Genomic DNA, 55,515 nt, shown 5'->3' with positions numbered 1-55,515 from the left:
CGGTGAAGCAGCCAAGCGAATGGTCGCCATGGTGAAGGCCGGTGCGATTCTCACGGCTGACGGTGGGGAATTGACGACCCGGATCGACACGATTTGCGTGCATGGTGACAGCGCGGAGGCGGTGGAGATCGCGCGCAGCGTGCGTGCAGGTCTGGAGTCGGCGGGAATCACGGTTCGGGCGTTTTCAGGCGACCCGCTTTAACGAAGGTTAAGCGGCCTGTTTGATATTCCGCGTATCGAGACGCTTGATCATGTCGCGGATTTCAGGGGATTGCACACCAGTGAATTGGGCAAAGTCCAGGTCGTCTTCAAGTTTTTCAAGCTCTGCGGGGCTAAGGGATTTCAACGCGTCAAGCAGTTTACCCGCGTCCAACGGTCCACAGTTCAGCTTATCGCAGATATCGGTCTGGAAATCGTCCTGCATGTCTAACATAAGACACTCCACTCATACTTGGTTACCGTTTACGAGGTTAACCTTAACAGAAGTGTCCGGGTTCATCAATGTTTGCGGGGACGTCTTCGGGCAAAGTGCCATGAAATACAATGTTTCCAATTTTGCTACGTGAAATGAAGAACTTCAGGAGATTTGGGCCGAATGCGCCTCAATTTGGCCCGGAATGTCGGACATCTTGATCCTGTAACGAGTCGACGACAAAAAAGAGTAAATAAAGTACATGAAAATTCGCGATACGATCGTTTGCGCTTCGCGCACAGACATCAAGAACTACTTTTACTTTATTGTTTCGACAGGATTATTTCAGACCTACAGAGGCTGGGTCTCGATGGGGCGCGCAAATCCGCTTCTGAAAGTCGCCAAGCGTAAGGAAGCGACGACTCGCGCAGAGATTGCCGATATTTTCAAGTTGAGCCGCCTCGGTTAATCGAGCCGGTCCATGTGAAAAAGGCCGCCCGGGTTGGGGCGGCCTTTTCGGTTTCAGTCGTTAGAACCGGGATCAGACGTCGTCTTCCAGAGCCTCGACGGCTTTTTGAAGATCGTCTTTCGAAATCTCTTTCTCGGTCGTCTTCACTTGCTCGAACATGTGATCGACAACTTTGTCTTCAAAGAGAGGTGCCTGGATTTGCTGGCGCATCTGCGGGTTTTGCTGAACGAATTCAAAAAACTGACGCTCTTGACCGGGATACTGACGCGCCTGGTTCATGACCGCCTGGGTCATCTCTGCGTCCGACACTTCGACCTCGGCCTTTTGACCAACTTCGGCCAGCAACAGACCAAGACGCACGCGGCGTTCGGCGAGTTTCTTGTGCTCGTCGGTCGGCTCTATCGTGTCGTGATCGTGTCCTTGGACGTCGGGATTTTCCTCGTGCCAAAGCGTATGCGCGATCTGACCGGCTTCGGCTTCGACCAGCGACGGCGGCAGCTCGAAGCTGACCGCTTTGTCCAGCGCATCGAGTAGGCCGCGCTTCATGACTGAACGGGACGCACCTGCATATTCGGCCTCAAGCCGTTCAGTGATCTGCGCTTTCAGCGCTTCGAGATCTTCGGCGCCGAACTTTTTGGCCAGCTCGTCGTCGATCTCGGCGGCTTTCGGCTCTTTCACGGCCTTTACGGTCACGTCGAACACAGCCGCTTTGCCTGCAAGGCCGGCGTTGCCGTATTCCTCGGGGAAGGTCACTTCGACGGCTTTTTCATCGCCGGCCTTGACGCCGACAAGCTGCTCTTCGAAGCCAGGAATGAATTGACCCGACCCTAGCACGAGCGGGAAGTCCTCCGCCGCGCCGCCTTCAAAGGCTTCGCCATCGACCTTGCCCAAAAAGTCGATCACGACCTGATCGCCGTCTTTGGCTTTGGACGTCTTCTTGCGGTCCACGAAGTTTTGCGCGTTCTCAGCAAGCGAAGCGAGCGCCTCGTCGATTGCCGCGGTTTCAGCTTTCACGACGAGCTTTTCCAGCTTGATCTTGCTGTAATCCACATCGGGAATCGCAGGAAGAGCTTCGTAGGTCATCGCGACTTCGACATCGTCGCCTTCTTTCCACGCTTCGTTGGTCATCTTCACGTCGGGCTGCATCGCGGGACGGTCGCCGCTTTCTTCGAAGTGCTTGGACATCGCGCCATCGACGCTTTCCTGCATGGCTTCGCCCAAAACGCGTGGACCATACTGTTTTTTCAGCAGCGCCATAGGCACTTTGCCTTTGCGGAAGCCCTTCATTTCAATGCCGGGAGCAGCTTCGGCCAGCTTTTCGTTGACCTTGGCGTCAAGTTCGGCGGCTGTGATGGTGATGCTGTAGCCGCGCTTCAGCCCTTCATTCTGGGTCTCGGTGACCTGCATATCATACCTCTATCATGGCCCAACCGGCGACGTCCGGGGAGGCGTAAAATCAGCGGTCCTTCTAGGCAAGAGGGCGTAAGGTTGCAAGCCGAAAGGCGGCGCGTGATGCGAGGAGGTTTCCGTGGCGTTTTACCCGTCAGGCAAAGCCCGCCCGGCACTGGGCGGGCTTTGCCTTTGGCTGGTGCGCGCCGGCTGCCTTGGGTGCGTGTGATGGCCCCGGCTATGCACCTGATAAATGCACGCTAATGGACGTTCGAAGGTGTTGCGCGATGGGCCCAGTCACCGAACGCCGGCTTTTTCGCCTGTGCATTCTCGACGACGTCCAAAGGGCAGGTTCCCGTTGGCGCACTACAGCAACATAGTCGGAAAAGGTTAACAGTTGTTTGCCGCTATTGTCCGCCACCGGGTCTAGATCTCCTCGTAGAGCTGAACGACCAAATTTGCTTCCACCAGAACACCGTCGATATTGCCTGCGATCACGGAGAGATCTTCCAGCGAAACCGCATCACCATCGGCGACGGCCTGCAAGGTTGGGGCGATGGCTTGCCAAAGCGCATTCACCGAATCCAGTCCCCAAAAGATTTCCTCACTCGGGGCGGCGATGATGCCTGCGTTGGAATTGCCAACCTGCAGGGCCTGAAGCGAGGTATTGAAAAGCGCAATCGTTCCGCCCAGCGCCGCGCGATCTTCGTCCGGGCGCACCCCGAGATAGATCATGCAAATTTCCTTTGCAGCCTTTTGCGTCAGCATCCGCTGGCGGCCGGCAATATTGATGGCCGACTTTAGGTCCGGGTGGACGAGGCCTTCGCCAAGATGCGTTTCGAACTGACCGACCGCGCGGTTCATTTCCTGCAGGAGAGGGACATTTCGGGCGTGCAGCGCCAACAGGTTTTCGTCACTCAGCGGAGCCTGAAGGCCCGCGTTGACCACGGGGCGCATTTCGCGCCAAAGCACGCCGACCTGATAGAGGGCCGACAGAATTTCAGGCGTCCTCTCGGGGCGCATACCAAGTTCGGCATCCCCGGTTTGCAACGCCCCCAGAACATGTTCGAAGTCCCCCACAGCCGCCGCAGCCTGCGCGCGGGCGGCGGCCACCTCGACCCCGGCCTGGGCAAAGCAGAGCGCTTTGGACATGCGTTGCGACAGCATGCGCTGACGACCGGAAAGGTTGATCTTGCGTTTGGCGTCATCGCGCGCCGATATTTCCATGGCCTGCGCTGGCGTCTCGGGCATGGACGTCAGCAAGAGAGCAACAGCAATAAGTGTAATGATTTTAGGCATGGTTTCGCTCCGCTCCAAGGTGGCTTTGTCACGACATGACGGCTTCAAGTTAAGGATTAGCGAACCGATCCTTAGAATTTGAGCGATCTCGGAGAGCGGCGGAGCGCGCTTTGTGTCTTGAAGGCCAAGGTAGCGAGAGTGGGCGCTCATCGTTTCTTTGAAACGACCGACGCCCGCGTGTCGTTGTCGCTGCGCGAAACGACGGTGGTGGTGCGGGTGAAGGGATTCGAACCCCCACGCCTCGCGGCGCCAGAACCTAAATCTGGTGCGTCTACCAGTTCCGCCACACCCGCATCCGAGGGCTCTCTAACAAAGCATTGCAGGACTGGCGAGAGGGAAAATCGCCCTTCCCCCCTCGCGCTCGGGCCGAGATGTTCCTATAAGGCTGCGATCTTAGCTGGAGCCTGCCCATGTCTGCCGACCTTTCCCCCATCGACATCGCAAAATTCGCCGCCGCCAAGCGGGCCAGCGGCTTCGTGGAAGACGGAATGCGCGTGGGTCTTGGGACCGGATCGACCGCCGCCTGGCTGGTGAAATGTCTGGGCGAGCGGGTGCAGGACGAAGGTCTGGAAATCACGGCCGTGGCGACATCCAGTCAGACGGCAAAGCAGGCGCAAGAGGTCGGCATCAAGGTGTCGTCGCTCAACGACGTGAAATGGCTGGATCTGACGATTGATGGTGCGGACGAATATGACGACGAGCTGAACCTGATTAAGGGCGGCGGCGGAGCGTTGCTGCAGGAGAAAATCGTGGCGACGGCGTCGGATCGCATGATTGTGATCGCGGATTCGACAAAGAAGGTCGCCACGTTGGGGGCATTCCCCCTGCCCGTCGAGGTTCTGGCTTTCGGGATGCCGACAACACAGCTTTTGCTGGAAGAAATGTTGAACGGTTTGGACGTCATGGGCAACAAGGCCACGCCGCGGATGGCGGGCGATGCGCTGTTCGTCACCGACGAGGGCAATCACATTCTGGATTTGCATCTGGGGCGGATCGGGAACGCGCGGCAACTTGCGCTTATCCTTAACCAAGTGCCGGGTGTCGTGGAAAACGGTTTGTTCATTGATATTTGCGATGTGATCGTCACCGGTTACGGCGACGGCACGGTCGAAACCCGCGACATCAACTCAGGCGAAACCGATACGGCTCAGTTTCTGCCCGAACCTGTCGAGAATGTCTTTCGGGACGCAGGAGTTTGAACGCGATGAGTTATGACGTGGATCTGTTTGTCATCGGTGGCGGTTCAGGGGGTGTGCGCGCGGCGCGCACGGCGGCGGCGACCGGGGCCAAAGTGGCTCTGGCGGAAGACAGCCGGATGGGTGGCACCTGCGTCATCCGGGGCTGCGTGCCGAAGAAGCTGATGGTCTTTGCCAGTGAGTTCCGCGAGGCCGCGCATCTGGCACAGCAATATGGCTGGAGCGCTTCGGCCGGTGAGTTCAACTGGGAGACGTTTCGCGGAAAGCTGAACAACGAACTGGACCGTCTGGAGCAGGTTTATCGCAATTTGTTGAACGGCTCGGATGTGGCGATCCATGACGCGCGTGCCACGATGACGGATGCGCATACGGTGTCCCTGTCGAACGGCGAGACGGTGACGGCAGAGACCATCCTTGTGGCAACTGGTGGACGTCCGGTGCGGCCCGATCAGACAAATGCGCATTTGGGGATGGTGTCGGACGATATTTTCAACATGGAAACGCTGCCGAAGTCGATTTTGATTGTTGGCGGCGGGTATATCGCAAGCGAGTTTGCCTGCATTCTGAACGGCCTTGGCGTGGAAGTGACGCAGTATTACCGCGGCGCCCAGATTTTGCGCGGCTTTGATGACGAAGCGCGCGGGCTGGTGGCGGATATGATGCAGGAAAAGGGCATTGATCTGCATCTGGGCACAAACATCGTCGAGATGCGTGCGGAGGCTGATATGGACGAAGATATGCGCGCTCCGATGGGCGCGCCTGTGCCGGAAGCCGGACCTGAGGCGGTTGGCAAGCCCGTCTGGGTCAAGGCGACGAACGGCGACGCGCGCGTCTTTGATGCGGTGATGTTTGCCACGGGGCGCGCGCCGAATTCGCATGGGCTTGGGCTTGAGGACATTGGCGTCAAGATTAACCGGCGCGGTGCGATCGAGGTGGACGACTATTCCAAGACGGCTGTCGATAATATCTATGCTATCGGTGATGTGACCGACCGTATTCAACTGACCCCCGTAGCGATCCGCGAGGGCATGGCCTTCACCGAAACCGTCTATAAGAACAACCCGACCAAGCCAGATCACGCGCTTGTCGCTTCGGCCGTTTTCACCCAGCCGGAACTGGGCACAGTGGGCCTGACAGAAGAACAGGCGCGCGAAATCGAGCCGATTGATGTATACTGCACGTCGTTCCGCCCGATGCGCACGGCCTTTGCGGAAAGACCCGACCGGGTTTTGATGAAACTGGTCGTCTCGAAAGAGACCCGTGTCGTGCTGGGTTGTCAGATCGTCGCAGAAGGCGCAGGCGAGTTGATCCAGATGGTGGGCATCGCGATCAAGGCGGGCCTCACAAAAGAAGACTTCGACCGGACCTGTGCGGTCCATCCGACCATGTCGGAAGAACTTGTAACGATGCAAAACCCTGTCAGAAGTGCTTGAAAACGGCGGCTCAAAGCTACAACTAGCCAAGCAAGCGGTAAAAACGGAAAAAACAAGGAAATGACCTTTCATGGCCAATAACAGTGGCGGACCTTGGGGCGGCGGCTCCGGCGGAGGAGGATCGAACGGCGGCGGAGACGACGACGATCGTCGCCCCGGACGACGACCCGGACAGCAGGACGGGCCGCAGATCCCGGAAATCGAAGAGATTATGAAAAAAGGCCAGGAGCAACTGCGCGTCCTCATGGGCGGTCGCGGTGGCCCAAAAGGCCCGAACGGCGGCGGCGGTGGGGGCGATGGCCCAAAACTGACACGCGGCACAATCGGGCTGGGTCTTGTGGCCGTGGTCGCGCTTTGGGCGTTTCAGTCGTTCTATACGGTGCGTCCGGAAGAACAGTCGGTGGAATTGTTCCTTGGTGAATTCAGCGCGATCGGCAATCCGGGTCTGAACTTTGCGCCCTGGCCTCTGGTCACGGCGGAAGTCATCCCCGTCACACGAGAGCAATCCGAAGACATCGGCACGGGTCGCTCGGGTTCATCCGGTGGTGATGGCCTGATGCTGACCACGGACGAGAACATTATCGACATCGACTTCCAGGTAGTCTGGAACATCAATGATCCGGCGAAGTTCCTGTTCAACCTGCGTGATCCGCAACAGACGGTCCGTTCGGTGTCTGAATCGGCGATGCGCGAGATCGTGGCGGGCAGCGAGCTTGCGCCGATCCTGAACCGTGATCGTGGACAGGTCGAACAGGATGCCTTCACGCTGATCCAGACAACGCTCGACAACTACGATGCGGGTATCAACATCATCCGTGTGAACCTCGACAAGGCTGACCCGCCACGCGAGGTTATTGACAGCTTCCGTGAAGTTCAGGCGGCCGAACAGGAACGCGACCGGCTTGAGCGTCAGGCGGATGCCTATGCCAACACGGTTGTGGCAGGTGCGCGTGGTGAAGCGGCTCAGGTTCTCGAAGAATCCGAAGCCTACCGCGCACGCGTCGTGAACGAAGCACAGGGTGAGGCAAGCCGCTTTACGGCTGTTTTGCGGGAATACCAGCAAGCACCCGAAGTGACGCGTCGTCGTCTTTACATCGAAACCCTCGAGAAGGTTCTTGGCGATATCGACAAGATCATCCTCGACGAAAACTCCGGCGGTGTCGGCGGCCAGGGCGTTGTACCCTACCTGCCGCTGAACGAATTGCGCCGCGGTAGCACGACGGGAGGCAACTGATATGCGAGCTGGAACCATTATCCTGATAGCAGGCGTGGCAGGTGTGATCGCACTTCTGTCGTCGGTTTTCATCGTGGACGAACGCGAAAAGGCGCTTGTCCTTCAGTTCGGCCAAATTCGCGACGTGAAAGAAGAGCCGGGACTGGCATTCAAGATCCCGTTCATTCAGGAAGTCGTGCGCTACGACGACCGTATTCTGTCGCTGGACACACCACCGATCGAAATCACGCCTTCGGATGACCGTCGTCTGGTTGTTGATGCGTTTGCCCGTTACCGGATCTCTGATGTGATCCAGTTCCGGCAGGCGGTCGGTGTCGGTGGTCTGCGGGCCGCTGAGGACCGTCTGGCCTCGATCCTGCAAACCCAAATCCGGGCCGTTCTTGGTTCGGAAGGTGTGACATCGAACACGATCCTGTCGTCAGACCGCGCAAATCTGATGGTGCGTATTCGTGACCTTGCTCAACTTCGTGCAGCCGCGCTTGGCCTTGATGTGGTCGACGTGCGTTTAAAGCAAACCAACCTGCCAGAGCAGAACTTGGATGCGACATTTGCCCGGATGCGCGCCGAGCGGGAACGTGAAGCTGCGGACGAGGTCGCACGTGGTGAAGAAGCCGCGACGCGGGTGCGTGCGCAAGCGGATCGTACGGTTGTCGAGCTTGTCTCGGAAGCCAACCGGGAAAGCCAGATTGTCCGAGGTGAAGCAGACGCCGAACGCAACGCAATCTTCGCACAAGCTTATGGCGCGGACCGCGAATTCTTCCGGTTCTACAGATCGCTGGCAGCTTATGAGTCCGCCTTGCAGGGTTCGAATTCGACCATGGTAATCTCACCTGACAGCGAGTTCTTCGAATTCCTCAAGTCAGACGGTGGCGTCGGAAACTGATGAGCACGATCCTGCTGGGTCTTGGCCTGGTTCTTGTGTTTGAGGGGCTGGTGTTCGCACTGGCCCCTTCGCGTCTGGAAGAGCTGATCAAGATCATCGCCGACACACCGATCGAAACCCGGCGGGCCTATGGGCTGGCGGCGATTGCCATCGGTGTAATGCTGGTCTGGGGCGCCGGCGCGCTTTAGTCCTGCGGCTGGGACGATATCGCGGCTTTCGGGATGGCGTCGCCTACGCTGTATTTGTCCAGAAGCCGTGACGCCCGGAGTTCCGCTTTGCGGATCCGCAAAGCGGTGTTGTAGGCCTCCTGAAGCGTCGGAGACGAGGCGCCGATCTCATCGGCAATCCGCTTTTCGATCGTTTCGTCGCCGGTCTTGTTGAACAGTTCAAGCGCGCGCCTGGCCAATCCGTCTGCGATTTCTTCCACCTTAGACATGACCCTGCTCCTAGCGTTTTTGTTGCTTCACGCCTTCTATAGATGCCCCTTGGCGGCGTGGCGAGAGTGTATGAGACGAAAACGGATCGTCGAATGCCGCTGCCAAGGCTACGCCGTTCTGAAATTTCGTGGCATACCCACGATGTCAGGAGAAATGCCGATGTTTTTGTCTGTTTTCGACATGTTCAAAGTGGGGATTGGCCCGTCATCATCTCACACCATGGGCCCGATGGTGGCGGCGGCGCGGTTTCTGGACCGGTTGCGCGCATCGCCCTTCACCGCGCAGGGACTGCGCGCGTCCTTGCATGGTTCGCTGGCCTTTACAGGCGTTGGACATGCCACGGATCGCGCCGTTATTCTGGGCCTTGCCGGCTTTTTGCCCGACACATACGACGCCGAGGCTGCCGAGAGCGCTATGGCGGATATCCGGGCGCAAAAGGTTGTTTCGCCCGAGGGATTGTCGACGCTTCGCTTTGATCCGAGCGCGGACCTCTTGTTCGATTATGGCGCACCCTTGGCGGGACATGCGAACGGGCTGATCCTGATGGCGACGGACGCGCAGGGCGACGTGATCCTGAAAGAGACGTATTATTCCGTTGGCGGAGGCTTTGTTCTGACCGAAGCCGAACTGGCAAGAGGCAAGGATACCGATGACGGCGCGCCTGTGCCCTACCCGTTCAAATCCGCGACCGAGATGCTGGAGATGTGCGCGCGAACCGGCTTGAGCGTGGCGGAACTGAAACGCGCCAATGAGCTTTCACGCATGGATGCGGCCACTTTGGACGCGGGCATGCTGCGCATCTGGAATGTCATGAAGGCCTGCATGGACCGCGGCCTTGAACAGGACGGCATCCTTCCGGGTGGATTGAAGGTGAAACGGCGCGCAGCCCCGATCCGTCGCGCGCTGGAAGCGGAACGCGGGCGCAATCTGACCGCGCCTCATGTGATAAACGACTGGATCAGCACCTATGCAATGGCGGTGAACGAGGAAAACGCCGCCGGCGGACAGGTCGTCACCGCGCCGACGAACGGCGCTGCGGGCGTGATCCCCGCCACGATACGTTATTGGCTGGATCACGTGCCGGGCGCGCGCGAGGCGGACGTGGGAACCTTCCTTTTGACGGCGGCGGCGATTGGCGGACTGGTGAAGTTCAACGCCTCGATCTCGGGTGCGGAATGCGGATGTCAGGCCGAGGTTGGCTCGGCTTCGGCCATGGCGGCGGCTGGCCTGGCGGCGGTGCTGGGCGGCAGTCCGGAACACGTTGAGAACGCGGCAGAAATCGCCTTGGAGCACCATCTGGGCATGACCTGCGACCCCGTGAGAGGACTGGTTCAGGTGCCGTGTATCGAGCGCAACGGACTAGGTGCAATAAAGGCGATTTCGGCGGCGTCACTGGCGCTGCGGGGTGACGGGACGCATTTCGTGCCGCTTGATTCCGCAATCGAGACGATGCGGCAGACCGGACAGGATATGAGCGAAAAGTACAAGGAAACCGCCCTTGGAGGGCTGGCCGTTAATGTACCGAACTGCTGAAAAACGGAAAAGACGGGCGCGTGGGCGTTTTTTCAGCCCTCTTCTTTATCTTCGGCTTTTAACTATCTGATTTATATATTTTTTTTAACAAAACGGCAACGTCGGTATGACGTCGGTATCGCGTCGGTGCACCCGTTCGCAGGCGTAGGACTTTGTTAACCAATTCCGGGCGGGAGTCTGGCCGCAAATGTTGAAGAAGTGATGAAGCCTGCGCGCTTAAAAGGCGTCCGGTTTGGCTTCGCGCGCCATATGATCGAGCACGGCGTTCACGAATTTCGGCTCGCGGCCTTCCGGGAAGAAGGCTTTGGCCACGTCGACGTATTCCGAGATGACGACCTTGGGCGGCGCCTCGCCTTCGACCAGTTCGGCGCCTGCCGCGCGAAAGAGCGCGCGCAAAGTCGGGTCGATCCGGTTGATCGGCCATTTCGCCACAAGACCCCGGTCGGTCATCTTGTCGATCCTGGCCTGAAAATTCACCGCATCTTCGATCACACGTTCGAAGAGGGTCACGTCGCCTTCCGCCAGTTCGATGCCGTCGTATTCGGCGCCGAAACGATGAGTTTCGAACTCCTCACGGATTGCCTCGACGGTCTGGCCAGAGGCTTCCATTTGGAACAACGCCTGCACCGCATAGAGCCGGGCGGCGGACTTCATTTGCCGTTTGGTGGGTGTCATGCGGTGGTCGGTCCTTCGCTGTCACCGGCCAACTGAATGTCCTGGGTGAAGCCAACGCCCTTTTTCGCGCCGCCAAAACGACGCGCCAGAGCGATCAGGTGAAGTGCTGCGACGGCCGCGCCGCCGGCTGTGTCCAGACGGTCGGCATCGGCGCGTTCTTCCGCCTGTTCCATGTTCTCGACCGTGATGATGCCGTTGCCGGCCGCAACACCCTGAAGCCCGAGGAGCATCAGGCCGCGCGCGCTCTCGTTCACCACGACGTCGTAATGGCTGGTCCGCCCCCGGATCACGCAACCCAGCGCAACATAACCGTCAAAGTTCGACATGCGGTGCGCAAGGGCGACGGCGGCGGGGATTTCAAGCGAGCCCGGCACTTCGATTGTCTCGTGCTGAACACCCGCGCGATCAAGAACCCCACGCGCAGAGGCAAGCTGTGCATTCGAGATTTTCGTGTAATACGGCGCGATGACGATCGCGACTTTCACCGGATCACTGAAGGTCGGCAGACCCAGATCGTTGTCCGAGTGTCCGGCCATCAACCAATCTCCGAGATTTTGCGCGTGCCAATAATTTCAAGACCATAGGCATCCAGACCGACGACTTTCGGCTTGGGTGAATTGGTCAACAGGATCAGCTGTCCAAGGTCGAGCGAGGACAGGATTTGTGCACCCAGACCATATTGACGCAAGGTCTGCGGCGACACGCTGTCCTCGGTCACAAGTTTCATGGTGGTATCGCGCAACAGCACGAGAACGCCCCGGCCTTCGCCCGCGATCAGCTTCATCGCGTCACCGAATTCGCCAGCCCGCCCTTTGGGTCCAAGGCCGATGACATCCAGCACCGGATCCAGCGCATGCATCCGCACCAGAACCGGCTCGGGGCCGGAAATATCGCCTTTTATCAGGACGATATGCTCGTCTCCATGCGCCGTGTCGGTGTAGACGCGCATCTTCCATTCGCCGCCGAATTCAGATGTGACGGTTTCTTCACGCGTGATGGCGACAAGGTTGTCGTGGCGGCGGCGATAGGCGATCAGATCGCTGATCGTGCCGATCTTGAGGTTGTGCTTTTGCGCAAATGCGACGAGGTCCGGCAAGCGGCTCATGGTGCCGTCCTCGTTCATGATTTCGCAAATGACGCCGGACGGATTGAGGCCTGCAAGCCGCGCCACATCGACGGCGGCTTCGGTGTGGCCTGCGCGGACCAGAACGCCACCATCACGCGCGCGCAACGGGAAGATGTGACCGGGTGAGGCGATGTCCTGACTGGTCTTGGACGCGTCGATGGCTACCGCGACAGTGCGGGCGCGGTCATGCGCAGAAATGCCCGTCGTGACGCCTTCGCGTGCTTCGATCGACACGGTGAACGCGGTTTCGTGGCGCGACGAATTGTGCGACGCCATCAGCGGCAGACCAAGCGCGTCGCAGCGTTCACCCGGCAAGGTAAGACAGATTAACCCGCGTCCGTAGGTCGCCATGAAGTTGATGGCTTCGGGCGTGGCCATTTGTGCGGGGATCACAAGGTCGCCCTCGTTTTCGCGGTCTTCGTGGTCCACAAGAATGAACATGCGGCCGTTGCGCGCGTCTTCGAGGATTTCCTCGACGGACGACACGGCATCGCGCCAGTTTTCTTCGATAGGTCCAGCGGTTTCAAAGGTCATGAGCAAGGTCCGGGTCAACTTGCGCCTGCGCATAGCGGAACGCGCACGCGAAGGCCAGAGGTAAGCGTTTTTGATCCGGGTTCAGGACGTGGCGGAAAAGTAGGTATCCGCGTGGAGGGATCCGGCCAGACGCCCGGCTTCGGACCATTCGCGTTCTAAAGCGGTTTCGCCGATGACAATCACGCCGTCACCGGGAATGGTGCCCTTCAGGTCGAGAACGCGGGCGCGTGTTTCGGCCCAGGTCTGTGACAGGCCCGGGGCGCGCCCAGCCCGGTGGAGGCAGGCGTTAATCTTGGTTACCGTGGCCGGATCGTGTGGAGGGTGAACAAGAGCGAGAGATGTTACATCTATGATTTTGCAAATTTTTTCGTGGCGATGCTGGTCGATTTCAGCAGTTTCGCGTGCGAGGCGAAGCGCATTGGATGAAAATATCAACGCGATGATATCGCGGCCAGTCGCAGCGCGGATGCCGGCATAGGATTTATAGTCGATGCCCAGTTCCCGTGCGCGGCGGACGCGACGACGCGCGACTTCGATCGGCAGGGTGGGCATCAGATCCGAGCGGGCACGGGTCCAGGCATAACGCCGCCACGCGCGTCCCTTTTCCATTGTCGGCCCCTTATTGTGACCAGGCCCGCTCATAGTGTTTCGGCCAACCGCGCCACGTACCGCGCCAGAGTGTCGATTTCGAGGTTCACGGCGTCGCCCACGGCAACCCGCCCCCATGTTGTGACCGCCTTGGTATGGGGGATGAAATTGATCCCGAACGAGGTGCCTTCGACCTCGTTCACGGTCAGCGATGTGCCATTGAGCGTGACCGAACCTTTCGGCGCAATGAAGCGCGCGAGTTCAGGCGGGGCAGTCAGGGTCACGCGGGTGCTGTCGCCCTCGTCGTTAACCTTGGTTACCATCGCAAGCCCATCGACGTGGCCCGAGACGATGTGACCGCCCAGTTCGTCCCCGACTTTCAGCGCACGCTCAAGGTTAACGCGACGTCCGACAGCCCATGTATCAAGATTGGTTTTCGACACGCTTTCGGCCGAGATCTGAACGTCGAACCAGTTCATCGGCTTGGCTCCAAGGGCAATCACGGTCAGACAAACCCCGTCGCACGCGATGGACGCGCCGATGTCGATCGTGTCGATATCGTAATGCGTGCCGATACGCGCGTTGAGGTCGCCTTCCTGACGAAGCGACAGGATTTCTCCCATGTCGGTGACAATGCCGGTGAACATGATCTTTGATCCTTGCGTTTGACGTCTTGGGGTAAACCGCCTGCCGTCGTCTCGCAAGTGCATGGGTGCGTGACAGAGCGCTTTTGGGCGGATATTCAACAGGCTATGTCCCAGACGCTGCCCCGACACTTTTTGTTTTTGCAAGGTCCGCACGGGCCTTTTTTCCGCGCGTTGGCGCGCGAGATGCAGGGTTTGGGGGCGCGGATTTCCCGAATTGGACTGAACGGCGGCGACGCCTTGGGCTGGGCCGGATTGCCGGGATATCGCGCGTTTCAGGGTCGCCGCGAAGGCTGGCGGGATTGCCTTGAGGCCGCCCTTGACGAGGGTGTGACCGACCTTGTTTGCTATGGAGCATCGCGTCCGTTTCATGCAGAGGCGCGCGCCTTGGCCCAACGCCGCGGTGTGACGGTGCACGCATTCGAGGAAGGCTATCTGCGGCCCTATTGGATCACCTACGAGCGCGACGGCACGAACGCCGAGTCCGCTTTGAACGCGTTAACGATTGTGAATATGCGCGACGCTCTGGCGGCAGGGGGATCAACCCCGCGCCCGGCCCCGGACGCCTGGGGCGATATGCGTCAGCATATTTTCTGGGGGGCCGTTTATCATGCCGCCTTGGTCGCCGGGCGGCGCAGCTATCCGCTTTATACCTCGCACCGCACACCCGAGCCGATGGGCGAGTTCGGGATTTATCTAAAGCATTTGCTGACTATGCCAGTCCGGCGACTTCAGAGGCGGCTGGCCACCGGGCGTATCCGGCGCGCGACCTTTCCCTATCACGTCGCATTGTGTCAGCTCTCCCATGACGCGAATTTCCGGGACAATTCCAGCTTCAGGACACAAGCCGAATTTCTGGAATTGGTCTTTGCCGGATTTGCCGCAGGAGCGCCGCGCCATCACCATCTGGTCGTGAAAGCCCATCCGCTTGAGGACGGTCGCGAGGGATTGCCCGACCTTGTGAGGCGGCTGAGCGAACAATACGCGTTGAGCGGGCGCACACATTTGTTAACCGGTGGCAAACTGGCGCAGCTTTTGGATCGCGCAGAAAGTGCTGTGACCGTGAATTCGACCGCCGCCGAACAGGTGCTCTGGCGTGGGCTGCCCCTAAAGGTTCTGGGAAAGGCCACCTATAACCGGGCGGAATTCGTTTCAGATCAGCCCCTTGCTGCGTTTTTCGCCAAGCCCGACAGACCGGATCGCGAGGCCTATGCGATTTACCGTCAGTTCCTTTTGGCCACCTCGCAAATACCCGGCGGATTTTACGCAAACGCCTCACGAAAGAAGCTCTTGCCGCGCTTGCCCGATCTGATGCTTGCCCCCGAAGGCCCTTACATGCGGCTTGCAATCCCTGCTGCGTCCACCCGGCAACACATTCGCCTCGTCACATAAACGCCCGTGATTATGCTGGAATTTCCAAAAACCGCTGACTAGAGTTCTTACAAAATAGCCGAGGCAGGCAAAAAATAAGGTCGAGGAGACCGAGCAGTGAGAGCTAAGAGCAAACGCCGGGCGCGTTTCGTTGCCCTTTGTGTCGCAACCACGCTGGTGGCTGGTTGTGCGCTTCCAAGATCAGGCCCAACCAAGAACGAGATCTTCTCGGGCGCCGTGCAGCGTCAGGGTGATTCCTTTGTTGTGACGGTGGACGATCAGGTCACAGCAGCAACCGCATTCGTGCCCGCGCTTGGGTTTGCCGAAGGTTTGACCAGCGCGGCCGCTTTGGGCTCGGACATCATTCGGCCGGGCGACACGCTGGGTCTGACAATCTGGGAAAATGTCGAAGATGGCCTGTTGGCAAGTGCTTCGGCCGGTGGTTCCGCGCTTGAGGAAATTCAGGTCGACGGTGCAGGCATGATCTTTGTGCCCTACGCTGGCCGCATCCGCGCGGCGGGCAATTCGACCGAAGCCGTGCGCCGCATCATTACCGAAAAACTGGAAGCCCAGACCCCCGATCCGCAGGTCGTGATCCGCCGGATGGCCGGCGACGGTGCGACGGTTTCGCTGATCGGCGGCGTCGGCGCGCAGGGCGTTTATGCAATTGAACGGCCAAACCGCACGCTAACCGCAATGCTGGCGACGGCCGGCGGGATCACCCTGCCCCCCGAAATCACACAGATCACGTTGATTCGCGGGGCGCACAAAGGCACGATCTGGTTGCAGGATCTGTACTCCGAACCACAACTGGACGTTGCCTTGCGGGGCGGCGACCGAATTCTGGTCGAAGAAGACACGCGCTTTTTCACCGCCCTTGGGGCTACCGGAGCGCAACAAAAAGTGCCGTTTGATACGCAGAGCATCTCCGCGATCGAAGCACTGGCGCGCGTCGGCGGCCTGTCGACCGGTATTGCCGATCCGACGGGTATCTTCATTTTCCGTAACGAACCGCAGGACATCGCCAGTGCCGTATTGGGCCGAGACGATCTGATCGGGCCGCAGCGGATGATCTATGTGCTTGATTTGACAAGTCCAAACGGTGTCTTCATCGCGCGGGATTTCGCAATCCGTGACGCCGATACGGTCTATGTCACCGAAGCGCCTTACACGCAGTTCAGCAAGGTCTTGTCGGCGGTACTTGGACCGTTGCAGACGGCCTCGTCCATCGACCAACTGATCGAGTGACCGACAAAAAGGGCCGTCTTTGCGTCTATAATGGCGGACTTTTGATGCGTGGCGCTGAGCGACGCATCCTTGAGTTGGCTGGTTGGGATGTGGGCACGGGCGTACCGGAAGACGGAGATCACGTCGGCATCTGGGGAAGGTCGCCAACCGCATGGCGGGGCGAAGCCGTGGCAGAATGGCGCGACGCCCCGGTGGTGACGGTGGAGGATGCGTTTCTGCGTTCGGTCTTGCCGGGTCGATTGCGCTCCGAGGTTCCGGTCGGGCTTTCGATTGATACGACGGGCGTGCATTTCGACGCATCCGAACCTTCGGATCTTGAGACGCTTTTGCGCACCGCCCCTTTGGATGACACGCAGCTCTTGAACCGGGCGCGGGCGGCTATTTCGCAGATAAAGTATTGGCATTTGGGGAAATATTCGGGTTCGGACCCTGCTCTTTGCGTTCCTGATCCGGGTTATGTGGTGGTGATCGATCAAACCGAAGGCGACGCGGCCTTGCAGGGTGCCGGTCGCGATGCCTTTGCCGAAATGCTGATGGCTGCGGCGGACGAACACCCCGCCTCGGACATCTTGATCAAGACGCATCCTGAAACGATCGCGGGCAAAAGAGCAGGTCATTTCACAGACGATGTGGGGCTGGACCGAGCCCGTATTCTGACCGAGCCAGTCAGCCCCTGGACCCTGTTCGAGGGCGCGGTCGGGGTCTATACGCATTCCTCGACGCTGGGGTTCGAGGCGATCTTTGCCGGGCACAAGCCGCGGGTTTTCGGACAACCGTTCTATGCGGGTTGGGGGCGGACTTTGGACGAAGTTCCAAGCGCGCGGCGCGGACGCGAATTGACGCGCGCGCAGTTGTTTGCTGCGGCAATGATCCTTTATCCGACCTGGTATGACCCCAAATCCGACCGCCTTTGCGAAATCGAGGACGTCATCGCAATTCTGGCCGCGCGCGCCCGTGCATGGCGGGAAGATCGTCATGGATATGTCGGTCTGGGGATGCGGCGCTGGAAACGGCCGTTTTTCAAACGGGCCTTCGGATCGGTCCTGCCAATGACCTTCGCAAACTCCCCTCAGGCGGCGGTGCGCAAGGCTAAGAAAACCAACCGAAAGGTCATTGCCTGGGGAACGTCGCAGGCGCCCGAAGGCGCGCTTCGAGTCGAGGACGGGTTCCTCAGATCGCGCGGTTTGGGTGCTGATCTTGTCGCGCCGCTTTCTTTGTCCGTGGATCGGCAGGGCAACTATTTCGATCCGTCGCATCGCACGGATCTGGACGATTTAATTGCTGGTTCCGTTGATCTTCCGGTTGCAGAGATCGAACGCGCAGAACGCCATTTGGCTCGCATTCGGGACACGGGCTTGACCAAATACAACATGGACGAGGAAGCTGTCCAAATGGTCGAAGGATCGAGAAATGTGCTGGTGATCGGCCAGGTCGAGGACGATGCGTCGGTGCTTCGCGGTGCCGGAACGGCGCGCACGAACCTTGAACTGCTACGCGCCGCGCGCGCCGCACGTCCGAACGCGCGAATTCTCTGGAAGCCGCATCCGGATGTGGAGGCAGGTTTACGAAAAGGCGCCATTTCGAAGGAAGATCTTAACGGTTTGGCGGATGTCGCCCTGGACAAGATCGGCGCGCTTGCGGCGATTGATCTGGCGGACGAACTTTGGACGATCACCTCGACGATGGGCTTCGAGGCTCTGATCCGAGGCACTGCTGTCACCTGCACAGGTATGCCGTTCTACGCTGGTTGGGGTCTCACGCAGGATTTGACGTCGCCGCCCGAGCACCGCGGTCCGGGGCCCGGTATTGTTGGTTTGGCGCATGCCGCATTGATCGGATACCCACGCTATTTCGACCCCCAAACCGGCGAGCCGATGTCACCTGAACAGGCGGTCGACTATCTGGTGCGCATGAAAGATCAACCGGTGCAAACCACGCGGCTTTCTCTTTTGCAGCGGTTGATGAAACGGACCGTGGGCCTGCGACCCTAAGCGCGATGCCAGTGCTGCATGACGTCAGCGCCTACGCGATTTACGCCGACTAGCTCGAAGGCGGGCGCTTCTGACAAGGCAGAAATCCCAAGCGGTCCGACACCCGGCTGGCCTTCGGCTCCGATCAGCTTTCCGGCTGTAAAAACAATAAGTTCATCGACAAGGTCGGCCGTCAGAAGCGACGCTGCAAGCATACCCCCCCCCTCGCAGAAGACGCGCGTAAGCCCTTGCGTCCCGAGCGCCTCCAGCGTTGCGTGCGGCGACAAATGCGTCCCGCTCGAGGCCACCGGAATTAGCTTTGCACCGGCGTTTTCCCAGCGTTCCGCATCGGGCGATAACCGCGCCTCGTCATCACAGACGATCCATACCGGCGTCTGCTTTGCGGTCGCAAACAACTGACTGTCCTGGGGCAAGCGCAGGTGTCTGGACGCAACGACCCGCACCGGTTGGTGGGGCAGGCCGAGATCGCGAATTCTGAGATCGGGATTGTCGGTACGAACCGTACCCGCACCGACCATCACCGCATCATGCGACGCCCGCAGGCCATGCACCGCGCGCCGCGCTTCTGGACTGGTGATCCACTTGCTTTCCCCCGACGCAGTTGCGATTCGACCGTCCAGAGTCATCGCGAGCTTCAAAGTTAACGTCGGTCGATTATGGTTAACGCGCGAGAAGAAACCCCGTTGCAGGTTTCTGGCCTCGACTGACAAACACCCCATCGCGACCGTGACTCCTGCTTCCCTCAACATCGCAACACCACGACCGGAAACGCGTGGGTCGGCGTCTTCGCATGCGATCACGACGCGATGAATACCGTTTTCAATCAGTGCCTTGGCGCAGGGCGGCGTCTGTCCTTGATGAGCGCAGGGCTCCAGCGTGACATAAGCCGTTGCTCCTTTTGCAAGGCGCCCTGCCTGCGCCAGTGCCAAGGTTTCCGCATGCGGGCGTCCTCCGTCTGCCGTGCGCCCACGACCGACGATGCGGCCTTCGTTAACGATAACGCAGCCTACAGCCGGATTGGGCCAAACGCGCCCCAAACCGCGCGCGGCAAGGGACAGCGCGTGGCGCATGTGGTTTGTATCGGCGTCGGTCACTCGTCTTTCGACGGAGGACGCAGTTCGCTTACGAATTTATCGAAGTCGTCTGCAGCCTGGAAGTTCTTGTAAACACTGGCAAAACGCACGTATGCGACCGTATCGATACGCGCAAGCGACTCCATGACGATCTCGCCGATGGTGGCGGATGGGATGTCCGTCTCGCCCATGCTTTCCAAGCGCCGCACGATACCCGAGATCATCTGGTCCATGCGTTCCGGCTCGACAGGGCGCTTTTGAAGCGCAATTCGGATCGAACGTTCCAGCTTGTCGCGATCGAAATCCTCGCGTTTACCATTGGATTTTATCACGACCAGATCGCGGAGCTGAACCCGCTCGTAGGTTGTAAAACGGCCACCGCAGGCCGGGCAAAAACGCCGACGCCGAATGGCGACATGGTCTTCCGCTGGCCGCGAGTCCTTTACCTGGGTGTCGATATTTCCGCAAAACGGGCAGCGCATCCGCTACTTCTCCCTGCCATCTGTGGGGGTCATCCCCCTGTTTTCCACAGGGACTATAGGGGAGCGCCCTGATTTTGGGTAGGTCCGAATTGAAGCTACCAAATAGGCGAAGGACAATGCGTTGCGCGATTGCACCGCCACTGATGGGAACACCTGATCGCGCGCGGTCGAAGCGTTCGCGTTCATCTTGATTAACGCAATCCAAGCGCGCCTTTACGCTTGCATCATCATGACAGCGACTTGCCTTTGATGCGCGCGCCGTCGATGTTCGAAAAGGTAAATGCCTTGCCAGGTTCCAAGCGCAATCCGGCCCGAAATGACTGGAATCGTCAACGAAACCGGAAGCATTGCCGCCTTGATATGCGCCGGCATATCGTCCGGGCCTTCGTAGGTGTGCGTCAGATACGCCATCGCCGGATCATCCGACGGCGGCACGAGACGCTGAAAAAACTCATTTAGATCAGTGCATACATCCGGATCCGCATTCTCTTGGATCAAAAGCGAACACGACGTGTGTCTGACGAATACGGTCAGCGTGCCATGGCCGGTGGCGAAAGGTTCAAGTCGGTCGGTGAACTCGTAAAGTCCGGGGCCACGGGTCTGGATGTCTATCAGATGGCTCATGACGCAAGCTCGAAATACTGGGTTCCGGTATCATTCAACATGGTTTGAGACAGAACCCGGAAGCCACGGTCGGTGAAAATAGACAGGGGGTCGGAGCCGCTCTGATCAGTGAAAACCGGTAGTCCGTTAACGAAGGTTACCGGCTCAATCGTCAGGTGAACACGATGGATGGCGTTATGCTTGAGAAACCAGTCGTGAACGCGGGTGCCCCCCAGAATCAAACCGTTTTGCAGAGGCCGCAAGTGCTTGACCTGCTGGGCAAGATCATCGGGCGTTAAGGCCGTGGGATCACGCCAAAGCTGGGTTGGCCTTTGCCATCCATTTGTTCTTGAGGAAAAAATAATGCGCCTTCTTGTGGGCTTGTCCGCTGCAAGATGCGTGTTGCGTCCCATGATGGCCCAATCCGCGGCTTCGACATCGCGAAAGAAAAGCGCCTGCTCTTCGGGGCTTGCCCAAGTCTGGGGAGCATCGTCCGTGGCGCGGGCAATCAGACCGTTTCGCGAGGTCGCAACAGTGAGTGTGAAATGGGCGCCTGACTGATCCATTCACCTTTATTAGCGGCGATCAGCGCGCTGCGGAATGGTTAATACCAGAGGTAAAGTCAGGATCAGGCGGCGATTTGCGAGGTGTAGGCGTCAGCCAGCGTGACCACACGACCAGCATTGCCCGCTGCGCTGTTGGCGGAGCGAAATCGAGTTTCGAGGTCCGCGATTTCCTTACGGAAAAGCGCCCATTCTTCGCCCTTGCGCGGCAGGTTCTGCAACTCTGGCGAATGCCCCTTGGAGGCAAGCGACCTGGCCTCAATCACAAGGTCCGCAATCCTGCCCGCACCAAGCATCTGTGCGGTTTTGGCAAACCGTTCAAACGCCTCGGCTGGCTGCTTTGCAAGGTAGCGTGGTAGATGGCCGCTGCAGAAAATCCGTTCGATTTCAACGGCATCACGCGCAATGCATTCATTGGGGTTGGGGCTGTAAAGCGGGTTCGCCTCAACCTTCTTGCGCGCACCCATCCAGGTGTTCGACAAGCGCACCACAGCTTCATCGGGGTCAATGTTGGCAGCCACAGCGGCAAGATTCGAAGTGTCGACGTAGGGCGGTATTTCGACCGACGCGGCGAAACTGACACCGGGGTCCTGCCCTGCGGATTTCTGCGCGCGCGCTTTGCGTGACATGCGGCGCAGGACAAGAAGGACAGCTGCCAGCATCGCCAACGCGATCAGGATGTTCGGCCCGTTTTCACCCATGCCACCCGTCAAGGCAGCAATCGGAGCGAGTTCATTGCCCTGAAGCGTGATCGTTTCGACGGCGTTTACCAGGCCAGAAACCTGACCTTCGGGCGGGATGATATGATGGACCTTGATCATTCTACCGGGTTAACGGCCGGTTGGGGCGGGAGTGTGCCGGGAAATTGGCTTTTTGGGGTCAGTAGCCGGTGACCAGCCCGCGCAGAAACGGCAAGAAAACTGCGGCAATCACGCCGACGATGGCCCCGATCAACAGCCGCGGGATAAATCCGCCAAGGCGCGGTGCGACGACACTGAGAACGCCGCAGACCGTCGCATAAAAGGCAAGTGAAATGGGTTCCATGGGCATAGATTAACAGGTTTTCCGCCACGCCCTAAACGTAGAATTAACCAAGCCGGCGATGGTTGAAGTAATGGCGCACGCAGTCCTGAACGCGACGAAAGCGGTCTGCGCCAAGCTGTTTACCGCCGTACCAGCGCGTCACGACAATGACATGGTTTTCAAGCCCTTCACGTTCGAGCATGCGCAGGATCACCATGCCCGCCCCTGATTCCCGATCATCGCTTTTGAGCGGTGTGCCATCAACGATCGCAGCCCAGCTATTATGCGTGGCTTTTGCGAATTTCTTGTTGCTACAGAGGGACTTGATAGCGGCCTGTATGTCGTCGGCCGACATCACAGGTCCACCCGAAACCGCGTATTTTGAGCCGCGGTCCGTCAGAACACTGTCGAAGGTTTCCACCCGTTAACCTTGGTTAAAGAGCCGGTCACCCTGCTGGTCGATCAGTGTCTTCGCCTTCTCGAAAGCGGCCTCGGCGGCGGCTTCAGGCGTCATCAAGGTGTCAGCGCGAATGAGATGATGGGACTTCATCTCGCCGTTCACCTCTTTGGTAATGATCGCCGAGATACGGTGCTGACCGTCGGCGGGCATCGGTTCAGGGGTGATGGTGAAGTCCTTGTAGGTTTCGGGCTTTTGGGCGGGCTTCGAAGAGGCGCCGCCGCCGAAGAGTTTTTTGAGGAGGGACATGGGGATGCTCTCTTTCCTGTTTGGAGTCACGCCGCGCGGGACCAACGGAGACGATGCCGGATTTGCCTGTCTCCCCACGCAATCGGGTCGGTGCTCAACTCAAGCTCATTTCCGGCAAAGCGCATGTAACGCTCTTGGCGGCTTGGTGCCCAGTTCGGGAACGAGCTTATTGCGACCTGATGGATGACCTGATCGCCTTCGATATGCCAACGCCCGGAGTATGACAGGCTCGATTTTGCCGAACGCACGTATTCTTCAGGCCGCCCGTCCATTGTGTCCGCCAGATCGTGGTTAACGCGGCTGGCTTCCATCAGATGAACATGCACGAAGCCTTCATCAGTGTAGCAAATCACGCCTTTGGCATCTTGGCCCATTGGGTGCGTGACGGTGCCGCTGTCATCTTCCGCCGTCCACTCCAAAAGGGCCCATGTGCCAATCAGCGCCTTCAACCTACTGATCCAGGAACGACCGCAGCTTCCTGCTTCGGCTTGGATGCTTGAGCTTCCGCAATGCCTTGGCCTCGATTTGACGGATACGTTCGCGTGTGACGCTGAACTGTTGGCCGACTTCCTCAAGCGTGTGGTCGGTGTTCATGCCGATGCCGAAGCGCATGCGCAGAACGCGTTCTTCGCGCGGAGTGAGCGAGGCGAGAACCCGCGTCGTGGTTTCCTTCAGGTTTTCCTGAATGGCGGAATCCAGCGGCAGAACGGCGTTCTTGTCTTCGATGAAATCGCCAAGCTGGCTGTCTTCCTCGTCGCCGATTGGCGTTTCGAGTGAGATCGGCTCCTTGGCGATTTTCATCACCTTGCGGACCTTCTCGAGAGGCATTTGCAGCTTTTCGGCCAGTTCTTCCGGGGTCGGCTCGCGGCCGATCTCGTGAAGCATTTGACGACCTGTGCGCACCAGCTTGTTGATCGTTTCGATCATGTGGACCGGAATGCGGATGGTGCGAGCCTGGTCGGCGATCGAGCGGGTGATCGCCTGACGGATCCACCATGTCGCGTAGGTCGAGAATTTATAGCCGCGCCGGTATTCGAATTTGTCGACGGCCTTCATCAGGCCGATGTTGCCTTCCTGAATGAGATCAAGAAATTGCAGGCCACGGTTCGTGTATTTCTTCGCGATGGAGATCACGAGGCGCAGGTTCGCTTCGACCATTTCCTTCTTGGCCTGACGCGCTTCTTTTTCGCCCTTCTGAACCTGCTGCACGATCCGGCGGAATTCCGGGATATCAACACCGACGTACTGGCCAACCTGCGCCATCTCGGCGCGCAGCTCTTCGATCTTTGGTGTAGAACGCTCAAGCAAAGTGACCCATCCGCGACCGGATTTTTCGCCCATTTCCTCAAGCCAGTTGGGATCAAGTTCGCGACCGCGATAGGCGTCGATGAATTCACGTCTGTTGATGCGTGCCTGGTCGGCAAGTTTCACCATATTCGAGTCGATCGACATGATGCGGCGGTTGATGCCGTATAGCTGGTCAATCAGAGCTTCGATGCGGTTGTTGTGCAGATGAAGTTCATTCACCAGAAGCACGATTTCTGAACGCAGTTTCTGATAGGCATTCTCGGACTTGTCCGAAAAGCTGTCGTCCTCGTTGAGCGTCGCGGACATGCGCAGGTCCTGCATTTCCGACAGCTCGTTGTAGTCGTGGGCGATGACCTCGAGTGTTTCAAGAACGCGGGGTTTCAGCGCGGCTTCCATGGCGGCAAGCGACATGTTGGCGGCTTCGTCTTCGTCCTCGTCATCGTCGTCGTCGGTCTGGATCGGATTGCCGTCTGCATCGACTTCCTGATCGGCGGAGGATTTCTTGTCCGCCGATGGCGCAGCGGTGGCATCGACCACCGGGGCGCTGCCGTCTTCATCGCCCAGCGTGTTGCCGAAAGTGGTTTCGAGGTCGATCACGTCGCGCAGCAGAATGTCTTCGCTCAGAAGTTCGTCGCGCCAGATGGTGATGGCCTGAAAGGTCAGCGGGCTTTCGCAAAGCCCGGCAATCATCGTGTTGCGGCCAGCTTCGATGCGCTTGGCGATGGCGATCTCGCCCTCACGGGAGAGCAGTTCAACCGAGCCCATTTCGCGCAAATACATGCGGACCGGATCATCGGTACGGTCGAGCTTTTCAGTCTCGGTGGTCGAGACCGCGACTTCGCGAGAGCTGGACGCAGCGACAACATCAGTTGTGCCTTTGTCGTCGTCTTCGGCTTCTTCATCTTCGATGATGTTGATGCCCATCTCGGACAGCATCGACATCACGTCTTCGATCTGTTCGGACGATACCTGATCCGGCGGCAGAACCTTGTTCAGCTCATCGTAGGTGATGTAGCCCTTCTCGCGCGCGTCGCCGATCATCTTCTTGACGGCAGCCTGGCTCATGTCGAGTCCGCCTTCGGCGTCCTGATCGTCGTTCTTGCGGTCGTCGTTGTCTTTGGCAGCCATCCGGCACTCCCAAGAAAATCGTGTGATTCGGGCCTGAGCGAATCATCTATTGCGAATCAGAGAATCACAACCCGTGGCCCTGTTTTTTATGTCGACACGCGCAGAAATGCTACGGCCTGTCGCGGCGACCTTTCGAGAAATCTATCTGGTCCAAAAGTGAGCTCAACTTCTGTTTTTCATCCCGCTTTACCCGGGCCCCGTTGGGCCCAAGGTCATATTCTGCGCGATCATCCGAACCGGACTTCTCGCTTTTGTTGCGGGCCTCTGCAGCCTGGCGCAGGCGAGTCGTCAACACCTCGTCAGCCGCACCGGAAAAGTCCTCAAGGGCGTCGTCCAACTCGCGTATGGCCCCGCGACGGGCGGCCAGTTTCGCAAGTTCTTCCGCCACCGACATTTCGGCGATGTCCTGTCCCGCCCCGGATCGTACGCCGGGCGCAATCTGGACATGGCGCGCTTGGGTCAGTTTTTCAAGAGCATCGGCGCCGCAAATCCGAGTTAATTCATCGGGCTTGGCACCCCCGGTCTGCAATAGCGCCGAACGCACGGCATCGTGTTCGGGGCGGGTTGTGTTCATGCGTTCCAGATCGGCCATGAAGCGGTCGACCAGCGCCGGGTGGCGCACCAATGTGGCAAGGATCACGGCCTCACGGAGATGGTCTTCGAAGGCGGTTCCGGCAGCGGCAAGCGCGCTGGATTTCGTCTCGGGCATCGGGATCGGAATGGGCTTGCCGAAACTTCGGCCAAAGCCCCCACGCTGGAATTTCCGGGCCTTGCCGCCCTGCCCTTCGGGCGCTCCGTCGAACAGGATGCGGCGCAGGCGGTTGATCTCGTCGCCGTAGTGGCGGCGAAGGGATTGGTCGCGCACGTGGCGGATCGCCTCGCTCAGGGTGACGTCCAGCGCCGCTTTGCGCTCGGGGCTGTCGAATGTCTTGCCCTCGGTTTCGCGCCGCCACAAAAGCTGCACCATCGGGATCGCTTGATCCAGCAGGCGGCGCATGGCCCCTGCCCCTTCGCTGCGCAATAGGTCGTCCGGGTCGAGCCCCTCGGGCATGAGGCAAAACCGCAGGGACTTGCCCGCCTCGATCAGAGGCAGCGCCAGATCGACAACACGCATCGCCGCGCGCAAACCCGCCGTATCGCCGTCCAGCGCGATGATCGGCTCGTCCGAGATGCGCCACAAAAGCTGCAACTGGGCTTCGGTCACCGCGGTGCCAAGCGGAGCGACCGTCGAGGTAAATCCGGCTTCCGAAAGCGCGATGACGTCCATGTAGCCTTCTGCGACGATCAAGGGCTGACCCTTGCCTGCGGCTTCACGTGCGGGACCGTGGTTGTAGAGGCTGCGGCCCTTGTCGAACAATTCGGTCTCTGGCGAGTTCAGGTATTTGGCGTTGTCATTTGGGTCCATCGCGCGCCCGCCAAAGGCAATCGCGCGTCCGCGCGGATCGCGGATCGGGAACATGATGCGGTTGCGAAACGTGTCATAGGGGCGTTTGCCCTGATTGGAGGGCTTGGCGAGGCCGGCGGCGAGGATCAGGTCCTCGGCCACGCCTTTGCCTGTCAGATGGTCCCAGAGTGCCTGCCAACCGTCCGGTGCAAAGCCGATGTTCCAGCGTTCCAGAGCGGCGTCGCCGAGGCCGCGTTTCGTCAGATAATCGCGCGCGGGTGCTGCGGCGTTGGTTTTGAGGTTCAGGCGGAAGAACTGCACCGCCTGCTCCATGACGTCGGCCAATTGCGAGCGGCGGTCGGCTTTTTCCTGTGCCTTCGGATCGCGCGCGGGCATCTGCATCCCGGCTTCGCGGGCAATGATTTCAACGGCTTCGATGAAGGAGACGTTTTCTGTTTCCTGCACGAAGCTGACCACATCGCCCTTGGCGTGGCAGCCAAAGCAATAGTAGAAGCCCTTTTTGTCATCCACATGAAAAGACGCGGTTTTTTCCTGATGAAAGGGGCACGGCGCCCACATGTCACCTTTGCCCTGATTGGACTTTCGCGTGTCCCACATGACTTTGCGGCCCGCGACCTGAGACATCGAGGCGCGGGTCTTCAGTTCGTCAAGGAAACCGGGGGGCAGACTCATGGCTCTAATATTGTGCCTTGCGCGGGCGAAGTCCACAGACGAAAACGGGCGCCCCTCGGGGCGCCCGCTTCTATTGCTGTCCCGCCGCCATAGCCAGCCATACGCACGCGCCCGGTGGTGGTGAAGTGGTCTTCGGAGTCTGCCTGGCAGGTGCCGAAGTCAGAGTTCGATGTGCCGTCGATCTCGCCGCCTGCAATGACCGAAGCTCCTTCGAATCCACTGGCTTGTGCGGCGAACTTCACGTTACTGGTGGCAACGATCTGCCCTCCGCGGAGCGACATCTTCGCGGCTGTTGTCATTCCGCCGAAGGCGATGATTGCGCACCGCCGACACTTTATCTGTAATTTAGGGTCGGAAGTAGCGAGGGTTTTCGTTGGTCATACCCGTTAGTTCAAAAGCGAATGGCGCCAGCTCGAAAGCAAACGCCCTTCTCGCCCCGTGTCCCCACTGGGTTTTATCCCGCCAGACGCGGCGGAGGGCTAGTCGTTGGAAAGAAGTTATGAAGGACAACGCCAGGGCAGCCTTCGAAGCTCGAGTTTGAAGTTCCGTTGATTTCGCCACCCGCAATCACTGAGGCACCGACGAAACCATCGGCCTGCGCGGCGAAGTTCACGTCACCTGCTGCGATGATCTGACCACCCAGAAGCTGCATCGTCGCCGCCGACTTCATGCCGCCGTAGGTGATAAGGGCGGCACCGCCCGATTCACCACAGACCTCCATATTCCCTAGATCAAGCCCTTGTGGTGATGTGATCGAGTTGTCGTCCGTGCTTCGCGTGATGAACGTCGCGTTTCTCATTTCCGAACCATTTGCAAAGTCGAGATCGCAATCGGTGATGAGGACGACGTTTTCAAAGACCTCTGCCGGGATACTCAGACCGGTTCCGGTGCAATTGACTTCGTTGATCGCGTTGGGACGGAGGCAGTCCACCGAAAACACCTTGCAATTCGTGGGAGTGTTAGGGTCGCTGTTGTTGCCGTTGCCGCCGCCACTGGATCCGCTTAGAACGTCAACTGTATAGACATTTTTGTCTGTGATATAATCACGTGTATGCGGGTTCTTGGTTGGACTTAGGACCCCGGCAACGACCTCTGTAATAAAGGCATCAACGTCGAAATGGTACTCTCCGACGCCCCGCTGTGCCTCCCAGAGGCCCTCATTTTGTTCATAACCGTTTGCAGGAATGATCAGGTCGTCTGCAGTCAGATCATGTTCCATAATCTCTGCCACCGAAACTATGACGGGATAATGCTTTCCGTCCACCCCCACGGCGGGTTCTAGCTCGAAGGTATTCCCATTGTTAATTTCGACGTGGCTGTTTGAGTGAACGCAGAATCCTTCGGTGAAGGTATTGTTAGCCTGCAAATCCACGCGTCCCTCAGCATAGAAACCCGCGCCAACGCACGGTACATCCCCATTAATGAAAACCGCCTGCGAACGAACGTCAAATTCGTTGAAACCAACGAGGCGGAGCAAGAAACTACTTACAGGGTTCGCATTTTCGGCCAGGCGGTCGGAGGTCACCATAACAGCCTCGTCCAGGTTATCTTGAATGATAAACTTCTTGCTGGCTTGCCAGTACACGCCGAAATGCACGTTTTCTTCCCGAAGCACATCGCCGTAACGACCCGTTGGCATGTTTGCCTGCGCGTATTCCAACGCCTTTTCCTTGGCTTCGGCAACCGTGCTTCCGTTTTTTAAGGATACCATAGCAGCATGCGCAGCTACATCGGAAGCCGTCTGCAATTGATTTCGAGCAGATATTAGACTCGCCATATCAATCGCGATGCCGCCAAAAATTGCCAGCGTCATCAAGAAGTATAGATTAAGGACCGACATTGCCCCTTCTTCATCGCGGCAGTGTCCACGGAAAAAAGTCCTTGCTCGATTGACTCCAATTTGCATTTTCAGAACTCCTTACGTTGCTGGGCGAAGACCCGGACATTGAGATCCGCGAACTGAGAAACGAAATTTAGCGGGCCGCCAAAATCACTCGCAGGAACAATGACTGAAGTTGTGATCAGATTGTCGTTAATCGCTACGTTAACGGTTGCATTTTTTGTCGTGCCAGAGAGCTCCGCTTTAATCAGCGCGACGGTTTCGCCCTCTGTTAGAACATCTCCCACCGAGTATGCACGCGTGCCGGTTTGAGCGGCGGCAAATGCCACAGACTGCCCAAAGAATATTAACGCGACCTGCCCCGCAGCCATCAATGCAATAACAAAAAAGGGAAGCCAAAGCGCTGCCTCGACTGTCGCGTTTCCGGACTCGCCTCCGACAAACCTGCGAGCCCGTCTCAGAGCTGCTTCACCAAGAAATGAGAACGCTTTTTTCATATTAGACATCCCTCATGTGAACCGAAGAGACCGTGACATCGAGGTTCATGATCGTAGAGATTGTTCCGATGATTGCGAGGTCGTTTGACGGCAGCACGACCACGGTAGATATTGACTCGCTGTCGAAAACCGTTGTGACTTTTGCGTTCGGGCTAAAGCTCTGAACGCGGGCTAGGATTGCGGCCTGCGTCGCGTCAGCATCGGCAAAAGTTCCAAGAGAGGCTTGTCGATTTCCATCGTAAGCCATTCGTATTGCCTTCGCCTGGCCATGGAAAATATTTGAAACGTCCACAATGAACGCGAAAAAAATGAGATATATGGGCACCCACAACACCGCCTCCACGGTAATGGTGCCATCGTTTTCACGAAGGAACCGGGCCGGGATCAGCCTGCTGAAAGCCTTGAAGACACTCATACCTAAGACACTCCTTGCTGGGTGATCCGGGGGGGCAGGATTCACTTTTCCAGACATTCACTTAACACCAGAAAAACGGCGAAAATGAGGATGCTCTGCGCAATTCGGTCTTTGAATTGGCATCAGTGTTCGTAGGATTTGATGATTGTTTCTCGCACCGGAAGCAATCGCCAAAAAATCCGGCGATTGCTGCTTTTTGAGCCTAAAGGCCTTTGGCGCGGTAACTGGCTGAGACGCGCTGAATCGCAACGACATAGGCCGCCGTGCGCAGGTCCGAAATCTCGGGATGATCATGCCATGTTTCGCGCATCGCCTGATAGGCCCCGCGCATCGTGTCATCCAGTCCCGAGCGCACCAGTTCCAACTCGCCCGCGCCGCGCAGGTACTTGTCCTTGAAGCCCTTGGACAACTGCCAACCGACGCCGGTATCTTTTGACAAACGCTCCAGCTCGTCCACCAGAAGCTGGTGGCGCGATTCCTCCTGGCGGCGCTGCATACGGCCAAAGCGGATGTGACTGAGATTCTTGACCCACTCGAAGTAGGACACCGTCACACCGCCCGCGTTGGCATACATGTCCGGGATCATCACACAGCCCTTTTTGCGCAGGACTTCATCCGCACCCGCCGTGATCGGACCGTTCGCGGCTTCGATGATCAACGGGGCCTTGATGTCCTCGGCGTTCGACAGGTTGATTACGCCTTCCAGAGCCGCCGGGATCAGGATGTCGCAGTCGTTTTCCAGCACAAGCGTGCCGTCTTCGACATAGGTTCCGTCAGGAAAGCCCTTTACGCCGCCATGACTGCGGATCCAGTGGCTGACCGCTTCCACGTCAAGCCCGTCTTCGTCGACCAGAGCGCCGTCGCGTTCGATGATCCCGGTGATCCTACAGCCGTCCTCTTCTGACAGGAACTTTGCAGCGTGATACCCAACGTTGCCAAGGCCTTGCACAATCACGCGCTTTCCGTCGAGCGTGCCCGACAAGCCGGTCTTCGCGATATCCTCGGGATGCCGGAAAAATTCCTGAAGCGCATACTGCACCCCGCGTCCCGTGGCTTCGACACGGCCCTGGATACCACCTGCGTGGGGCGGTTTACCGGTGACACAAGCCTTCGAGTTGATGTCCGTCGTGTTCATCCGCGCGAACTGGTCGGCAATCCACGACATTTCCCGCTCGCCAGTCCCCATGTCGGGCGCGGGCACGTTCTGCGACGGATGGATCAGGTCGCGCTTGATCAGCTCATAGGCAAAACGGCGCGTGATCCGCTCCAGCTCGTCTTCTTCGTATTCACGCGGATCAATGCAAAGACCGCCCTTGGACCCCCCGAAAGGGGTTTCGACCAGCGCACACTTGTAGGTCATTAGCGCCGCAAGCGCCTCGACCTCATCCTGATTTACGCCGAGCGAAAAGCGGATACCGCCTTTCACGGGTTCCATGTGTTCCGAGTGTACCGAACGATACCCGGTAAAAGTCTGAATGCGACCCCGCAGCTTGACCCCGAAGCGCACCGTATAGGTCGAGTTGCAGACGCGGATCTTTTCCTCAAGCCCCGGCGGCAAGTCCATCAGCGCGGCGGCGCGGTTGAACATAAGATCAACGCTTTCGCGGAAGCTGGGTTCGTTGCTGGTACGTGCGGACATATGCGTCCCTCCCTATCGCAATGATTTCGCGGTCTTTCGCCGCTGCGTGGGAACAAGCCTATCGGAACGTGCACGGATTGCCAGACAAACCCTGCCTGAAATCTAGGCGCCTCGTCTTAGTCGTCGTCGTAGGACGGCAACATATTAAGGCTGGCAGCCGTCAGAATCTCGGCCATTGCCTTGGCCTGCCCGCCTGACACCACGCCGCCGATCCCGACGTATGTGCCTCGCGCCCACCAAAGGCCGGGTGCCCAGCCGGGTTCGGTCGGCGTCTTGAGGCGCACAAGGAACCCCTGCGACGGTTTGAAGGCAAAGGCCCCGCGTTCGACCTTGTCGACGTTGTCGACCCGCGTCAGCACCCGGCCCGAGCGTGTGCGCAGGACCTCGCGGGTCAGCACGATCTCGTCGGCTGTGGAACGGCGCATCACATCTGCGCCCCAAAGAGCCGCCACCCCGAAGACAATGAAGCCGATCCGCCAGCCAAACGACGGAGAATTCGCGATCCCGAGCCACAAGAGCAACACACCCAGCGCGAAGAAAACAATAATCCCCATCCATCGCCGCCCGGCCGAGGCCGGCAAAACGGACAGGATGTCTTCGGTCTTTTGATCGTCGCTTGCAGTCTCGTTCACGGTGACACGGTCCTTCGCACAAGTTCGCGGTAAATCGTCTGAATGCGGTCGCGGCTGAGGCGTCCGCCGTCGCGATACCACACGTGAATGCCGGCCAACATCGCAATCAGCGCCATTGTCGTGATGCGGGCGTCATCGATCTTGAACGCGCCGGTGCCTGAGCCGTTTTCAAGGATGGATTGAAGCTGGTTTTCATACCGGCGGCGCAGGGCCTCGATTGCGGCGAAATTCCCCGGCGAGAGATTGCGCAACTCCATATAGGCCAAAAACACAGCATCGGGGCGATCAATATGAAAGTCGATGTGAAAGGCGACAAAGGCCTGAAGGTGATCCTGTGGCGTGCTGCCTTTGTCCACGGCCTCCCAAGCCGCCAGCAGCGCGGTCATGTGCTCCTGCATCAGGTCAAACAGCAGCGTCTGCTTGTCCGGCGTGTAGAGATAAAGCGCCCCCGCCCCGACACCGACTTCGGCCGCGATCTGTCGCATCGAAACTGCTGCGTAACCCGAGCGCGCGAACAGGCGCAGAGCCGCCGCGCGGATCGCGGGACCGGTGATATCAGCGTGTGAACCTGCCTTTCGAGCCATGCGGTCCTTTGTATCTGAACAAGCGTTCATTTCAATTGACGATTGCAGCCTCTTGCAGCGCCCCATGACTGGGGTCACATTGGCGCCATGCGATTGGTGTCCCTCTCTATCTTAGGCGTTACGCTTGCTCTGGCGGGCTGCATCGACTGGCCGGACGTGCCCGAGCCCGAAGGCAGCGTCACCTCTGACGCCTGGCCACGGCTTCAACCGATTTCTGACCTCGGCGCGGCACCGACCGGCGTGGACACGGATCTGGCAGCTTTCCGGACAATCGAGCAACGCGCCGCAAGTCTGCGCCTGCGCGCCGCTTTATTACGCAGCCCGTTGACCGGTCAGGACAGTTTCGACCGCCTGCGCGACAGACTTTCGCAGTAATCCGGCGCGCACGCGCTCGGGGCGTTGCCCAAGCCCGCGCGACACGCTAACACGCATCGTCGCCAAAAGGAGCCGCACGCCATGACTAAGCCTCTTCGCCTTGGAATCGCCGGACTGGGAACGGTCGGCGCAGGCGTCGTGAAAATCGTCCAGACCCACGCCGATCTTCTGGCCTCGCGCACAGGTCGTCGGGTGACGATTTCGGCCGTGTCGGCGCGCAGCAAATCGCGCGACCGCGGTGTCGATCTTTCGGCCTATGCCTGGGAGGACGATCCGGTTGCCCTTGCCAAGCGCGACGACGTGGATGTGTTTGTCGAGCTGATGGGCGGCGAAGACGGCCCGGCGAAAGCGGCCACCGAAGCCGCGATTGCAGCCGGAAAGGATGTAGTGACGGCCAACAAGGCGATGCTGGCGATCCACGGACAGGCTCTGGCCGAAACCGCCGAGGCGAAAGGCGCCTGTTTGCGCTTTGAAGCGGCCGTCGCCGGTGGCATCCCTGCGATCAAGGCGCTGACCGAAAGTCTTGCCGGCAACGAGATCACCCGGGTGATGGGCGTGATGAACGGCACCTGCAACTATATTCTGACCCGAATGCAGGATGCTGGGCTCGATTATCAGACCGTGTTCGCCGAGGCCGAGGCGCTGGGCTATCTCGAAGCCGATCCGACGCTTGATGTGGGCGGGATCGACGCCGGGCACAAGCTCGCGCTTCTGGCTTCGATCGCCTATGGAACGCAGGTCAATTTCGCCGCGATGTCCATTGAGGGCATCGAGCGCATCACCATCGAGGATATCGAGCAGGCCGCCGATATGGGCTATCGGATCAAGCTTCTGGGTGTTGCGCAGATGACGGGACGTGGGCTTGAAACGCGCATGTCGCCCTGCCTTGTGCCTGCGACCTCGCCGCTTGGACAGCTTGAGAACGCCACCAACATGATCGTGCTGGAAGGCGACAGCGTCGGCCAGATCGTGCTGCGCGGTGCGGGCGCGGGCGAAGGCCCGACGGCCAGCGCGGTGCTTTCCGATGTGCTTGATCTTGCGCGCGGAACGCGTGTGTCGACATTCGGACGGCCCGCTGGCGATCTTGTCGCAGCACGCGCGGCCGTTTCGACTGCCCCTGCTCCGTTCTATATCCGCTTTGCGCTGGTCGACAAACCGGGTGCTCTGGCCAAGATCGCAACCGTTCTGGGAGATGCGGGCATTTCCATCGACCGGATGCGCCAGTACGGCCACGAAGACACCACCGCGCCCGTGCTGATCGTGACACACAAGACCACGCGGTCAACGCTGGACGAAGCCCTGTCGGCAATGGACAGCACCGGTGTTCTGGCTGGCGCGCCTGTGGCCATCCGCATCGAAGAAGTCTGACGGCCCGCGTTAACCCAATGTCAAACTACTCGCGCCTAGACTGTACGGTCAAAGGTGGAAAGGCATGGGATACAGAGCCAGACGGGAAATCAGCGGCGTTTGTGTACGCGTCATAATGGATCCCTTCGAAGGGCAAGTGACGGTGCGCAACGCGTCAAAACAGGGCGCGATGCTTGAGCAGTGTTTCGACGCAGAAATCGGCGATGCACTGATCCTTCAACTGCGCGACAGACGCTTTGCGGCCAGAATCGCCTGGACAAATGGCACTGCCACGGGGGTAGCCTTTGACAGTGCCTTGCGTCCCGCAGAGCTTGCGCTGTTCACCGGTCGTGCCGGCCATGCGCACTCGGTCGCGCACGCACGCGTTGGTTTCGCGGGCTACGTGGCGCTCAGAAAATGAAGCGCCATACCCCCGAACTCATCAATTCCATCAAAAACAGCACAAGGCTGACCCCACGCAGCCAGAGCGCCTTCGTGCGCGACCAGATTATCACCAGAGCGCCCGCTGACATCGACAGGGCGATCGGGCTGACCACACTCGCATAGGCCGCGTTGTCCCAGTAACTGAACGGGCTTTCGAACACCCAGTTGGTCAGGGGCCAGAAATGCTGGCGGGCGTCATGGGTGTGCAGTGGGAAATCCAACGCCAGATGCAGCATCGCCGCGCCGCAAAAGGCCGTGAACACCGCCGATCGTCGCCAGATGGAAAAGCCAAGCGCAAGCCCCCAAAGGATAAAACTGTTGTCGACGGCAAAGACCGCTTGCCAGGCATCCGAATAGTAAAGCTCGCGGAAAACGGTTTCGGCGGGGATGCCCATCCCCCAGATCGACACCGCGACCATCAGGTAAAGCGAAATGTCCGGTGCGAAGGCCCCCAGAAGTGCTGCCGAAAAGGTGCCTCGTCTGTCGGGTCTACCAAATGCCGCCGCGCCAAGCAAAAGATGGGCTGGCGTGTTCAAGGCCCGGCGCTACTCGACTTCGCGTACGGTCAGGGCGCGCTGGATTTCCTGCCGCACCAGTTTGCGGACATTGCGCGTGATCCGCTCGCCCAGATCGCCCTGAAGTTCTTCGCGGATCAGGGATGAAATCATCGGGCGGATGTCAGCGATATCAATCTGGCCGGGACTTGCTACTGGTTCGCTCGGCGCTTCTTTGGCGCCACTGTCGGATCCATCGTCAGCGCCAACCGCGCTGGCCAGCGCCTGTTCGAACGCTTCGTCACCCGTCAGCGCATCCTCGGCCATGCCGACGATCGCCGATGACACCGCTTCGGTCAGGGCCGTTTCGACCTCGGCCTGCAGCGCTTCCACGGAGTCTTCTGCAGGTGCCTCTGCAGCAGGCTGGGCCACAGTTTTTTCAACTAAAACAATAGGTTCCGCCGGCTTGTTGATACCCTTTGCATCGCGCTTGTCATCGTCTCTGGAGGGTTCGCTCAGCCGCAAAGGCGAAAGCGCCGGCGGGCGCGTGACCGCACGGCTGGGCCGGAACACGATATGATCGGGGCGATGCTGCTCGAGATCCTCGCTGCCATCCGGCTCCCAATCGTCAGAGCTTTCGGCAACGGCGGCTTCCAGTTCGGCGATACGGTCTTCCAGGGATTTCCGGCGCGAATTATGCCCGGACATCGGCGGTTCGATGCGCTGTGATTCCGTCAGGACAAGGGCCGGAGGCGCTTTTGGCACCTCGGCGCGCGGCATCCGCGGAAGCTCATCCGAGACCAGCCGTCGCACTGACGACAGCATATCTTCCACATTCTGACCTGTGCCCGTCTTTGACATTTTTTACCGACTCTTTCGCCCCCCGCCATCGTAACGACCGGGGCGCGGGCGCACAAGCTTGCGACGTTATTCTTTCCCGAGCGAGCGCATCACCCGGTCCAGCGCTTCGCCCTGCTTGCTGACCTGCCCGCGCGGCGCATCCGACACCGAATTGTAATAGGCGGCAGGGTCGTAAATCGGCACGTTCAGGCGCAGGTTTTCGGCCGTCATCAGACCTGTCGCATCCAGCACCTGATAGGCCGCGACTATCCTGTCCACCTGAGCCGAGACAAGATTGGTGCGGGCATCCAGCACCTCTTGTTCCTGATCCAGCACATCCAGCGTGGTCCGCGCGCCAAGTTGCAATTCCTCACGCGTGCCGCGCAAGGCAAGCTCAGCCGCCTGCACCTGTTGCGCCGATGCGTCGATGCTGGCAATCGCCACCGCAAGGTTCGCATAGGCGTTACCGACTTCCTGGTCGACGCGCAGTCCGGTCGTGTAAAGCTGCGATCTGGCCTGATCGCGCTGCGCCTGCGCCTGGCGAAGTCGCGACGAAATCGCGCCGCCCTGATAGAGTGTGCCGCGCAAAGCCAGACCGACGCTTGCGCTGTCGTTGCCGTCGTCATCCACCGAAATGTCGCCACTGGCGTTCAGCGTTGGACGCATTGCCCGCGACGCGATCTCGACGGCAAGTTCGGCCGCTTTCACTTGGTGCTGCACCTGCTTGACCAGCGGGTTTTCCTGACGCGCAATCGCACGTGCTTCGGCTTCCGACCCCGGAATCGACGGCATGACATCGGCGGGTGCCAAAACGCCCGGATAATCGCCGACCACGGTGCGGTATTGCTCTTGCGCGCGCGCCAAACCGCCGCGTTCGGCGGCAAGCGCGCTGCGTGCGGCGGCAAGGCTCGCCTCGGACAGGGAAACGTCGGTGCGCGTGACCTCGCCGACCTCGAAACGATCACGCGTGGCGCGCAATTGCTCGGTCAGAAGGCGCACGTTGTTCTCGCGCAATTCCACGAACACCATCGAGCGGCGGACCGCCTGATAGGCATTCACCGCGTTGAAAAGCGCCGTGTTCTCGGCATCGATCAATGCCGAGCGTGTCGCAAGCACGGCTTCTTTCGCGATATCGACTGACAGTTGAGAGCGCCCGAAATCGTAAAGCAACATGTCTGCCGACAATCCGATCGACGCGCTCGAGCCCGAGCCTTGCGCGTTATCCGCATAGCCCGCCGTCGCCAGATACCCCAGCACTGGTCGCAGAGCCGCGACCGCCTGAGCGACGTCTTCATCAGCCGCGCGCAATACCGCGCGGTTTTGATCGATCAAGCCGGAGTTGCGGTATGTCGACACCAAAGCGTCCGAGAGGGTTTCCGCCTGCGCCGAGGCCACCATCGTTGCGCTGACGGCGAGAATTGCGAGGCTTCGAAGTATGCGAGGTTTCAAAAGAATCTCTTTCAAATCTGAGTGTTAAAGCGCAAAATCCACGCTTTTGCGGAACGCCGACAACACGGGGGCGTCGGCGTTGAAAGCATATCGCCACGACATGACGCCGTCCGATTTGAGCCCGACGCGCACCGTTCCAAGCCGTCCGTCCTCGAAAATGGCCGCAATGCGCCCACCGTCCTTCAATTGATCCGTTAGGGTCTCGGGAATGGTCTCGACGCCCCCCTGAACAAGGATGACATCGTAGGGACCGTGCTGCGCCGCGCCAGCGTCAAGAGCCCCTTCCACCACTGCGACGTTGTCCGCGCCAATGCTGGAAAGCGCGTTCTCGGCTTCTGCGCAGAGGTCAGAGTTGTCATCAAGTGCAATCACAGCTTCCGCCAGATGTGCTGCAACGGCCGAAGAATACCCCATCCCGCATGCCACATCGAGCACCAGATCCATGGGCTGTATGTTCACGACTTCGAGGATCTTGGCAAAGGTGCGCGGATCCAAAAGCGTGCGCCCCGGCGCGATGGCAAGGTTTTCGCCGGCATAGGCTGCCTCTTGCAGCGCGGACGGGACAAAAACCTCACGCGGGATGGTCAGCATGGCGTCGATGATCGGGAACTTGGTGACATCAGACGGCCGGACCTGCGTGTCGACCATGATTGTGCGGCGTCTTGCGAATTCGCTCATCAACTAAACTCTTTCGTTCAGAACAGTCATTCATCTTGAACCATAACACGGACTTTGCTGCAAGCGCACATGCAATCGAACATGCTTGCGCGGAGATCACGCATGCGCTGAGAGCGCATTGCTTGGACGAGGTGGCGGAATGGTTGCGCAGCGGATTGCAGACCCGGAGTATTTCCCCGTGAATTCAGCGCATACTGCCGATTTGATTATCATGAAAAAGAAGAGGAACCTGCGGCGAGGCTGGGAACTCCTGAGCCCAGAAAATTCGGGCTTTCTACGACACCCAAAAATCTAGAGAAATTGCCGTTACACGTTATCGGGCATTTGCGTCTAAAGTAGAGAAATATAGACGCCTCACGAAAACACACTTTTTCATTTATAGTCAAACAGTTAGATCAACACCACCGCCCAAAAACAACCTATACGTGAATTTGGGTTCGTTCTGCAAGATCACGCCTTTGATACCTTGAGCCATTCGGTAGAGACTCGATTTCGGTGGCCTTCCGCGCGCTTACGGTACCCCCGAAACTTAAGCATCCGCCGGCTGAGCTCTGCGCGCCTGTTTGGGTTGGCGCTTTTGAAAATCTTGAGAGACCTGACAAAGAATTCCCGTTCAGATTTTTCCATGTCGGAACGAGAATAATTCTTGATCAGCAAATCCAGAACATCGTCATCTTCCATTTTATCCGATTCAGGAACCATGGCCAGCTCAAGAAGGGATCGCCGCCCTCGTTGAAGCGCAATGCTGACCATTTTCTCCAGGTGAGCTTGTTCGGCATCACGCGTCCGCTCCAGGTGCGCCTCCGCTTCGGCGAGGGCAAGCGCTGCTCGGGCCTCTTCAGAGCTGAAGGCGTCTTGGAGTTCTGCTGTCGGGTCGTTCATGATGGTGCGGTACCAGCGCTGGACATGCGCCGCATCCGGCGGCTGCGTCAAACCGTGTGCGCGGGCATTCTGCGCAGATCGGCGCTTGCCGTGTTTGCTCTTGGGGCCCGTGCTTTTTGCCGCATTCTTCTTATTGGCGGCCCTTTGAAGCTCAGTCGCCATTGTCATCGACGATCTCGGCATCGGGGATGTCCCGGGAACGCCGCGCTTTCAGCCGCTCAAGATCATCGAGCAATCGACGCCGGCGCGGTTCGATGTCCGCCAGATGACGCTCGATATGGCTGAGCGTTCCAAGTTCTTTTGCATAGGCACACGCCACGATCTCATCGAGATTGGTCCCGGCTGCCTCAAGCGCCTTCACGGCTGTCTTTTGCTTAGCGCCATCCGGCCCGAAAAGCGTGGCCGCCGTCGCGATCGACTCCTCTGAAGGCCTCGAGCCGAATGTATTGACCGAACTCTCGATCGCCTTTGCGCAGCGGTCTCGGCCCTTTGCCGTGACTAGATCGGCTCTTAAATTACGATATCGGAAAGCTTCCCACTCAACATCGATGAGGTTTTCGGCCATTTGCTCTTCATAAAACGTCGAGGGCGACAGTTCGCTAAGCAATGCCAGACGAAACGCCTCAAAGGCGCCACGATCTTCTCCTGGAAACAACTTCCGTGAGGGCGTGGCATCGATCAGATCAGATTGAGATGACTGAGGTGGAATATCCTTCATGGCAACTACCCTTTGTGTCCCCCGACTCAGCGCACACAATTTATAGTGCAGCTAAGCCGCAAGAGTCAAAGTGTTCATCAAATGTTCGCACATAGCGATATTTGATGTCGAGCGCGCCATCACCTCGACCTGTGGCCAAGCGCCAAGCTTGATTACTGCAAACGTCGTCAATGAAACCGCGCGCATATCTTGGCCGCTGGCTCGAAAAAAGGAGGGCAGTGCCCGATTCAGGTTTCTGTGCTTGGCAGGCTAGAGACCACGCGCAGACTTCCTAAGGCCTCGACAAGCGAGACACTTTTCGACTAAATTACCCCGGTTGCAGTTAAGCAACCGGGGCGGAAAATGATATAACACTCTCTCGTTAACCACTCACGGATACTCAAGGAGAGAAACCACTTTCCGCCCTACTGCTAAAGTTGTCAACATGATAATTTTCCGGCGTGCATTAGATTGAATTACTTATTTTGGATTATGAGATTTATGACAAATAAAACACAAAAGAGTCTGTCTGCGCTCTTTGAAATGCGCAGCATGATGCTGAAGATGGAGCAAGATGTTGGGCTCGGCGGGTTGAGCGAAATAGAAAAGGATGTCTTTCTGGCAGCACATGCTTTGTCTGAAATACAAGGAGAGGCGGTTACCTCTGATGAAATCCGAACGCATGTATTGATTGCTGGGATGGCGCAAGCATCCTATCACAGGGCGTTGCGGTCCTTGGTTTCTTTGGGCTTTCTTGAAAAAGCGGACGGCTACAAGGCAAGGCACTATGTGGTGCGCAGCGACGTTGTTCACTAGCCAATAGGTTTTTCACCTGTTGAGATTTACGGGTTCGCCCGTCTACATTGCAAGGCTGACACATTCGTGAACACCTCCACACTTTCAATGACTGGGCATCTTACGTGACCTTTCTCATTATCGTCCTCGCTTACGTTCTATGTCACGGAATGACGGCTCTGCTTATCACACCAGCGCAAAGTCTCGTTTTGCCAGAAATCACGGTGTTCGCCAGTCTGGTCTATCTTCCCCACGGTGTCAGGGTTCTCGCAACATGGGCATATGGCTGGAAGGCGGTACCTGCTCTGATCCTGGGCGTGAGCCTGTCCGCCTGGCTGTTTAGCCCGTCTGAAGATTTAAGTTTCCTTGAGCCAGCTCTGATAGAAGGCATCCTTGTTGGGTCAGCCTCTGCATTTATCGCCTTCGAGATTGCGCGGCTTGCCGGTTTCGATTTCTATTTCGGCGGCTCAAGAAAGCTCCAGTGGAAAGGGATGATCGCGGTGGGTGCCCTGTCGTCTCTTCTCAACTCTTTTGGCCAAACGCTTGTTTTTTCTGGACTGATTGAGTTGGACAAGGTCATCGGGGTTTGGGCTATTTATGCCATCGGGGACCTGATTGGTCTCGTCGTTTGCATGATCGTCCTGATGTTCGTCTTTCGATGGAGCCGCGTATTCGAGGGCCAGAAAAGCTGACGTCGCTAAAGGTGTCAGGTCTTATTCCCAGTGTCGATGTGTCAAATTCGTGTTGGTGGTATTTGTCTGCTGATCAATCGCGACAAATGAAGGCGCTCAACAGTCAAAGCGTTCAAGATTTGGACAGCCGTTTGTGCCGCCAAAAACCGAAATCGATGCGCCGTCACCTCGGCAATTGAGACCTCTGCTACAAAGGCGTATGCGCTTTCGCAACTATTGCCCTGTTCGGACTAAGGTCGGTAGAAAACCCCTTCAGCACAGAGCATCTTTGACACATGAGACCCTTGCTAGATACAGCCTCCAGACTGCTTCGCACACTCTCAGTCCAGTTTTTTCTCGTGGGCGGAGCGGTGATAGCGATGGCTGCTTTTGCTGTTGGAAGCTGGGTCGCCGACCACATCGAACAAGGCGTGGTGCAAAACTCCGGAACGGCCGCTGCACTTTATATTGAGAGCGTGCTTCCAAACCAAAGCCGCGGAGAGTCCGACGATGCAATTATATCGGACAGTTCCCGTCTCGCGCTCCGCCGAGTTTTCCAGGAAGGCATTCTGCGCGAACGGGTCGTTACGTATATTATCTGGAGTTCGAGCGGCGAAATTCTGGACTCTTTCCGCCCCGAAGAGCGCGGATTGGTGTATGAGCCATCTCCTGCGCTTTTGAAGGCCTTGTCGGGCGACGTCGCTGCAGAGTTTCAGACATTGCAGGCACAGGCAGGGCATCCGGAGGCTGTCTTAGGCGTGCCTCTCTTGGAGGTTTACGTTCCCATCCGAGATACAAATACAGGGGCGGTCTTGTTCGTCGTGGAGTTTTATCAACGCGCCGAGGACCTTGCAGAGGCCTTGACTGCAGCGCGGCGTGATAGCTGGAAGTTTGTCTCAAGAATTTTTGCATTCAGTGGCGCCCTTCTCTTTATCATCGTCCATGCAGGCAGTCGCCTGATTGAGCGGCAGCGCGAACAACTTCGGCTGCAACTTGAAGAAAGCCGCCAGCTTTCAAAAAGCAACGAAGTGCTGCGCAAACATGTCTCACAGGCCGCTCAGCGCTCGACGGCCCAGTCAGAAAAGATCATGCAACGCATTGGACAGGACCTGCATGACGGCGTGGCACAGCATCTTTCGCTTGCAAGTTTGCGGCTTGAGGCTGCGGGCTTCCAGTCTTCCAAAGATGCCGAAACTGTACGGGAGTCTTTGGCAAATGCGATGGCCGAACTGCGTGCCATATCACGAGGTTTGTCGCTTCCAGACCTTGCCAAACTCGATCTCAAGGAGTGCGCCGCTCAGGCGGTAAAAGACCACAATAAAAGCTTTGGATCAAACGCCGAGCTCATAGAAAATCCGGGCATAGATATCGACACGTCGTTTGCAACAAGGCTCTGCGTATACAGGTTCTTGCAGGAGTCACTCTCAAACGCCAGCAGACATGCCGAGGCGACCGAGATCGCGGCTAAGCTGGCTGTGAACAGTGACTGGATAACCGTCCTTGTGACAGACAATGGGAAAGGTTTCGAACAAGGCGCAGTTGCCGGTGTGCGCGATGACGGAGGACAGGGACTTGTTGGCCTTTCTGATCGCGCAGCAACCCTTGGTGGCAAGGTTGAAATCACGTCGCAGCCTGGCAAAGGAACCACGGTTCGATTGCTGCTGCCAATCCTGGAGGACGGGCAATGACGCTTCGCATTTTGGTCGCAGATGATCATCCAATTTACCGGGATGGCGTTGTCACCAGCCTCGAAGAAACCGGAGAATTCCGTGTCGTCGCGACGGCCAGTTCGGCGCAGGAAGCGATACGCTTGGCCGAGCAAAAGCATCCCGATATTGCTCTGCTCGATTTGTCGATGCCGGGGGGTGGGCTTTCGGCCGTGAGTGCAATCGTTGCTGCAAATAGCGCCAAGCACGTCGCCATGCTTACGGTCTCGGAAGAAGACGAAAATGTTGCGAATGCGCTGAAGCTGGGCGCGGTTGCCTATATTCTCAAAGGGGTGTCGGCGCGCGAATTACGCAGCATTCTTAAAGGCGTGACCCGCGGCGAGGCGCATGTGTCACCCGCGCTTGCCGCAAAAGTTCTGACGATAATGTCGAAATCCGACACCAACACGTCGACGTCACCGCTTCAGTCTTTGACCAAGCGGGAGGAGGACATCCTGAAGCTGGTTGCCAAGGGCCAGAGCAACAAGGAAGTGGCAAACGCACTCGATATTCAGGAAAAAACGGTTAAACACTACATGACCATTATCATGGGCAAACTTGACGCAAGAAACCGCGTTGAAGCCGCCCTGATCGCGCACGAGGCCTGGGGGCGCGTTGAATAGGCTTGGCGGCCTGTCTCCACGGAAGCACTGGCCGACAAAAACCCCGTCTCAGGCATCGCCGAATTAGGCTTTTCGTCCTTTTCTGGTCTTACGAAACGTCGCATTGAACGCGACTGTGACCCGCTCATCTGGCGTTTCATTCGGATGTACCCAGTGCACCAGATAGGAGGGAAAGAGGATGAGCTCGCCTGGCTCCGGCCGAAAAGCCTTTTTCGCGCTAAAGGGGGGGGCCTGAAGCCTGCGCCAATTGGGCAAGTCGGAGCGCGGATCGAGAAATTCGATCTTTCCCGATGATCCGGTTTCGACCTCCGGTTGCGCAACGTAATAAACACCAGACCAATGCGCGCCCGGATGCGTATGGGGGGCATTGTAGCCCCCCGGTACGTTGGCATTCATCCAGGCAAACAGCTTGAGATCAAACGCGGACATATCCGCCTTCGCCCCGATGGTCTCGGTGGCGCTCAAAACAGTCTGTGTCGCGTGGGATTTCAGTTCTTGGATGCACGGCGCTTCATTTTCAAACAAGTTGCCGGCGGAATGCCATCCGCCTCGATTTGATTTTGAAACACCTTCGGTTTGCGCACGTAGACGGCCACCCTCGGCCAAAAGCTCTTTGTTGAGCCTATGCGCTCCCTCGACCTTGAAGCGGAGGAGCGGCGTGGCGAAGAGCTTTTGATATTTGGTTTGTGTGACAGCTTCCACAGAAGCGTTCCTTGTCTTTTTTAAGCCGGGTTAGGTTGATGGGCAGCCGTACACCCGTACGGCTGCCCAGCATGGCGGTGTTCAGGCGCCGCGCAACGCGCTTGGATCAGTCGTCAGCTTCGTCGCTAGACTCGTCATCACTGTCGTCATCTTCGTCGCTAGACTCGTCGTCATCTTCATCATCGTCTTCGTCGCTGGACTCGTCGTCATCTTCGTCGTCTTCGTCATCATCGTCTTCGTCATCTTTAGATATCTTGATCTCTGCAACGGTAACCGCGCCGTCTCCATCACGGTCATTGCGCACCAGTATGGAGTTCGCCCCAGCGTTCCCGAAAGCCTCTTTCAGTTCTTCAAGGGAGAGCTCGCCGTTCCCATCAGTGTCGACGTCAGCAAAGCTCCGGGCCTGAGCGAAAGCAGGCATTGCGACCACGGCGCAAATCGATGTGGTGAGAAGGAGTTGGGAAAGTTTCATGTACGGTCTCCAGTATAGGCCCAAAATTGGGCGGTACGTTTCCAATGTGTGCAATTCAATCGCCACATGCATCGGCATATGGTCCTACTGGTACCGCAAAACGTCGTAGTGGCACTCAGACCTTAGTCTGGTGAATCGAATTATTTTATGACCTCCGGGGGCAATGCTGACATATCGAATCCCGCCGCCCACGCCTTTATCGTGTTGCCAAGGCAGACTGTGCTGTGTCTTTCTCCGCCCCATCAGGCCCACAGATATTGTTCACAAGAACTCTCTATTGCCTTCCGCAAACCATTATACCGCACTCTCTCCCAACCAAAGTCGACGAGAGCCTCGGTCATCCTCTTTCATACACTTAAGAAAGAGTGCCTCGATCAGACACGCGAAGGGTTCACATCTTCCGTCGGTGCGCCACAAAATTTCCATAATCGGGTCATACTATCTCCCATTTTGTGCTGTTAAATGACAACTGTCGGCGGATGTATCCCGCCAGTTTTAACCAGTAACACCAAGTAGGTGAATTATGAGTACGAGTAAGCTTCTCGGCGCGGTCTGCGCCGGCGCCCTCCTGCTGACTGCAGGTTGCGCACCTAACACCCAGACAGTCCATTTTTCAGCGGGCGGCGAAGCCGTCACCACCGCAGAGCGCTTCCCGCTCGCGGTTCTTGACGAACGCGTTGGGCCGGTTCTGGCTGTCACCTTCGCCTTTGATCGCGACACGCTCGACCAGAACGCCCAGGCTCTCCTGAATGCCCAGGTTGCCTGGATGGCGGAGCGCCCAGAGCTTCAGTTCTCGGTCACGGGACATGCCGACAAGGTCGGCAACCCCGATTACAACCTGGATCTGGGGCAACGCCGCGCAAAGCGCGTTCTCGAGTACCTGGTCGCGGCCGGAATCGAGCGCGACAGGCTCGAAGCGCTGGTCTCCCAAGGCGAAGACGACCCTCTTATCGAAACCGAAAACCCGGAGCGCCTGAACCGCAGGGTGACCATCGAGGTTGCCGGTCTCGTCAAGGAAGTCGCCACGCTCGATGAGGGTCCCTGGTGGCGGCGTCACCCGCGCCCGTATCGTCCAAACCTGAGCGATGGGTCCAAGGACCGGCAATTCTTCTGGTCATCTTCGGACACGGTGCCCTCTGGCACGTCAACGACCTCGAACGAGTCCACCGGCGTCCCTATCGTTGAAGATGGCGAACCTCCTCAAACGATCGTCACCGTGTCCAGCAGAACTGTCGAAAGCACGAGCCCAAGCTCAAATCCCCCTGGCACAAAAGTATCCACCCCTTCTGGATCGGGCTCTGAGAGTAAGAACACGCGTTCGACCCCCGTGGATACACCGACGAACCCGAAGAACGACCCGACGCCTGGCAAGAGCGACAGCGCTTCAAGGCCGAACACTCCGTCGCAGGCATCCTCGACCCCGAGCAGCGATCACATGGACGCTGGACGCGGTAATGGTCCTGACGGGGGCGATCCTGGCAAGTCGTACGATCGCAACCAGGGCGGTGACGAGGATTAACCGCGCGCAAGCCCGGTTTCCTCATCCACTCTTCAATGACCTTTCGACTCGGAGTCCCTAAAATGACAAAGCAGAATTCCATTACCGCTCAAAGCCCATCCCACAAATGCAAATGCTTCCTTGCCGAAGAGTCAGGTGCCGTCACCGTCGATTGGATATTTCTGACCGCAATCTGCGTGGCCCTGGCCATCGTGGTCATGACATCCATTGGCGCTGGAACTGTTGGTGCGGCGGCGTCGATTGAGAGCAGTCTCGAAGAGAGCGCTGGAATACTCTGTGAAGGAGGCGTCTGCGACTAAGAGATGCGTCCAAGACAGAGTTTAGTTAGCGAGTACAAAGGTAAAGCATATGTGCACATTTAAGTACTGCAGGGAAACGGGAAAGTGCTTCCTGGAGAGTTCCTCCCCCTGCCCAGAACATAACGACGCGGTAGGCCCGAAGAAGACCATTCGGAAAAACAAGGACAGAATGCGCCCCTCGAGACTGCGCTACGATGGCTTTCTCGATCTCGAGTTTGTCGACGCGCTACAGGAGGATACCGCCTCCGGACGTTGGTTTGCGCGTAAATAGGCAGGCAGTTGCCCGAGGCGTTCACAATTGGCCGAGGGATTCCACGAAATCACACCGGCCCCGCCATAATCCGGCCGAACTTGTCTGCAAATCTGGCAGAGTTGTATAAGTACCCAGTTGTAAAGAGTATCAAATGTCCAAATATGTTCAGCGCAAGTTTGCGCAAAAATCCTCCTTTTATCGCTATCTCTACTTCCTTGTGTCGGGGCTCCGGTTTCGGAGCTTTGCCGCGTGGAAGCAGGAGGGTGAACCCAATCCATTTGTCCGCCCTTGCTATGATGCGCGCGTCACTTCGCGATCAGAACTCGTGTCCCTCTTTCGTTCGCGACTGACCTCTCACGTCTCCGCCTGACGCGCTCAACTTGGCAAGTTTTTTCTGGGCCGCCCCTCGGGGCGGCTCAATTCTTTATTGATATCAATATATTGCAGATCCTGAACTCCCGATTCCGGGGGGTCGAGGAAGCGATCTTCACGTGCTGCTCGCCTGAACGAGATACCCCGGAGCTACGGCTATCGGGCTGGGTCATAGAAGCGATCTGTCGCCTAATTTGGAGATGGATGGATCCGAATACCGGGGGCATCGTCCGGGGAGCCAATGAATTCGATACCGGCGGCTTCTAAGGCGCGCTGGATTTTCCTCAGGTTTCCCATTCTGGTTGCGGGAACACCAACCGAAGTCTCATAGCGAACGATTGTTGCCGTCCCTACCCCACACTGTTCCGCAAGGTCACCAACCGACCAATTCAATGCGCCTCTCGCTGCGCGAATTTGATATCCGGTGACCTCTATGTCTTGCATTGTGATAAAATTTTTATCATAATTGATCTGTGGATGACCTCATAAAAATTACATGTTGGCGCGCAGAAATCCAACGCCTTGAGGGCGCGTATGCCCCGTCTACCATTCGGTCTTACTATGCAGACGTGCAGGTCTTTGTCGACTGGTGTGAGAGTTCGGATAACGTGCCCTTCCCGGCGTCTGTCAGAACCGTTTGCAGCTTCTTGGAAGCGCAAGGCGAGCTCAGGGCACCCTCCACGGTGCGACGTCGCCTCTATGCCATCCGAAAGCTCCATCGGCTCTTAGGGCTTCCGGACCCGACCTATGACGAGGACATCAACCTTTCCTTGCGGCGGGTTCGTCGCAAGCATGCCGTTCGTCCAAAGCAAGCCAAGGGTCTGACGCGGGACTATCTCGAGAGGTTCATTGCCAGCGAACCCGATACGCCCTGGGGTCTGCGCAACCGCGCGATGCTGGCCCTCGGCTACGAACTCCTGGCCCGGCGGTCAGAACTTGTTGCCCTAAAAACAGATGATCTGGAAGATCGCGAGGATGGAACGCTTCGCGTACTCATCCGGCGCAGCAAGTCCGATCCCTTCGGAGAAGGACGTCTCGCCTTCACATCCCTCCGGACCGCGGGTCTCATTCAGGATTGGCTTGCATGGCGCGGGCCGCATATCCCCTGGCTCTTCTGTCCGATCTATCAGAACAAGGCCCTGAACCGCAGCCTTGAGACAACGATCGTCAAGCGTCTCGTAAAAACTGCGGCGCGACGCGTCGGTCTGCCCCCTGGGGAGATTGATGCCTTCAGCGGCCATTCCATGCGCGTTGGTGCCGCTCAGGATCTCCTCTGCGCCGGCTATGATACGGCAGCGATTATGCGGGCCGGGGGATGGAAATCGGTGAATATTCTTGCACGGTATTTGGAGAAGGCCGAGCAAAATGTCTGGGCCTGAGGATGCATCGGAACAATGCTTCACGCTATATAGCCAGAGAGGCCACGCCCGCTTAGTTGCTCTTAAGAGCGGACTGTGGCCTTGCCAGGCTATCGGGATCAGCCATTCTTGAGCTTGGAAGGGCCGTCCCAATTGTCTGTCTTTGATTAGGGACCAAGACACTCTCTTAAGGCGGACCCTGAGTCCATTGAACGGTACAGACATCCTAGTTGTGAATTGCTTGATCCCTGTCGACTTAAACAATGCCGGAAATGTGGGAGCTTCGAACTGCGTATCTCCTCACAGTCACAAGTTTCACGCACCCGTCACTAAAGCAAGATGTTGCTCTCGCGAGATAATTTACGTCCGTCGAAGCAACAGTCGGCGCTTTTCGTCAATCCATGCGCCCAAGAGGCCCTGGCGCATAGATACTTAAAGAAAATACGTTCGAATATCAGGTTAACAGACTGTACAAAGTCGGGGGTGAACGCACGCTCCTTCGTCGCGATGCACGCTTCAACCGATTATCGCACAGTTTCAGATCAAGCACTTTTCGAATGGTGTGGCCTTCACTGCTCTCGAAAACTTCGCTCAAATGACGCCGTGAGCGGATCAAGCAAATAGTGAATGACGGATCGTTCGCCATCCAAGATCATAACTTCGGTAGGCATGCCGGGGATTAACTTCACATCCGTTGCCTTCTTAAGGTCGGCCGGGTTAACTTCGACCTTCGCGAGATAGTATGGCTCACCTGTTCGGTCCTCTTCGAGGCGGTCAGCCGAAATCGAGAGAAGGGTGCCACTGATGAGTGGCAGATTTCTTTGTTTGTAAGCCGAAAGTATAATTCGCGCTTCCATACCCGGTCGCACGCGATCTATGTCAATCGGCTTCACCCTGGCATCAACGATGAGTTGAGCATCGAGCGGTACAAGTTCCATTATTGAGGCACCTGGACGCACCACGCCCCCAACCGTCGCAACTTGTAGATCAATTACTGTTCCTGCGTTTGGCGCCCTAATTATAGTTCGCTTTAAAACGTCGCTCCTCGATTCCAACTGAGATCGTAGCTCGGAAATCTCATTGTCAATTTCGGGAATTTTGTTATGAGCGTCTTCAATACGTCCTTCTCGAAGATTAAGAAGTTCTATCTCGGCGGTCGCAATTGCCTCTCGGTTCTCTGCAATCTTTGCAGAGTTGATCGCACGCTTCGCAATCAACTCGGTGCGTTCCTTTTGTAGCGAAAAGAGAATTGAGGCTTGAGTTAACCCCTTTTCTAAGAGAGTTTGATAATTCTCAATCTCAACTTCTAGAATTGCCAGCTGTTCATCCTGAGCTGCAATGACTTCCTCAAGTCCTGCCGTATGCTCGTTGATCTGAGATATTCTTTGCCGATAAATTTTTTCCCTACCTTTGTGCGCTAATTCCTGACTTTCAAGTAATTCGTTCTGTGCTTCGATTATAGTTTCGACAGTTTCTCCACCGAAGCGTTTCAACTCGTCAGGAAAAGAAATGCGCTCCTTATTCGTACGCTGAGCTTCTAGTCGGGCACGCGACGCCAGTAGAAACATCATGCGCTCCCGCAACGCGCTATATTCGGTTCGCGCGCGAACATCTTCCAGAGTTACGAGTGGATCTCCCGCCGCGACAGTTTCGCCTTCACGGACATGGATTGATTGGATAATGCCTCCCTCAAGGTGACTGATCGTTTTTCGACTGCCGTCAGGACTTACAACGCCAAAAGCAATCGACGCACTTGCAATCGGCGCGAATAACGACCAACTAGCCAACGAAATAATAAGTGCACATACGGTGACATAGCCGAAGAAGCGTGGCCGCCGAATTGCTCGCGTCAGTTCGACACCTACTGGCGCTTTTCGAAAAAACAAAGCGCGGAGAGTAACAAGAGTGGCAACTGTCAAGAAGAGATAGAGAAAAACCCATGCGTATTCGACAGCAAATTGGCTTGCCTCTCTTGCTAGAGATTCCAGCCATCCGATCGTTGCTGACCAAAGAGCCGTTCCTGATGTCTTCCACCAATCCATCATGTACTGAATTTCCTCATTTGGTTTTCGACCCGAGTGTGATTTTTTGACGTGGAATTGCGGTTTGGGGTGATGTCTTTTTTGCGCTCGTAACTGGCTTCAGCACTTCGTCGCGGTCCCCAAAACTCCCTATTGTTCCGTCGCGTAATGCGAGAACTTTGCTTGCACCCTTTAATACCTCCGCACGATGGGAAACGATCACGGTCGTAGTACCGTTTTCAGTTAATGCGGAGAGCGTGGACAGAAGCGCCGCATCTCCCGCACTGTCGAGGTTTGAGTTTGGCTCATCGAGGACGACAAACGAAGGCATGCCATAAACCGCCCTCGCGAGGCCAATCCGTTGCCGTTGACCCAGCGAAAGTCGATCACCCGCGAAACCTACTTGCGTCTCGTATCCGTCGGGTTGCTTAAGGATCATCTCGTGAACACCTGCCAGGCGCGCGGCTCCAATTATCGCTTCGCTGTCAGCATCTCCAAAGCGCGCGATGTTCTCCGCTATTGTTCCTGGAAACAACTCGACCGTTTGAGGCAAGTAACCGATGTAGGGTCCCAAGCGATCCGGGTCCCATGTGAATACATCGGCTCCGTCAAGCCGAACTTGACCTCCGCTGGGCTTCCACATGCCGACCAACATGCGGCACAACGTTGATTTCCCTGCACCGGAAGGACCGATCACCGCACAACATGTACCAGGCCTTTCCAAGCTGAAATCAATGCTGTGCAAGATCGGCTTCGAAGTGCCGGGGGCGATGAAGTTGATGTTTTCAACTGACAAAATTCCCTTCGGTCGGGGCAGTTGCAGCCGATCCGGTGTCTTCGCAACCTCTTCGAAGAGGGCCTTAAGTTTTTTCTTTGCCGACCGCGCCAATACAAACCGGTTCCAGCTGCTGGTCAATCGATCAATTGGGGCGAGGGCGCGGCCTGTAATGATTGACGCCGCAATCATCGCCCCGGCGGTGATCTCTGCTCCAAGAACAAGATATGCGCCCATTCCAAGAACAGCAATCTGCAGGCCCATACGAAGAGACCTGGTTAAACTCAAAATGGTAGTTGTTTTCTCACCCAGTTCTTGTTGTTCGGCATGGGCCCTGTTTTGCTGCTCCCTCCAGCGGGAGAAGATGGCAGGTGCCATTCCAAGAGTTGAAATTGTTTCGCCGGCGTCCACAAGCCGCACAGCGGTTTCATTGGCAGCATGGACAGCCCCGGCCGCTTCACGCTGTCGAGCGCGTGTAAGAACATCATTAAGGAGAGTGGCCGCAAATAAGGTGATGGCTCCGAGCGTGGCAATCAAGCCGAGGATCGGATGTAAAAGCCAAATGAAGGCAAGGAATATCACACTCCACGGTGCGTCAAGGAATGAAAGCGCCGCGTCACTCCGAAAATAATTGCGCAAGTCCGCCACATCCCGCACGCTCGCCGGTGGCACTTTACCTTCTCGATTGAGATCCATTGCGCCGCGGAGTGTCGGCGCATTCAATTCGCTTTCAATGTAGCTTGCGGTTCGCGACAGGATCAGGCGGCGAGCCTGTTCGAGCAAGCCGTAGGCTACCACCGCAATCAGTGCGATTACTGTCAGCCAAGCAAGCGTTGCCAATGAGCCGCTGGACAAGACCCGGTCGTACACCTGAAGCATGTAGATTGCAGTAACAAGAAGAAGCATGTTCACTAGGCAACTGAAAATAAATAGTGCGGCTCTCTGCTGAGATATAGATTCCATAACTCCCGTCAGAAGGTTTTTTTTAAGCCTCGTCATGCCGTTTGTTCCTGTCTACTTACCGCCTTATTGGGGTACCGGCCGCGAGGGTTTCGCGGCCGGTAACTGTATCATCAGACGTCAGGGTTTAGATCGAAGACACCGTCGTCGAACTTGCCGGTTCCATCGACCAGGACCTGGAAGGTCTCGGCAGCTGTGTCGCCATCGAAGTCAGTAATCTCGACCGTGTAGTCGAACAGCTGATCCGGGGTCTCGTCGACTTGCAGCAGATTGAAGCCGCCGAGGTCGTACTTGCCGACAACGTTGGACACCAGCGCCATGTCGTGGGGAACGTCAGTGGTAAACTCAACAGTGACGTTAGCACCGAGATTGCCCACATCAACAGATTCACCTCCGTTGTTCCAGGTCACGCCCATAATATCCCCGTCACCAATGTCCACCGTGTAAAGAGGTGTCACGGTTGAGGGGTCGGCCGCTGCGTCCAGATCCGCCGTGTTGTAGACCGAGATCGACGTGATCTTGGGCTGCTGAATGCCCGGTGCAACACCGTCGGTATCCGTCAGGTACGTGTCCGGATTCTCTACAAACAGGCGCGCTTCCGCATCCGTGTCGATCCGTGTCAGATCACCGCCATCATCCGCGAAGTCGTCGAAATCAACATCGAAGGCCTGGATATTGATGGTCGCTGGGCTGTTCCCCTGGATCTGCACGATCTCGACCTGCGCCGTCTTTATGGGCTCTGTACCGCCAAACTCGACCGTATCGGCATCGTCGGCGTTGTTCTGGTCCAGACCTGCGCCGGCAACCATTGCCGGATTGGTATCACTGACATAGACGAAGTAATGCCCCTCTCCCGGATCGAACATCTGGTTCGTATTACCAATCGTGACCGGACCACCACCTTTTGATGTATTGGTGGTCTGGCTGGTGTTGGTGAACGTGCCATCGGCAGGATCAAGAACGGTCCCTTCAGGGATCAGCAACAACCCACCAATCGTTGGATCTGACAGGTCATTGGCAATCGTCCCATGCAGGTTTTGGCCAGATGGCAAGTCCTCGAAGTCGAACTCCGTAAATGCTGGCGGCGCCCCCTGGTAGACATTGAAGGTATAGTCACCGCTGCCCCCCTGGTCGCCCAACACGACATCGAAGAACCTTTCGCTGGCCTCCCAAGTGTTATCCACAGTGCCGCCACCGAAGCCATCCACGAAGTATGTGATCGTCGTCCCGTCTGCCGAAACTTCGGCTTCGAGTCCTTCTATCGATGTCGACGTGATCGTGTCATTGGCATCGAAGAAGCCATCACCGTTGGAATCGACGGGGAAGGAGAACGTGTAGGTCTTGGTCCCCGCCGAGTTCTCATCATTGCTGTCGTTGGCATCAGCGCCAACCGAACCGTTCAGGTCCACGTTGTCGATGCTCAGGCCCGCGATGAAGTCGACGACCCCCGGATCGGACACTGGTCCGCTGATCTCTGGCGTATCGTCGATATCTTTGGCGTTTAGGAAGCCCGGGTTCAACGGCAAGATATCGCCATCTCCATCGGTGATCTCGAGTATCGGCGTGAAGTCGATCGTCGAGATGGACCCACCGCCGGCCAATTGCAGGAGCTCGTTTTCAGTGCCCCCGCCGCCTTCGATGACGTGATCAAGCTCGCCATGTATGGTCACGACAGCGTTCGCCGTTGAGTCACCATTGTCGGTCAGTGCCAACTCGATGATCAACTCCCGGGTTGTATCGATATTGGTGTAGCCGCGCACGTATTCCGTTGCGCCGCCGGTCACAGCTTCCCAATGCACTTCCAGGCCCTGCGAGAGCAAGGTTGGCAACACCGTATCCGGATCCGTTTCTCCATCGATGGCAAACGAGACCGGAAGGTCAACGCCGGAGAAGATCTGCGTAGAATTGAGCGTGACTGAGACCGAGTCCTCGTTGCCGGTTCCCAAACCAAAACCGTCCGCCGCGTCATTGTCGTTGCCGTTGATCGCGCTGATGTCGTCCTCTTCGAGAACAAGCGTGGCCGAGCCCGCCTCTGCAGGTCCATCATCCTCGATATTGATCAGCGCGCCCAGTTCGGCCGTATCGCTGTCAACATCGAGATCGCCATCGCGAACTGTTACCAGAAGCAGGACTTTGTCGGGATCGATGCTCTCGGCCTCGGCGCCTTCCTCGAAGGGGTCGAGAGGGTTGTCATGCTTGACCGCACGGAACTGAATCACCCGGACGTCATCCGGATCGTTCGTAACAATGATCCGTAAGGCGACGGTGTCGTCTTCACCGTCCGCCACTTCATCCGTATCGACCCGACCTTCGATCGTGTAATCGTCGACTTGATACAGATTAATACTCCGATCGGTGAAGGTATCGATCAGACCGGATGCCGTACCATCATCGACATCCAACAACAGCGAGTAAGTCACAGCATCGTCGTCCGGAATCAGTCCCGTATCGTCGCTGTCATCAGCGTCCTTAGGGCCATCTTTGCCGAAGACCGATGTATCGTTGTAGAGACTTGCAATCGAGGTGGTGACATCTGCAAGGACACCGCCCGGACCGTCATCATCACCGTCACCGTCCGTCTCATCTAGGACAATCAGCGAGCCATTGTCTGCAAGTGCTGCCGTCGGCCCATCGTCCTCGAACTGGAAGGCCTGGGCGATATGGGCCACGGCACTGTCCGTGTCCCCGTCGCCATCCTCGATGGTCGCCGTCAGCGTGATCAGGTTTGCCGCAGTCATCTCTGCTGCAGAC

The 55,515-nt window shown here is 57.7% G+C and carries 60 protein-coding genes and 1 tRNA gene (1 of these 61 only partly in view); 21 read left to right on the top strand and 40 right to left on the bottom strand.

Going from position 1 to position 55,515, the window contains the following annotated elements; genetic code table 11:
* Nucleotides 1-202: the 3' end of a LamB/YcsF family protein gene (locus tag BOA8489_RS14185; protein ID WP_093974942.1), read on the top strand. Its footprint begins 572 nt before the window's first position; 202 of the gene's 774 nt are visible here — the last part of the coding sequence; the start codon falls outside the window, past its left edge; its stop codon occupies nt 200-202.
* A gap of 6 nt (nt 203-208) precedes the next feature.
* Here the strand turns inward: BOA8489_RS14185 and BOA8489_RS14180 are convergent, their stop codons facing one another.
* A complete protein-coding gene (locus tag BOA8489_RS14180) occupies nt 209-433 on the bottom strand; it encodes a hypothetical protein (RefSeq protein ID WP_141138305.1) in 225 nt (74 codons plus the stop codon).
* A gap of 241 nt (nt 434-674) precedes the next feature.
* Here BOA8489_RS14180 and BOA8489_RS14175 point away from each other — a divergent pair, with 241 nt between their 5' ends.
* Entirely contained in the window at nt 675-881 is a 207-nt protein-coding gene (locus tag BOA8489_RS14175) for a hypothetical protein (RefSeq protein WP_093974937.1), read from the top strand.
* A 72-nt stretch (nt 882-953) separates the two neighbouring features.
* Here BOA8489_RS14175 and tig read toward each other — a convergent pair whose 3' ends face one another.
* The 3 genes from tig to BOA8489_RS14160 form a co-directional block, all read right to left on the bottom strand.
* Nucleotides 954-2,288 (bottom strand): trigger factor, encoded by a 1,335-nt coding sequence (gene tig, locus BOA8489_RS14170; RefSeq protein WP_093974935.1) that lies wholly within the window; start codon nt 2,286-2,288, stop codon nt 954-956.
* A gap of 408 nt (nt 2,289-2,696) precedes the next feature.
* The gene (locus tag BOA8489_RS14165; RefSeq protein WP_176440317.1) at nt 2,697-3,569 is read right to left on the bottom strand and encodes a type IV pili methyl-accepting chemotaxis transducer N-terminal domain-containing protein; all 873 of its coding nucleotides are present in this window, start codon (nt 3,567-3,569) and stop codon (nt 2,697-2,699) included.
* Between the two features lie 208 nt (nt 3,570-3,777).
* A tRNA-Leu gene (locus tag BOA8489_RS14160) sits at nt 3,778-3,862 on the bottom strand.
* Nucleotides 3,863-3,979: 117 nt separating this feature from the next.
* Between BOA8489_RS14160 and rpiA the strand changes: the two genes are divergently transcribed.
* The 5 genes from rpiA to BOA8489_RS14135 all read left to right on the top strand — a co-directional run bounded on the left by rpiA (nt 3,980) and on the right by BOA8489_RS14135 (nt 8,503).
* Nucleotides 3,980-4,768, top strand: a complete 789-nt coding sequence (gene rpiA / locus BOA8489_RS14155) for a ribose-5-phosphate isomerase RpiA (RefSeq protein ID WP_093974931.1) — start codon at nt 3,980-3,982, stop codon at nt 4,766-4,768.
* A gap of 5 nt (nt 4,769-4,773) precedes the next feature.
* Nucleotides 4,774-6,198 carry an FAD-dependent oxidoreductase gene (locus BOA8489_RS14150; RefSeq protein WP_093974929.1) on the top strand — a complete coding sequence of 475 codons (1,425 nt, stop codon included), beginning with the start codon at nt 4,774-4,776 and terminating at the stop codon, nt 6,196-6,198.
* A 70-nt stretch (nt 6,199-6,268) separates the two neighbouring features.
* Nucleotides 6,269-7,432, top strand: coding sequence for an FtsH protease activity modulator HflK (hflK, locus tag BOA8489_RS14145; protein ID WP_093974927.1), 1,164 nt, complete (start codon nt 6,269-6,271; stop codon nt 7,430-7,432).
* A 1-nt stretch (nt 7,433) separates the two neighbouring features.
* On the top strand, nt 7,434-8,315 hold the full coding sequence (gene hflC / locus BOA8489_RS14140; protein ID WP_093974925.1) for a protease modulator HflC: 882 nt from the start codon (nt 7,434-7,436) through the stop codon (nt 8,313-8,315).
* Complete coding sequence (locus tag BOA8489_RS14135; RefSeq protein WP_093974922.1) at nt 8,315-8,503, top strand: DUF2065 domain-containing protein; 189 nt, start codon at nt 8,315-8,317, stop codon at nt 8,501-8,503. Before hflC ends, BOA8489_RS14135 begins: the two co-directional genes overlap by 1 nt.
* Here BOA8489_RS14135 and BOA8489_RS14130 read toward each other — a convergent pair.
* Entirely contained in the window at nt 8,500-8,751 is a 252-nt protein-coding gene (locus tag BOA8489_RS14130; RefSeq protein ID WP_093974919.1) for a hypothetical protein, read from the bottom strand. The genes BOA8489_RS14135 and BOA8489_RS14130 overlap by 4 nt on opposite strands.
* 160 nt (nt 8,752-8,911) lie before the next feature.
* On the opposite strand from BOA8489_RS14130, the gene BOA8489_RS14125 reads away from it, so the two are divergent.
* Nucleotides 8,912-10,285, top strand: a complete 1,374-nt coding sequence (locus BOA8489_RS14125) for an L-serine ammonia-lyase (protein WP_093975083.1) — start codon at nt 8,912-8,914, stop codon at nt 10,283-10,285.
* A gap of 216 nt (nt 10,286-10,501) precedes the next feature.
* Here BOA8489_RS14125 and nusB read toward each other — a convergent pair whose 3' ends face one another.
* The 5 genes from nusB to BOA8489_RS14100 all read right to left on the bottom strand — a co-directional run bounded on the left by nusB (nt 10,502) and on the right by BOA8489_RS14100 (nt 13,855).
* Nucleotides 10,502-10,960, bottom strand: a complete 459-nt coding sequence (gene nusB, locus BOA8489_RS14120) for a transcription antitermination factor NusB (protein ID WP_093974917.1) — start codon at nt 10,958-10,960, stop codon at nt 10,502-10,504.
* The gene (locus BOA8489_RS14115; RefSeq protein WP_093974914.1) at nt 10,957-11,496 is read right to left on the bottom strand and encodes a 6,7-dimethyl-8-ribityllumazine synthase; all 540 of its coding nucleotides are present in this window, start codon (nt 11,494-11,496) and stop codon (nt 10,957-10,959) included. Before BOA8489_RS14115 ends, nusB begins: the two co-directional genes overlap by 4 nt.
* Nucleotides 11,496-12,620 (bottom strand): 3,4-dihydroxy-2-butanone-4-phosphate synthase, encoded by a 1,125-nt coding sequence (ribB, locus tag BOA8489_RS14110; RefSeq protein ID WP_093974912.1) that lies wholly within the window; start codon nt 12,618-12,620, stop codon nt 11,496-11,498. Before ribB ends, BOA8489_RS14115 begins: the two co-directional genes overlap by 1 nt.
* Nucleotides 12,621-12,701: 81 nt before the next feature.
* Nucleotides 12,702-13,229, bottom strand: coding sequence for a hypothetical protein (locus BOA8489_RS14105; protein ID WP_093974910.1), 528 nt, complete (start codon nt 13,227-13,229; stop codon nt 12,702-12,704).
* A gap of 29 nt (nt 13,230-13,258) precedes the next feature.
* Entirely contained in the window at nt 13,259-13,855 is a 597-nt protein-coding gene (locus BOA8489_RS14100; RefSeq protein WP_093974908.1) for a riboflavin synthase, read from the bottom strand.
* Between the two features lie 69 nt (nt 13,856-13,924).
* On the opposite strand from BOA8489_RS14100, the gene BOA8489_RS14095 reads away from it, so the two are divergent.
* From BOA8489_RS14095 to BOA8489_RS14085, 3 genes are all read left to right on the top strand, one after another.
* Nucleotides 13,925-15,244: a capsule polysaccharide biogenesis protein gene (locus BOA8489_RS14095; protein ID WP_306345763.1), complete on the top strand. Its 1,320-nt coding sequence runs from the start codon at nt 13,925-13,927 to the stop codon at nt 15,242-15,244.
* A gap of 96 nt (nt 15,245-15,340) precedes the next feature.
* Nucleotides 15,341-16,471 carry a polysaccharide biosynthesis/export family protein gene (locus BOA8489_RS14090; RefSeq protein WP_093974903.1) on the top strand — a complete coding sequence of 377 codons (1,131 nt, stop codon included), beginning with the start codon at nt 15,341-15,343 and terminating at the stop codon, nt 16,469-16,471.
* A 44-nt stretch (nt 16,472-16,515) separates the two neighbouring features.
* On the top strand, nt 16,516-18,462 hold the full coding sequence (locus BOA8489_RS14085; RefSeq protein ID WP_093975082.1) for a capsule polysaccharide biogenesis protein: 1,947 nt from the start codon (nt 16,516-16,518) through the stop codon (nt 18,460-18,462).
* On the opposite strand, the gene ribD is transcribed toward BOA8489_RS14085, so the two are convergent.
* From ribD to BOA8489_RS14000, 18 genes are all read right to left on the bottom strand, one after another.
* Nucleotides 18,459-19,532, bottom strand: a complete 1,074-nt coding sequence (ribD, locus tag BOA8489_RS14080; RefSeq protein WP_093975081.1) for a bifunctional diaminohydroxyphosphoribosylaminopyrimidine deaminase/5-amino-6-(5-phosphoribosylamino)uracil reductase RibD — start codon at nt 19,530-19,532, stop codon at nt 18,459-18,461. The two genes, BOA8489_RS14085 and ribD, sit on opposite strands and share 4 nt — an antisense overlap.
* Before the next feature lie 20 nt (nt 19,533-19,552).
* On the bottom strand, nt 19,553-20,017 hold the full coding sequence (nrdR, locus tag BOA8489_RS14075; RefSeq protein ID WP_093974901.1) for a transcriptional regulator NrdR: 465 nt from the start codon (nt 20,015-20,017) through the stop codon (nt 19,553-19,555).
* 213 nt (nt 20,018-20,230) lie between these two features.
* A complete protein-coding gene (locus tag BOA8489_RS14070; RefSeq protein ID WP_093974899.1) occupies nt 20,231-20,641 on the bottom strand; it encodes a secondary thiamine-phosphate synthase enzyme YjbQ in 411 nt (136 codons plus the stop codon).
* Entirely contained in the window at nt 20,638-21,186 is a 549-nt protein-coding gene (locus BOA8489_RS14065) for a dihydrofolate reductase family protein (protein WP_093974897.1), read from the bottom strand. Before BOA8489_RS14065 ends, BOA8489_RS14070 begins: the two co-directional genes overlap by 4 nt.
* Nucleotides 21,187-21,248: 62 nt before the next feature.
* Nucleotides 21,249-22,004, bottom strand: coding sequence for a hypothetical protein (locus BOA8489_RS14060; RefSeq protein WP_093974895.1), 756 nt, complete (start codon nt 22,002-22,004; stop codon nt 21,249-21,251).
* 58 nt (nt 22,005-22,062) lie between these two features.
* A complete protein-coding gene (locus BOA8489_RS20500) occupies nt 22,063-22,233 on the bottom strand; it encodes a hypothetical protein (protein WP_176440310.1) in 171 nt (56 codons plus the stop codon).
* Between the two features lie 37 nt (nt 22,234-22,270).
* Complete coding sequence (locus BOA8489_RS14055; protein ID WP_093974893.1) at nt 22,271-22,627, bottom strand: YigZ family protein; 357 nt, start codon at nt 22,625-22,627, stop codon at nt 22,271-22,273.
* Nucleotides 22,628-22,630: 3 nt separating this feature from the next.
* Entirely contained in the window at nt 22,631-22,912 is a 282-nt protein-coding gene (locus tag BOA8489_RS14050) for an HlyU family transcriptional regulator (protein ID WP_093974890.1), read from the bottom strand.
* A 26-nt stretch (nt 22,913-22,938) separates the two neighbouring features.
* Nucleotides 22,939-23,361 (bottom strand): lipocalin-like domain-containing protein, encoded by a 423-nt coding sequence (locus BOA8489_RS14045; protein ID WP_176440316.1) that lies wholly within the window; start codon nt 23,359-23,361, stop codon nt 22,939-22,941.
* Between the two features lies 1 nt (nt 23,362).
* Nucleotides 23,363-25,348 (bottom strand): RNA polymerase sigma factor RpoD, encoded by a 1,986-nt coding sequence (rpoD, locus tag BOA8489_RS14040; protein WP_093974886.1) that lies wholly within the window; start codon nt 25,346-25,348, stop codon nt 23,363-23,365.
* A gap of 109 nt (nt 25,349-25,457) precedes the next feature.
* Entirely contained in the window at nt 25,458-27,425 is a 1,968-nt protein-coding gene (gene dnaG / locus BOA8489_RS14035) for a DNA primase (protein ID WP_093974884.1), read from the bottom strand.
* Nucleotides 27,422-27,739: a hypothetical protein gene (locus BOA8489_RS14030; RefSeq protein WP_442319942.1), complete on the bottom strand. Its 318-nt coding sequence runs from the start codon at nt 27,737-27,739 to the stop codon at nt 27,422-27,424. The genes dnaG and BOA8489_RS14030 overlap by 4 nt, the downstream gene beginning before the upstream one ends.
* A 140-nt stretch (nt 27,740-27,879) precedes the next feature.
* Nucleotides 27,880-29,331 (bottom strand): TadE/TadG family type IV pilus assembly protein, encoded by a 1,452-nt coding sequence (locus tag BOA8489_RS14025; protein WP_093974880.1) that lies wholly within the window; start codon nt 29,329-29,331, stop codon nt 27,880-27,882.
* Nucleotides 29,332-29,333: 2 nt separating this feature from the next.
* Entirely contained in the window at nt 29,334-29,762 is a 429-nt protein-coding gene (locus BOA8489_RS14020; RefSeq protein ID WP_176440315.1) for a TadE/TadG family type IV pilus assembly protein, read from the bottom strand.
* A gap of 1 nt (nt 29,763) precedes the next feature.
* Nucleotides 29,764-30,177, bottom strand: coding sequence for a TadE/TadG family type IV pilus assembly protein (locus tag BOA8489_RS14015; protein WP_176440314.1), 414 nt, complete (start codon nt 30,175-30,177; stop codon nt 29,764-29,766).
* Between the two features lie 202 nt (nt 30,178-30,379).
* Nucleotides 30,380-31,816: a Glu/Leu/Phe/Val family dehydrogenase gene (locus BOA8489_RS14010; protein ID WP_093974873.1), complete on the bottom strand. Its 1,437-nt coding sequence runs from the start codon at nt 31,814-31,816 to the stop codon at nt 30,380-30,382.
* A gap of 116 nt (nt 31,817-31,932) precedes the next feature.
* A complete protein-coding gene (locus tag BOA8489_RS14005; protein WP_093974871.1) occupies nt 31,933-32,448 on the bottom strand; it encodes a hypothetical protein in 516 nt (171 codons plus the stop codon).
* Nucleotides 32,445-33,032 carry a TetR/AcrR family transcriptional regulator gene (locus BOA8489_RS14000; protein ID WP_093975080.1) on the bottom strand — a complete coding sequence of 196 codons (588 nt, stop codon included), beginning with the start codon at nt 33,030-33,032 and terminating at the stop codon, nt 32,445-32,447. Before BOA8489_RS14000 ends, BOA8489_RS14005 begins: the two co-directional genes overlap by 4 nt.
* 87 nt (nt 33,033-33,119) lie before the next feature.
* On the opposite strand from BOA8489_RS14000, the gene BOA8489_RS13995 reads away from it, so the two are divergent.
* From BOA8489_RS13995 to BOA8489_RS13985, 3 genes are all read left to right on the top strand, one after another.
* Nucleotides 33,120-33,407 carry a hypothetical protein gene (locus tag BOA8489_RS13995; protein WP_093974869.1) on the top strand — a complete coding sequence of 96 codons (288 nt, stop codon included), beginning with the start codon at nt 33,120-33,122 and terminating at the stop codon, nt 33,405-33,407.
* Between the two features lie 81 nt (nt 33,408-33,488).
* Nucleotides 33,489-34,775 (top strand): homoserine dehydrogenase, encoded by a 1,287-nt coding sequence (locus BOA8489_RS13990; protein WP_093974867.1) that lies wholly within the window; start codon nt 33,489-33,491, stop codon nt 34,773-34,775.
* Between the two features lie 64 nt (nt 34,776-34,839).
* Nucleotides 34,840-35,175, top strand: a complete 336-nt coding sequence (locus BOA8489_RS13985) for a hypothetical protein (RefSeq protein WP_141138304.1) — start codon at nt 34,840-34,842, stop codon at nt 35,173-35,175.
* On the opposite strand, the gene BOA8489_RS13980 is transcribed toward BOA8489_RS13985, so the two are convergent.
* The 6 genes from BOA8489_RS13980 to BOA8489_RS13955 all read right to left on the bottom strand — a co-directional run bounded on the left by BOA8489_RS13980 (nt 35,165) and on the right by BOA8489_RS13955 (nt 40,259).
* A complete protein-coding gene (locus BOA8489_RS13980) occupies nt 35,165-35,734 on the bottom strand; it encodes a cobalamin biosynthesis protein CobQ (RefSeq protein WP_093974862.1) in 570 nt (189 codons plus the stop codon). The two genes, BOA8489_RS13985 and BOA8489_RS13980, sit on opposite strands and share 11 nt — an antisense overlap.
* A 9-nt stretch (nt 35,735-35,743) precedes the next feature.
* A complete protein-coding gene (locus BOA8489_RS13975) occupies nt 35,744-36,553 on the bottom strand; it encodes a hypothetical protein (protein WP_093974860.1) in 810 nt (269 codons plus the stop codon).
* 66 nt (nt 36,554-36,619) lie between these two features.
* On the bottom strand, nt 36,620-37,981 hold the full coding sequence (locus BOA8489_RS13970) for a TolC family outer membrane protein (RefSeq protein WP_245813854.1): 1,362 nt from the start codon (nt 37,979-37,981) through the stop codon (nt 36,620-36,622).
* A 24-nt stretch (nt 37,982-38,005) separates the two neighbouring features.
* A complete protein-coding gene (locus tag BOA8489_RS13965) occupies nt 38,006-38,659 on the bottom strand; it encodes a protein-L-isoaspartate O-methyltransferase family protein (protein ID WP_093974857.1) in 654 nt (217 codons plus the stop codon).
* 450 nt (nt 38,660-39,109) lie between these two features.
* A complete protein-coding gene (locus BOA8489_RS13960; protein WP_141138303.1) occupies nt 39,110-39,709 on the bottom strand; it encodes a hypothetical protein in 600 nt (199 codons plus the stop codon).
* Complete coding sequence (locus BOA8489_RS13955) at nt 39,693-40,259, bottom strand: hypothetical protein (protein WP_093974853.1); 567 nt, start codon at nt 40,257-40,259, stop codon at nt 39,693-39,695. Before BOA8489_RS13955 ends, BOA8489_RS13960 begins: the two co-directional genes overlap by 17 nt.
* Before the next feature lie 480 nt (nt 40,260-40,739).
* Here BOA8489_RS13955 and BOA8489_RS13950 point away from each other — a divergent pair, with 480 nt between their 5' ends.
* The 4 genes from BOA8489_RS13950 (at nt 40,740) to BOA8489_RS13935 (ending at nt 44,033) form a co-directional block, all read left to right on the top strand.
* Nucleotides 40,740-41,054, top strand: coding sequence for a hypothetical protein (locus BOA8489_RS13950; RefSeq protein ID WP_245813852.1), 315 nt, complete (start codon nt 40,740-40,742; stop codon nt 41,052-41,054).
* A gap of 104 nt (nt 41,055-41,158) precedes the next feature.
* Complete coding sequence (locus BOA8489_RS13945; RefSeq protein WP_093974851.1) at nt 41,159-41,725, top strand: hypothetical protein; 567 nt, start codon at nt 41,159-41,161, stop codon at nt 41,723-41,725.
* 359 nt (nt 41,726-42,084) lie between these two features.
* Complete coding sequence (locus tag BOA8489_RS13940) at nt 42,085-43,392, top strand: sensor histidine kinase (protein ID WP_176440313.1); 1,308 nt, start codon at nt 42,085-42,087, stop codon at nt 43,390-43,392.
* Nucleotides 43,389-44,033 (top strand): response regulator, encoded by a 645-nt coding sequence (locus tag BOA8489_RS13935; RefSeq protein WP_093974846.1) that lies wholly within the window; start codon nt 43,389-43,391, stop codon nt 44,031-44,033. The genes BOA8489_RS13940 and BOA8489_RS13935 overlap by 4 nt, the downstream gene beginning before the upstream one ends.
* 63 nt (nt 44,034-44,096) lie before the next feature.
* Here the strand turns inward: BOA8489_RS13935 and BOA8489_RS13930 are convergent, their stop codons facing one another.
* Together BOA8489_RS13930 and BOA8489_RS13925 are read right to left on the bottom strand one after the other, a co-directional pair.
* A complete protein-coding gene (locus BOA8489_RS13930; protein ID WP_093974844.1) occupies nt 44,097-44,735 on the bottom strand; it encodes a TIGR02466 family protein in 639 nt (212 codons plus the stop codon).
* 106 nt (nt 44,736-44,841) lie between these two features.
* Nucleotides 44,842-45,207, bottom strand: a complete 366-nt coding sequence (locus BOA8489_RS13925; RefSeq protein ID WP_176440312.1) for an EF-hand domain-containing protein — start codon at nt 45,205-45,207, stop codon at nt 44,842-44,844.
* Nucleotides 45,208-45,730: 523 nt separating this feature from the next.
* Here BOA8489_RS13925 and BOA8489_RS13920 point away from each other — a divergent pair.
* Both BOA8489_RS13920 and BOA8489_RS13915 read left to right on the top strand, forming a co-directional pair.
* Nucleotides 45,731-46,726, top strand: coding sequence for an OmpA family protein (locus BOA8489_RS13920; protein WP_093974839.1), 996 nt, complete (start codon nt 45,731-45,733; stop codon nt 46,724-46,726).
* A gap of 62 nt (nt 46,727-46,788) precedes the next feature.
* Entirely contained in the window at nt 46,789-47,025 is a 237-nt protein-coding gene (locus BOA8489_RS13915) for a hypothetical protein (RefSeq protein WP_093974837.1), read from the top strand.
* Nucleotides 47,026-47,839: 814 nt separating this feature from the next.
* Here BOA8489_RS13915 and BOA8489_RS21105 read toward each other — a convergent pair.
* Nucleotides 47,840-48,094: a helix-turn-helix domain-containing protein gene (locus tag BOA8489_RS21105; RefSeq protein ID WP_093974833.1), complete on the bottom strand. Its 255-nt coding sequence runs from the start codon at nt 48,092-48,094 to the stop codon at nt 47,840-47,842.
* Nucleotides 48,095-48,333: 239 nt separating this feature from the next.
* On the opposite strand from BOA8489_RS21105, the gene BOA8489_RS13900 reads away from it, so the two are divergent.
* Nucleotides 48,334-49,029, top strand: coding sequence for a tyrosine-type recombinase/integrase (locus tag BOA8489_RS13900; protein WP_245813850.1), 696 nt, complete (start codon nt 48,334-48,336; stop codon nt 49,027-49,029).
* A 548-nt stretch (nt 49,030-49,577) separates the two neighbouring features.
* Here the strand turns inward: BOA8489_RS13900 and BOA8489_RS13895 are convergent.
* From BOA8489_RS13895 to BOA8489_RS13885, 3 genes are all read right to left on the bottom strand, one after another.
* Nucleotides 49,578-51,053, bottom strand: a complete 1,476-nt coding sequence (locus tag BOA8489_RS13895) for an HlyD family type I secretion periplasmic adaptor subunit (protein ID WP_093974829.1) — start codon at nt 51,051-51,053, stop codon at nt 49,578-49,580.
* A gap of 13 nt (nt 51,054-51,066) precedes the next feature.
* The gene (locus BOA8489_RS13890; protein WP_093974827.1) at nt 51,067-52,803 is read right to left on the bottom strand and encodes a type I secretion system permease/ATPase; all 1,737 of its coding nucleotides are present in this window, start codon (nt 52,801-52,803) and stop codon (nt 51,067-51,069) included.
* A gap of 74 nt (nt 52,804-52,877) precedes the next feature.
* Nucleotides 52,878-55,515 (bottom strand): DUF5801 repeats-in-toxin domain-containing protein (locus tag BOA8489_RS13885; RefSeq protein ID WP_176440311.1); only part of this gene is annotated, 2,638 nt, incomplete at its 5' end.

Source organism: Boseongicola aestuarii, assembly GCF_900184815.1.
GTDB classification, from domain to species: Bacteria; Pseudomonadota; Alphaproteobacteria; order Rhodobacterales; family Rhodobacteraceae; genus Boseongicola; species Boseongicola aestuarii.
Note: the sequence above shows the minus strand (reverse complement) of the source record. Positions and strands in the feature narration are given on the sequence as shown.

Bases quoted from the DNA above. Each gene is read 5' to 3' on its own strand.
- BOA8489_RS14065 (WP_093974897.1), bottom strand. From the start codon at position 21,186: ATGGATCAGTCAGGCGCCCATTTCACACTCACTGTTGCGACCTCGCGA.
- BOA8489_RS14070 (WP_093974899.1), bottom strand. From the start codon at position 20,641: ATGAGCCATCTGATAGACATCCAGACCCGTGGCCCCGGACTTTACGAG.
- hflC (WP_093974925.1), top strand. From the start codon at position 7,434: ATGCGAGCTGGAACCATTATCCTGATAGCAGGCGTGGCAGGTGTGATC.
- BOA8489_RS14000 (WP_093975080.1), bottom strand. From the start codon at position 33,032: ATGGCTCGAAAGGCAGGTTCACACGCTGATATCACCGGTCCCGCGATC.
- BOA8489_RS14085 (WP_093975082.1), top strand. From the start codon at position 16,516: ATGCGTGGCGCTGAGCGACGCATCCTTGAGTTGGCTGGTTGGGATGTG.
- BOA8489_RS14060 (WP_093974895.1), bottom strand. From the start codon at position 22,004: ATGATCAAGGTCCATCATATCATCCCGCCCGAAGGTCAGGTTTCTGGC.
- BOA8489_RS13990 (WP_093974867.1), top strand. From the start codon at position 33,489: ATGACTAAGCCTCTTCGCCTTGGAATCGCCGGACTGGGAACGGTCGGC.
- BOA8489_RS13955 (WP_093974853.1), bottom strand. From the start codon at position 40,259: ATGAAGGATATTCCACCTCAGTCATCTCAATCTGATCTGATCGATGCC.
- BOA8489_RS13950 (WP_245813852.1), top strand. From the start codon at position 40,740: ATGACAAATAAAACACAAAAGAGTCTGTCTGCGCTCTTTGAAATGCGC.
- BOA8489_RS14020 (WP_176440315.1), bottom strand. From the start codon at position 29,762: ATGAAAAAAGCGTTCTCATTTCTTGGTGAAGCAGCTCTGAGACGGGCT.
- BOA8489_RS14105 (WP_093974910.1), bottom strand. From the start codon at position 13,229: ATGGAAAAGGGACGCGCGTGGCGGCGTTATGCCTGGACCCGTGCCCGC.
- BOA8489_RS14135 (WP_093974922.1), top strand. From the start codon at position 8,315: ATGAGCACGATCCTGCTGGGTCTTGGCCTGGTTCTTGTGTTTGAGGGG.
- BOA8489_RS13920 (WP_093974839.1), top strand. From the start codon at position 45,731: ATGAGTACGAGTAAGCTTCTCGGCGCGGTCTGCGCCGGCGCCCTCCTG.
- tig (WP_093974935.1), bottom strand. From the start codon at position 2,288: ATGCAGGTCACCGAGACCCAGAATGAAGGGCTGAAGCGCGGCTACAGC.
- BOA8489_RS13895 (WP_093974829.1), bottom strand. From the start codon at position 51,053: ATGATGGATTGGTGGAAGACATCAGGAACGGCTCTTTGGTCAGCAACG.
- BOA8489_RS13940 (WP_176440313.1), top strand. From the start codon at position 42,085: ATGGCTGCTTTTGCTGTTGGAAGCTGGGTCGCCGACCACATCGAACAA.
- ribB (WP_093974912.1), bottom strand. From the start codon at position 12,620: ATGACCTTTGAAACCGCTGGACCTATCGAAGAAAACTGGCGCGATGCC.
- nusB (WP_093974917.1), bottom strand. From the start codon at position 10,960: ATGACACCCACCAAACGGCAAATGAAGTCCGCCGCCCGGCTCTATGCG.
- BOA8489_RS20500 (WP_176440310.1), bottom strand. From the start codon at position 22,233: ATGCCCATGGAACCCATTTCACTTGCCTTTTATGCGACGGTCTGCGGC.
- BOA8489_RS21105 (WP_093974833.1), bottom strand. From the start codon at position 48,094: ATGCAAGACATAGAGGTCACCGGATATCAAATTCGCGCAGCGAGAGGC.
- BOA8489_RS14175 (WP_093974937.1), top strand. From the start codon at position 675: ATGAAAATTCGCGATACGATCGTTTGCGCTTCGCGCACAGACATCAAG.
- BOA8489_RS14115 (WP_093974914.1), bottom strand. From the start codon at position 11,496: ATGGCCGGACACTCGGACAACGATCTGGGTCTGCCGACCTTCAGTGAT.
- rpoD (WP_093974886.1), bottom strand. From the start codon at position 25,348: ATGGCTGCCAAAGACAACGACGACCGCAAGAACGACGATCAGGACGCC.
- BOA8489_RS13975 (WP_093974860.1), bottom strand. From the start codon at position 36,553: ATGTCAAAGACGGGCACAGGTCAGAATGTGGAAGATATGCTGTCGTCA.
- BOA8489_RS14015 (WP_176440314.1), bottom strand. From the start codon at position 30,177: ATGAGTGTCTTCAAGGCTTTCAGCAGGCTGATCCCGGCCCGGTTCCTT.
- BOA8489_RS14130 (WP_093974919.1), bottom strand. From the start codon at position 8,751: ATGTCTAAGGTGGAAGAAATCGCAGACGGATTGGCCAGGCGCGCGCTT.
- dnaG (WP_093974884.1), bottom strand. From the start codon at position 27,425: ATGAGTCTGCCCCCCGGTTTCCTTGACGAACTGAAGACCCGCGCCTCG.
- BOA8489_RS13915 (WP_093974837.1), top strand. From the start codon at position 46,789: ATGACAAAGCAGAATTCCATTACCGCTCAAAGCCCATCCCACAAATGC.
- BOA8489_RS13965 (WP_093974857.1), bottom strand. From the start codon at position 38,659: ATGAGCGAATTCGCAAGACGCCGCACAATCATGGTCGACACGCAGGTC.
- rpiA (WP_093974931.1), top strand. From the start codon at position 3,980: ATGTCTGCCGACCTTTCCCCCATCGACATCGCAAAATTCGCCGCCGCC.
- BOA8489_RS13935 (WP_093974846.1), top strand. From the start codon at position 43,389: ATGACGCTTCGCATTTTGGTCGCAGATGATCATCCAATTTACCGGGAT.
- BOA8489_RS14180 (WP_141138305.1), bottom strand. From the start codon at position 433: ATGTTAGACATGCAGGACGATTTCCAGACCGATATCTGCGATAAGCTG.
- BOA8489_RS13985 (WP_141138304.1), top strand. From the start codon at position 34,840: ATGGGATACAGAGCCAGACGGGAAATCAGCGGCGTTTGTGTACGCGTC.
- BOA8489_RS14165 (WP_176440317.1), bottom strand. From the start codon at position 3,569: ATGCCTAAAATCATTACACTTATTGCTGTTGCTCTCTTGCTGACGTCC.
- BOA8489_RS14100 (WP_093974908.1), bottom strand. From the start codon at position 13,855: ATGTTCACCGGCATTGTCACCGACATGGGAGAAATCCTGTCGCTTCGT.
- nrdR (WP_093974901.1), bottom strand. From the start codon at position 20,017: ATGCGCTGCCCGTTTTGCGGAAATATCGACACCCAGGTAAAGGACTCG.
- BOA8489_RS13890 (WP_093974827.1), bottom strand. From the start codon at position 52,803: ATGACGAGGCTTAAAAAAAACCTTCTGACGGGAGTTATGGAATCTATA.
- BOA8489_RS14010 (WP_093974873.1), bottom strand. From the start codon at position 31,816: ATGTCCGCACGTACCAGCAACGAACCCAGCTTCCGCGAAAGCGTTGAT.
- BOA8489_RS13960 (WP_141138303.1), bottom strand. From the start codon at position 39,709: ATGACAATGGCGACTGAGCTTCAAAGGGCCGCCAATAAGAAGAATGCG.
- BOA8489_RS13925 (WP_176440312.1), bottom strand. From the start codon at position 45,207: ATGAAACTTTCCCAACTCCTTCTCACCACATCGATTTGCGCCGTGGTC.
- BOA8489_RS14125 (WP_093975083.1), top strand. From the start codon at position 8,912: ATGTTTTTGTCTGTTTTCGACATGTTCAAAGTGGGGATTGGCCCGTCA.
- BOA8489_RS13995 (WP_093974869.1), top strand. From the start codon at position 33,120: ATGCGATTGGTGTCCCTCTCTATCTTAGGCGTTACGCTTGCTCTGGCG.
- BOA8489_RS14050 (WP_093974890.1), bottom strand. From the start codon at position 22,912: ATGTCCCTCCTCAAAAAACTCTTCGGCGGCGGCGCCTCTTCGAAGCCC.
- BOA8489_RS14150 (WP_093974929.1), top strand. From the start codon at position 4,774: ATGAGTTATGACGTGGATCTGTTTGTCATCGGTGGCGGTTCAGGGGGT.
- ribD (WP_093975081.1), bottom strand. From the start codon at position 19,532: ATGCGCCACGCGCTGTCCCTTGCCGCGCGCGGTTTGGGGCGCGTTTGG.
- hflK (WP_093974927.1), top strand. From the start codon at position 6,269: ATGGCCAATAACAGTGGCGGACCTTGGGGCGGCGGCTCCGGCGGAGGA.
- BOA8489_RS14025 (WP_093974880.1), bottom strand. From the start codon at position 29,331: ATGCAAATTGGAGTCAATCGAGCAAGGACTTTTTTCCGTGGACACTGC.